The organism is Cupriavidus sp. SHE (assembly GCF_000812445.1).
Taxonomy (GTDB): Bacteria; Pseudomonadota; Gammaproteobacteria; order Burkholderiales; family Burkholderiaceae; genus Cupriavidus; species Cupriavidus metallidurans.
In genome coordinates this window covers 1-55644 of the sequence record NZ_JWMB01000035.1, presented here as the reverse complement: position 1 = coordinate 55644, position 55644 = coordinate 1, and the positions used below count along the sequence as shown (strand labels likewise).

Here is a 55644-nt window from a genome sequence, read left to right as displayed (position 1 = left end):
GTTGGTGCCGAGGCCAAGGCGCTGAAGACGAAGATCAACACCGAGTGGATCTATCCGCCAAGCGCGGATCGCGCCGAGGCACTGGCCTCGGCGGACCCGCGCCGAATCGTGGTGGCGTAACAATCAAACGAGGCAAGACGAATCGTCTTGTCTCGTTGTTCCTGAAGGAATGACGAAGACCGCGCAGCTCGGGCGCTCCCGCGGTCTTGCGGAGTCGTGGGCCGGAACGGGCGTGACCGAGAATGCGGTCTTACCGGGTCCGACAAGCTCTCGGGAGGCCAATCGTTCGAAGCATTCGAGAAGACCTTTTTCGAACAAGCACGCCCGACGTCGTTCCTCAAGCGATTCACTACCCCTGAAGAGGTTGCGAACCAGGTGGTTTACGTCTGCTCGCAAGCGTCTTCCGCGACAAATGACGCAGCATTGCGTGGGGATGGTGGTGTGGTTCGTGCCGCTTTCTGAGCAGCCTGTCAAATGAGAATCGCCTTCCATCTGGAAGGCGGCTTTTTATGCACGATTGCGCGTCCGTACGGACTTGCGCGCGGGCGGCAACGATTCTTCGGACTTCTCGCCGCGACGGTTGACGGAACGGGTCGTCAGCCATTGGACTACCTGCGTCCCGTAACTGTTGGGTGCCTTGTCGATGGCGCGATTGGCAATATCGAGTAGCGTGTGCTGCCTGAGCTCATGCCGCATCGCCTTCTCCGCCGATTGCATGACAGCATGGATCGAGCACACACCGCGCGTGGCCCAGGCGGGTGGTGCGTCGTCGAACACCGCGCAACGGTCGCGGATCTCCAGACAGTCGAACAACGGCTTGTCGCCATCGATGGCGACGACGACGTCGTGCACTGTGATCTTGTCTGCAGGCCGCGCGAGGCTGAAGCCGCCTCGTATGCCTTCGGTAGCGACGACGAGGTTTGCCTTCGCCAGCTTGGTGAACAGCTTTGCCAGATAGTCAGCGGGGATACCCTGTAGTTCCGCGAGATCCCTCACGCTTGCGGTTTCCACCGACGCCTGTGAGCGCGACAGGTAAAGGAGGCAATGCAACCCGTATTCCACACCGGTGCTGATGAATGACATGACAACTAAGAGTTATTGGATCGTAGTTGTCAGGTTATACAGGTGCGCGCTGATCCGCAAGCAAATGTACGTTTGGCGAGCACCTGCGATTCGTTCGGATGTACACGGGATCGTACTGACGACACCTAGTGGGCAGCGGATGCTGCACCGGACGCCGCACCACGCGCTGGCTTGGTCAGCCAGATCAGCGGAACGATGGCGACGAAGATGACGGCTGATATCCAGAAGATGTCGTTCAGTCCCAGCATGATCGCCTGGGTATTGAGCTGTCTTTCAAAGTAGGCGGTCGCCTGGCCAGGGGATAGGTGCATCACGGACTGGATGGCCTCCAGCGCGGCACTGTAGTTCGGATTACCAGGGTTTGCCTGTTCGACCAGTTGTGCGTGATGCAGTATGGCGCGGTCGTTCCACACAGTGGTCGCCAGCGACGTTCCCACCGCGCCGCAGAACACGCGGGCAAAGTTCGACAGTCCGGCCGCGGCGGGGATCTTTTCTGGTGGGAGACCGGAAAGAATGATGGCCGTCAACGGAACAAAGAACAATGCTGTTGGAATGCCCTGCAGCAGCGTTGGGAGAACCAACGTGAACGTGTCGACTCCCGTGGTGTAGTGGGAGCGCATGAAAAACACCGCGGCAAAGCCAAGAAACGAAAGGGTGGAGAGAATGCGCAACTCGGCTTTTGGCATCAGTTTGCCAAGCACCGGCGCAAGCACCACCGCGAAGATGCCCAATGGCGCGGTGACAAGGCCGGCATTGACGGCTGGATAGGCGAGGTACTGCTGCATCCATTGCGGCAGCACGACAAGATTCGCGAAAAAGACCGCGTAGGCCACCGATATTGCGATGGTGCCGGCCAGGAAGTTGCGTCCCTTGAACAGCCTCAAATCGACGATCGGATTGGCTTCGGTCAGTTCCCAGATCACGAAGAACAGGAAGCCGAGTAGGGCGACAATGGCCAGGCTGATAATCACCGGCGAAGCGAACCAGTCGAGATCCTTGCCTTTGTCCAGCATGATCTGAAGGGCTGCCACCCAGGTGACAAGGGCCGCTAGTCCTATGGCGTCGATCGGCAGAATCCGGGTCGTTGTCTCGCGACTACGATAGATCGCCCAGGTGACTGCGGCAGCAAATAGCCCAACGGGGATGTTGATATAGAAGATCCAGGACCAGGAATAGCTGTCGGTCATCCATCCCCCCAAAGCCGGGCCGGCTATTGGTCCCACGGTAGCGGTCATCGCCCACAACGCGAGTGCCTGACCGCTTTTCTCCTTGGGATAGGACCCCAGGAGAATTGCTTGCGAGAGCGGGATCATCGGACCCGCGACGGCTCCCTGAAGGATTCGCGCCGCGAGAAGAAAAGTGAGATTGGGCGCGACGCCGCATAGCCACGACGACAGGACGAACAGCAGAATCGATCCCACGAACAGACGGATCTGCCCCACGCGCTGGGTCAGCCACCCCGTTAGTGGAATGGCTACCGCATTGGCGGCCGCGAACAGCGTGATAACCCAAGTGCCTTCATCCACGGAGACGCCGAGGTTGCCAGAGATAGTCGGGATGGCGACATTGGCAATGGATGAATCCAGCACGTTCATGAATGTGGCCAGCGCGACGGCCAGACTGCCCATTGCCAGCTTGCCACCGGTCAGCGGCGGCGGTAATTCGCTTGTCATCGGATTTGCCATGATGCCCTCAGTTAGCGTTGGCGACTACGGTTTCACGAGGCCCTGGCGATTGCCGAAGGACTGGCCACCGGCCGCGCATTCCTGGTCGTTTCGTTTCGCGTGGCGATGTCGCCGTTGCTATTGCTGTTCCGGGCGATGATCCGATCGATCTCGCTGTCGGCTTCCGCACCGTAGCGTTCGAACACATCGGTGCGATAGGCGGTGCGAATTGGTGTGCTTGTGGCCTTGGCGGGGGAAAGCTCTCCGCCGCGCTCCCTGGTCTCCACATCGACCTGCATAGACAGGCCAACCTGCAGCGGGTGCGCGCGCAGCTCCACCGGATCCAGTGCGATTCGCACGGGCAGTCGCTGGACGACCTTGATCCAGTTGCCAGTCGCGTTCTGCGCTGGTAGCGCGGAGAACGCGCTACCGGTGCCCGCGGAGAAGCCGACGACCTTGCCGTGATAGGTCACCTTGCCGCCGTACAGATCAGCGTGGAGTTCTACTGGCTGGCCAATTCGAATGTGCTTGAGCTGAACCTCCTTGAAGTTGGCGTCTACCCAGACTCCATCGAGAGGCACGATGGCCATGAGTGGATTGCCAGGCGCAACACGTTGACCGACTTGCACGGATCGACGGGCGACATAGCCGGTCACGGGAGCGGGCAGTGTGTTTCGCGCATTGGCGAGATAGGCATCCCGCACGCGTGTGGCGGCCGCTTGAACGCTGGGGTGATTGGCCACGCTCGCCTGGTCGGTCAACGCATGGTTCGAGGCGAGTTGTTGCTTTGCCGTTTCCAGCGCGGCTTCGGCAGCCTTCACGGTGTCCCTTGCGTGCGCGACGTCCTCCGCGGCAACCGCGCCACTTTCCGAGGCTTCGGTTCGACGCCGCAGATCATCTCGCGCCCGGGAAAGGTCCACCTGCCGCTGTTGAACAGTTGCAGCCAGCGTGTTGTTGTTGACATATAAGGCACTCACCTGGCGAACGGTCTGCCCGAGCGCCGCCTCGGCATTGGCCAGGGCGATGCGCGCGTCTGCGGGGTCGAGCGTGACGATCGTATCGCCCGCGCTGACGATCTCCGTGTCGTCGGCATTGACTGCGACAACCGTCCCGCTCACCTGAGGGGTGAGTTGCACCAGATTGCCGTTGACGTAGGCGTCATCGGTGTCTTCGTGAAAGCGTGCCACGCTGTAGTAGTACGCGCCGTAGCCTGCCGCTGCCACCAGGGCGCCTAGCCCAAGCAGGGCCAGCAGACGCTTGCGGGTTCTCGGCGCGCCGGACGCGGCCTTGGGATTGTCAGTGGGGTTCGGGTTGGTCGTGGTCATCATGTCACCTGTATCTGTGGCGTGGCGGCTCACCGGGTTGTGTCCGCGCTTTGTGTGTCGTCGGCCGTGTACCCGCCGCCGAGGGCCGCTGCCAGCGCAATCTGGCGGTCGCGTCGTTGCATCCGGAGCGTTGTCACGGTCTGGCTGCTGGCCAATGCCGTGGTCTGCGCATTCAGCACCGTCAATTGCGTGGTCAGTCCGGCGCGGTACTGCGCCATCGCCAGTTTCAAGGCGCGTTGCGCGGCCTCGTCGGCTCGGACCGCGTTGATGATCTGGGCGTCGACGGAGCGAATGTCCGACAGTTGCGTGGCCACATCGGTCAATGCCTGGATCAGGGTGTCGTTGTAATTCGCCACGGCAAAGTCGAAGTCGGCGTAGCGTCCTTTCAGTTGCGCGCGCAGTGCGCCACCGTCGAAGATCGGCAGGTGGATGGCAGGGCCGGCGGAGACCGTGCGGCTCGCCGCATGCAGAAAGCGTCCCCACCCGAAAGCATCGAGGCCGATGGCAGCGCTCAGGTTGATGTCTGGGTAGAACTCGGCTTTCGCCACCTTGATGTCGTGAGTGGTGGCCTCCACTCTCCAGCGCGCGGCGACGATGTCGGGGCGGCGTGCCAGGAGGTCTGCCGGAAGGTTGTCAGGCAGATGAATTTCTTCGGCGCCACCGAGTGCCGGCTTGGCGATGGCGAGCCCGCGGTCCGGGCCTTTGCCGAGCAGCGCGCCAAGTTGGTAGCGGGTACGCTGGATACTTCCCTCAAGGGCCGAGACGGAAACTTGCGCCGCCGCGAGGTTCGCTTCGGCAGTCTGTTGCTCCACGGCGGTATCCAGTCCCATCCGGACCCGACCGCGTGTGACCCGCAGGACTTCTTCGCGTTGCGTGACTTCATCGCGCGCGATATCCAGAAGCGCGTACAAGCGAGCGAGCTCGTTGTAACTGCGGGCGATGGCCTGACTCAGGGTCAGCCTTACCTGCTCCGCTTCGGCCTCCGTCATGTGGACCATCGAGACCGCGGAACGGAGGGCTTCGCGATTCTTGCCCCAAAGATCGAGCTCGTAGGACGCGCTGATGATCGCCTTGTTTTCCGATTGCCACGTGCCGGCAAAGGCTGGCGGTATAAAGGTGCTTTCAGTCAGTCGCTGGCGAGTCCAGGAATACCCCGCGCCTACCTGAGGGAGGGTGTTCGCATTGGCGCTTTCGCTGAATGCCACGGCCGCCGCGATACGGGCACGTGCCTTGTCGATGGATGGGCTACCCGCCAAGGCTTCGTCGATCAGGGCCTTGAGTTGGGCGTCGCCAAACTGCGATGCCCAGTCCGTGGCGGGCCAATGCCCTCCCTCGGACGGCAGGCTTTGCGCAGTGGCAATCTGCGTCGGCAGTGCCATTTCCTTGTCGCTATGAATGCCCGCATAGTTCGCGCATCCGGCAAGTACTGCGGCCACTATCGTTGAGAGCGCGAGCAGTGTGGCGCGCTGCTTCGCCTGGGGTGATTGCCAAACCATTTTCCGACTCATCAATTGGTGTGGTGGATAAAGTGACTGGACGTGCATTCCTGAACTGATTTCGCCGTCCGCATATTTAACTGACTGGACAATAGTTGCCTAGGCAAATAAATTCAAGGCGCGCAGCGATGGATTCTTTCAATCGGCTCGATTGCGAAAACCGATGCGCTGTATTGGCCTAGGCGGCCGATGCGCGAACGACAAAAGCGATGACAGGGCGACGCGTCGCCCTGTCAATCTGGGGTGGATTTCAGGACGGGCGGCAGCGTCGCGACATCAGGCCGGGCTGCCCAACTGCATGTCCGGGCTCCCGGTGCTTAGCGAGCGTCCAGCGGCAGCTTCACCGGCGTGTTGCCCTCCGCAATTCCGTAGACAAGCAACTTCGCAGGCTTGGTGGAACTGGCATTGCGGGACACCAGGTGCTTCGCGCCCGGCGGTTCATACCAGGCTTCTCCCGCCTTGTAGACGCGGGCAGGTTGGCCATCGAGCTGGGATTCCACTTCACCGTCGAGCACATAGGCGAAGATCGAACCTGGATGTCGATGTGGCTCAGAGGCTTGCCCCGGTTTGTAGGCCACCGTGATCATGAACACATGACGTCCTTTGGCCTCGGGGATGTCCTGCTTCATCACCGGCGTTGTTGTCTCGTGTCCGGCTTCGTGCGCAAGTGCCGGCCTGGCGGCTGTCATGGTGCAGAGCAGCATGGCGGCAATCAGGGGCACCTGAAGCGCAGTGCGACGTATGGCGAGCGCTGTCATGGCGGACCTCACGCTGGTGTCTTGCGGAACGAAATCGCGAAACGGTTCCACGTATTGATGGTCGAGATCAGAAGCGTCAGGTCCACGAGTTCCGCGTCGTCGAAGTGCGGCCGCACGGCGGTCCAGACTTCATCTGGCACATGATCCTGAGATACGAGCGTGACGGCTTCGGTCCAGGCCAGCGCCGCGCGTTCGCGATCTGTGAAGAAGGGTGTTTCGCGCCAGACGGACAGCGTGGCAAGGCGGCGATCGTCTTCTCCGCCCTTGCGCGCGTCCGCGGTATGAAGGTCGATGCAGTAGGCGCAGCCGTTGATCAGGGAGGCGCGGAGCCGAATCAGCTCCACCAGGGACTTCTCGAGGCTGGATTCGCTGATGCGCTTTTCCAGACCAAGCAGCGCCTTGATGGCGTTCGGGTTGGCATTGTAGAAATCGAGACGTTGGGTCATGACTTTTCCTTGGCTTGTTCATATGCGTGCCGGCTGGCACGCCTCAGACGCAAGCTTAGGCAATGAAGTGGTGACCTTTTAGTACCGATTTATGGCTATTTTGAGGTGACCAATTTTCGGGGCACGCCATCAGCGCCGGGTGGCGTGAAGTGTTTCGCCGAGTTGGATCAGGCCACTCCGCATATCGTCCACACCGATGCCGCCGTAGCCAAACAGGATGCCTTGCCGCGAAGGCTGGGAATTGAACATCCTGGAAATGCCGTACAGGCCCACCGATGCCTGGTTGGCCCGGGCAATGACGTCTGCTTCGTTTGTATCGTCGGCCAGTATCGCGACCAGATGGATGCCGGCCACGGACGGTAGCGGTGTGAAGACGTCGGACAGGTCGCCCTGCAGGTACTCCAGCAGCGTCGCGCGTCGCCTGGCATATTCCCTGTGCATGTGGCGCAGATGCTTGGCGAAGTATCCGTCCAGCATGAACTTGCCCAAGGCGGTCTGCATCAGGGTGCTGCTATGCCAGTCACTGACCTGCTTGGCCTTTCGAAGCGTGGCTGCCAGGGACGATGGCGGAATCATGTAGCCGATCCGCAGTTCCGGAAAGATGGTCTTCGAGAACGTGCCAACGTATGCAACGACTCCGGCGTTGTCGAGACTCTTCAATGATTCCATCGGTCGGCCCTCGAAGCGGTATTCGCCGTCATAGTCATCCTCGATCACGAGAGCGCCTCGCCGGTGCGCCCATTCGAGCAGGGCAAGGCGGCGCTCGAGCGTCATCGGCATGCCTAGCGGAAACTGGTGGGACGGCGTGACATAGACCATCCTCGCCTTCGACGGCAGGGCATCCACCCGCAGACCGTCCTTGTCGACCGGTACGTCGACCACCTTGGCGCCCGCCGCGGTGAAGACGCTTCGCGCGGGCGGATAGCCGGGATCTTCCACCGCGATCACATCGCCTGGCCGGATGACCGCGCGCGCCAGCAGTTCAATGGCCTGTTGCGCCCCGTTGGTAACGATGACGTCCTGCCAGTTGCTGACCACCGCGCGGTTCGAAGCCAGATAACGCGAGATCGCCAGACGCAGTTCCTGATCGCCCGATGGGTCGTGATAGGAGCCGTTTCCGCGCGCCTGGATGCGCAGCGCGTGGCTAACGCATTTGCGCCATTTGTCGAACGGAAACAGGCGCTTGTCGGTGACGCCGCCTACGAAATCGAAGCGCGCCGGCATGTCTTTCCGGCTCGCGGGCAATGCCTCGGGTAGCGTTTCCCACACCGCTCCAGTGGCCTGCACGATCCGCTCGCGCGGCGGCGTAGGCGCCAGGCGCGTCATCTCTTCGGACACGAAGGTTCCGTCGCCGGTACGGGACCGCAGATAGCCTTCGCCGATCAACCGCTCGAACACATCGAGCGTCGTCTTTCTGGAGACGTCGAGCTCCGAGGCCAGCGTGCGTGTGGAGGGTAGGCGTTCTCCTGGCGCGAGCCGTCCGTCGACGATGCTGGCGCGAATCTGTCGATAGATCTGACCGGCCAGGTCACGGCGGCCGCGGAGCTTGATGTGGGCGTTCATCTTGTAGGCGCGAATGACGATTCCGCCGGATTCTAGGGCTAGTTGCGGCGTTGAAGAGGAGTACGCGGCCCGAAACCACACTGGCGATGTGGGGTCTCGGCGCGTTCGTTGTGTTTTGTATCGATCGATCTATAATAATTTCGTAGCAATCGATACAAAATCGGCCGGAGCGAGGGCGCTCCGGCACGGAACCTGGATATGCAATGTCACACAAGACTTTCCTGATCACCGGTGCGAGCAAGGGAATCGGCCGGGCCTTGTCCCATCGCCTGGCGGCTGCCGGGCACAAAGTGATCGGCGTCGCGCGTAACGCCGACCCCGGTTTCCCCGGCATTCTGGTGCCCATCGATCTCACGGACCCGGTTGCCACTGAACATGCGCTGACGACACTGAGGTCCGAGCACGTGATCGACGGTGTCGTGAACAACGTGGGGTTCATCGAGCTTGCGCCACTTGGCAATATCGACCTGGACGCCATGGACGACATGTTTCGGTCGAACCTGCGGCCAGCCGTTCAGCTTGTCCAGGCGCTGTTGCCGGATATGCGGGAGCGGGGTTGGGGCCGTATCGTGAACCTGTCGAGCCTTGTCGTGCTGGGCGTTGCGAACCGCTCCGTCTATGCCGCGGCCAAAAGCGCCATGATCAGCTTCACACGAACGTGGGCACTCGAACTCGCTCCCACCGGGATCACGGTGAATGCGGTCGCGCCGGGGCCTGTTGAAACCGAAATGTTCCGTGCCAATACGCCACAAGGCAGCGATGCGGAGAAGCGATTTCTGTCCATGGTGCCGATGGGGCGTCTGGGCAAGCCGGACGAACTGGCCGCCGCGATCGAATTCCTGCTTTCCGAGCCTGCCGGCTTTATTACGGGGCAGACGCTGTTCGTGGATGGCGGCGCGTCGATTGGCAAGGCAGCGCTCTAGCGCCCGGGACAGTGCCCCGTAGTCTTGCGATGGAAGGGCATGTCGCGGAGACGACCGGTGGCACCGCCGAAGGGCGGCGAGACATCTTGTGGCCTCGTTGGCCCGTTTGTCCTCTTTGGCCGATTGGCACGCAGCGGCCAGACGATCGTGACATCTGGCACTTATATCCCGGTTGCGCTGGCCGCGCGCGGTCACACTGGCATCAAATCCCATGAGATGGCCGCCGATACCAGACGGGGAGAGGCGGCCGTTCCGACCATGAGGTCTCGCCATGCGTGCCCAATCGCCCCTGTTGATCAGGAACTGGTCCACCAGCGATGTTCCGCAAAGCCAGCGGTACGACTACTACGCCCATGCCTTGGCAACAGCAATTTTCCCGATCCAGTTGAGCGGGAGCGCGCCGAGTGCCTTTGGCGTGGACATGTCCGCGGCCGACCTGGGCGGCATGACAGTCATCCGCCAGCGCGGAACCCCGCACCGTTGCTTTGCCGACAGAGGCAATATCGCGAGAGCCGAGGGGCGAACATTCCACTTGCTTACCAGCACGCGATCCGCATGGACACTGGAGCACTTGACGCGAGAACGTCTGGGGCCCGGCGACGTCATCATGTGCGACTCGTCTATTCCGTTCAATCTCGAGATCGGCAACGATTTCAACATCGTTCACGTTGCGCTGTCGGAAGCCTGGATCCGGCAGTGGCTGCCCGCACCGTCCGTCCTGGTCGGCGCTAGGATAGACGCGAACGATAGCTGGGGCCGCGCGCTATCGGCATTCCTACAGAGTCTGGAACCCGCACGGCTCGCCGATTATCCGCTGCCACGGTCATTCATTGGCGACCACATCGGATCGCTGCTGGCGTTCCTTGCGCAAAGCAGGAGCGCAGTTCCATCGAAGCCAGCCAAAACCGAGCGTGCCGCGGTGCTGGATCGCATTCGCGACTGCATGGCCGGACAGTCGCGCGAGGCGACGCTGTGCGCGGCCGACGTCGCTGCAGCCGTAAGCATTTCGGTCCGCAGTCTCCATCGCCACTTCGCAAGATCGTCCACGACGTTTGGAGCCGTACTGATGGCCATGCGATGCGCGGATGCGGTTCGGATGCTGGAATCATCGAGCTTCAGCAGGCTGACCGTCGCCGAGATTGGGCGGCGGGCGGGGTTTGCCGATGCCGCCCATTTTTCCCGGGTGATGCGTGCTCGCGTGGGGCACACGCCAAACCAGCTCCGCCGCGCGCACGCTGGCCCCTCGTCCCGCGACGATCCGAAGGAGGAGTAAACCGTGAGCGCAATCGTGACCTGGTCGACTAACGCCGTTCCCCGAACGCAGCGACTTGACTACTTCGCCGCGGCGTTGTCCTCGGCCCTTGTCCCAATGCAGGTGGAGGCCACACACACGGGTGCGCTCGCATCGCATATGTCGATGCTCGACATCGATGACGTAGACGTGCTGTCGCAATGCGGATCCGCGCATCGGTCATTGCGCGGTCGCGCGGAGCTTGCGCGGAGTGGTGCGCACACCTACCACCTCATCGTGAATCGACGCGCAGCCTGGTACGTGGAACACGCGGGCGCCACGCGCGTGCGGGCGGGGCAGGCATTCCTGATCGATTCGGCAAGGGCCAATCTTATCGAAATGCCGTCAGCCTACGAGGTCATTCACGTGAAGATGCCCGAAGCATGGCTGCGCCGCTGGGTGCGGGAGCCGAGCCGGATGGTTGGCCGGCCGCTCGGCGGCGAGGCAGGCCAGATGGATCATGCGCTGGCGGCGTTCGTGGCCGGAATGACGCCACACGCGCTGCGCGATGGACCGTTACCGGCATCGATGATGATCGATCATCTCGGCGCCATGCTCGCCATGGCGAGCGGAACAACAGGAAAACCGGTCGTGGCCTCTTCCGCCGCGCTTGCGCTCTACAACAAGGTGTTCGCCTGCATTGCCAACCGGAGCGCGGAGCCCCTGCTGAGCCCCGGCGACATCGCGAATTCGCTGGCGATTGCAGAGAGCGAATTGCACAGTGTGCTCGCGTCGTTCGGCGACACCTTTGCGAGCTTGCTTGTCACGCATCGTCTCGCCAATGCGCGTCGGATGTTGGCGTCTCGCGCATTCGAGGCATTTGCTGTGCCCGAGATCGCGCTTCGCGCCGGCTTTTCTCGCGGCGCCGATTTGACGAAGCTGCTTGAGCCTGGCGATGCATCGGCCAGCGATGCCCGCGAAGCGCAGGACCGGGCGAAGCGTCTCCGACCCTCGTAGCGTCGACGCCGCTCCAATGGCTACCTGAAAATACATCAAAAGTGGCTATGTGAAGTAACCGGGTGTCGACCGTAAGCTCCGGCACCAGCACATTTCATCGTTCGCCTCGAACTCACAAGCGGATTCACGTCGGATACGCGTTGCCTGCGAGTCTTCATGAATACAGTCGCCATCCTGATGTCGGCGTTTCTGCTTTCAGTGCTTGCCCTCGGGGCATTCATCTGGAGTATGCGGAAGGGCCTGTTTGATACCTCGCCGGCCGCGGCACGCGTGATCTTCGCCGATGAGGAGGCTGGGCATCCGGAAGACCCAGCTTCGGCGCGCCATGGAATCGTCGACCGGTCGCGCGAAGAAGCCGACCGGTCATCCGCGCCAGTCGTGTTCCTGTTCATCTGTTGCGCGATGGTATGGCTTCTGGTTGCTTCGGTCGCCGGCCTGACGGCGTCGATAAAGCTGCACGAACCCGATCTGCTGGCTTCGGTGCCATGGCTGTCTTTTGGTCGGATACGCACGATTCATCTGAACGCGGTGGCCTATGGCTGGGCGCCAATGGCAGGGCTTGGCATCGCGATGTTTCTGCTGCCGCGCCTGCTGAAGACCGAACTGATGGGCGGGCGCTGGGCGGTGCTGGGGGCCGCGCTCTGGAATGCCGGGTTGATCGCGGGTATCGGCAGTATCGCGGCGGGCATTTCCGATGGACTCGAATGGCTGGAGATTCCCTGGCAGGTTGACATCCTGTTCGTGATCGGCGGGGCTTTCGTCGGCTTTCCCCTTGTGTTGACGCTGGTGAATCGCAAGGTCGACCACCTCTATGTTTCCGTCTGGTACATGGGATGCGCGTTGTTCTGGTTCCCCGTGCTCTTTCTCGTTGCCAACATTCCGGGTCTCCATTTCGGCGTGGAGCAGGCCACCATGAACTGGTGGTTCGGGCATAACGTGCTGGGTCTGTTCTACACGCCGCTTGCGCTTGCCTCGATCTACTACTTCCTGCCGAAGATCATTGGGCAGCCTGTCAGGTCTTATGGCTTGTCATTGCTTGGGTTCTGGGCGCTGGCTTTCTTCTACGGACAAGTGGGCGGGCACCACCTGGTGGGCGGACCGGTACCGGGGTGGCTGATCACACTGTCAATCGTGCAGAGCATGATGATGTTGATTCCAGTCATCGCGTTCTCAATCAACCAGCACCAGACGCTACGAGGCCATTTTCGCCAGCTGATCGAATCCCCGACGCTTCGGTTCGTGACTTTCGGCGGCATGATGTACACGCTGAGCTCGATTCAGGGTTCCTTCGAGGCGTTGCGAGCCGTCAATCGCGTCACCCACTTCACGCACTACACGGTCGCACACGCGCATCTTGGCCTCTATGCCTTCGTGAGCTTCGCGTTCTTTGGCGCGATCTACTTCATCGTGCCGCGTATCACCGGTCGCGAGTGGCCGTACCGTTGGATGATCTATTGCCACTTCTGGCTGGCTGCTGGCGGGATCGGCGTCTACTTCGTCAGTCTGACCATTGGCGGTTGGCTGCAGGGCATGGCCATGCTTGATGCCGCTCGTCCGTTCATGGATTCGGTGCAGGTGACCATTCCTTATCTGAAGGCGCGGTCGGTGGGCGGCACGATGATGCTGGCCGGCCACCTTTGTCTTGTTGCGAATTTCGTATGCGCGATCTTCGGGTTTGGTCCCAACCGCGATCGTCCTGCGCTATTTCACCGGGGCAGCAAGCCGGAGCAGGGAGTGGGAACATGAACAACGAAAACGCACTGCTTGCCGGTGGCATGACGATGCTGGCGATCGCCACCAGCGCATTGGTCGTGATCCCGTACCTGCAGTTGCACGACGTGAAGCCAACGCCAGGCCTGAAGCCGTACACCACCGCGGAGTTGCGTGGGCGCGGCGTGTATATCGCCAATGGCTGCATCTACTGTCATTCGCAGCAACCACGAGACAGCAGTTTCGCGCCCGATGCCAAACGTGGCTGGGGGCGAGCCGCCGTTGCCGGCGACTACTACTACGACAGCCCCCATCTTCTCGGCACCATGCGAACGGGGCCGGATCTGATGAACATCGGGGTGCGCCAGCCCAGCGCAGACTGGCATCTCGGCCATCTGTACCAGCCCCGTGCCTATGTCAGCGGCAGCATCATGCCGAGCTATCCATACCTGTTCGATGCCAAGGACGCTCCCGATGCCGGCGAGAAGGCCATCACCTTGCCACCAGGCTACGCGCCAGTTGGCAAGGTGATTGTTCCCACTGCGGCGGCGCTGGATCTTGTGGCATACCTGCAGTCACTGAACCGGACCGGGCCCGTATTGCCGCCGATCAATGGCGCCGCGGCGCGCTGAAGGCAGGAGACTGCAATGACCGATGTTCGGGAAACACGGCAGGCCGACGCGGCGCGTGCGCGCGAGCATGAAGACCCGCATGAGAACCAGGCGCCCATTCCGCGCTATGTGCTGGCAATGGTTGCCGTTCTGGTGGCATGGGGGGCGTGGTACATCGCCACGGCTCCAATCAATCAGGCGCCCGAACTGGGCGATCGCCGCACGCTGGCGGACCTGCGCGGCAATGCGAAGGGCGCTGGAGCGAAGGTCGACGGCGCCGCAATCTTTCAGAGCCGCTGCGTGGCTTGCCACCAATCCAATGGACAAGGCTTGCCAGGCGTCTTTCCGCCCCTTGCCGGATCGGAATGGGTCAACGGTAACGAGTCCCGTGTCGCACGGATTGTATTGCGAGGCGTGACCGGCAAGCTGACCGTCAAGGGCGCGGTCTATAACGGGGCGATGCCGGCATTTGCCGACCAGCTTACCGATGCCGAGATCGCGGCCGTACTGACACATGTACGCGCCCAGTGGGGAAATAGTGCTTCGGCAATTTCGGCGGAAACCGTTGCGGCATCGCGTGCCGACACCGCCGGCATGAAAGGATCTTTCGATGGCGACGCCGCGCTTGGCGGGTCCGGCGGCTAGGCCGTGGCTGGCGCTTGGCGCCGTACTGGCGGCGGGCATCGGCGGGCTGCACGCGCTGACCTACGGGCTGTCGGCCTGGACACTGGACGAGCGGCGTGACCTGCGGATCGCGTCGCTGGATCTTCAAATGCCAGCGACTGCAGTGCAGAACCAGCAAGGGCATGGTGTGCAACTGTTCTCCGGAAACGCGACGTCGACGGTGTACATCGTGGATTTCATCTACACACGCTGCAATACCGTATGTAGCGCGCTGGGCGGAGAGTTCGCGCAGTTGTCTCGGCAGGTCAAGGCCGACGGCTTGTCAGGTCAACTTGGTCTTGTTTCGATTTCACTCGACGCGCGCGATACGGCTGGCGACTTGAAAACGTACGCAGCAACGTATCGGGCGAGCTTGCCGGAGTGGGAGGTGGTCACCGCAAGCGATTCGCGCGAACTGAAGGCGTTGCTACGCCAGGCGGATGTGATAGCGATCCCGGATGGGATGGGCGGCATCACGCATAACGGGGCACTCGACGTGGTTTCCGCGAATGGTGTGGTTTTGGCCACGTATCCAATGGAGCAATTTCAACAGGCGTACTTGTTTGCACGAAGCCTCGTGCGTCAGGCGGCACGATGAGCAGGAGGTCATGGCATTGCGTTCTGCTGATTTGCCTGATTCCGGCGCTGCCCCCGCTCCGTGACGTCGTCGAGGCATCAATGTCTTCGCTGATGTTGTGTCTGCTGCCATGTCTGGCCGTGGCGGGTTGGGCCTTCGCCGAGCTATATGTAAAAAGTCGCCGGAGCCTAGTGGACGCGATGCGGTCTTACGGACTCGCTCTCTGTACCCTGAGCACATTCGCATATGGTGTCTGGATGGTGCCCATTGCCATTGACCTATCCAGAATGTCGATGGCTACGGGCATTGCGCGCGATGTTTCGGTGTGCGTGGCGGGATTCTCGATGGCGCTCGCAATCCGCATCTCGCCGTGGCCCGTTTTGCTCTTCTTCGCTGGCAACTTGGTCTGGATGGGCGTGACAGTTGGATTGGTCTTCGTTGAAGAGCCGGTGCGACTCTGCGCGAATTATCTGCTCGGAGACCAACATCAGGCCGGAGCGGGCATCGTCGCTTACTCGGCCGGCGCTGGACTTTGGTTGCTCGGGTGGGTTTGTCGCAAGGTGGGTCTCGCGGATCTATCATCGGATATCTAGTTGGCTTCACTCCGCATTTGAGGCTGAAGGTAGTGGCATTTCGGTCGTCCAGTTGGGGGGGAGATCCGACAGCCAAGGCAGATTGCCGCAGTATCCTGCGACGCTGTTTAACGAGGTGGCGTCGACGCGGGGTCTCCTGCGAATGGCGGGACATTCGTGTAGGCGGCCTACGGTCGCAGGAGTAAAAAAGAGCGCAGCTCACGCTGCGCTTACCCATTGCGGCCACGTATGGGGAGTCATGTGCGGCGCATCCGGAGGAGAAAATGAGCGCCCTTGCACGCGCTCCAGGTACCGGGAGAGAGAACGATACCCGGATCCACTGTAGCGGCTCCGCCACGGAGGTTGAAGTACCTGCCGCGGCTATCTGTTTTCAGATTTTCTCAACACTGCATCAGGCGTTGGCACCGCCGTCGATCTGCAGGACGGTGCCCGTCGCGAAGCCGTTCGTCATCAGAAACAGGCCCGCCTGCGCGAGTTCCGATGCAGTACCCACGCGACCGACCGGCAGCCCATCGCCGATGCCGTGTAGCACGCTGGCGCGCGCTGCCAAGATCAGGAGACAGATTGCCAACATTCTCGCGCACCAGATTCGCGACGGATGGAGGGACGTCATGAACCGCCAGGACGAAACGAAATGCTGGGAGACCTATCAGATCCAACGCGTTGTTGCCGTCGGCGACCCAATACGCAATGGTCGAGTCTGGCCGAACTCGGAACTTGGAGGTCGCTCCCCTGGGGTCAATCTACCGCCAGCGTCGCGAGCGTCCGCACCCGCTCTGGAAGCAAACCTCAACTTCCGCGAAAGCGGTCGTTCGCAGGTTCGGTTGCTTCGGGTTAACTGCTCTGATCCACAAAGACCTTGTTGACACCGGCCTTGTACAGTCGCTTTCCCTGCTTCGGATATTCACACACGTCGTGTTCCGGTCGGTCGCCTGCGACGATGTAAACCAAGGGCACATCGCCTGTATTCAGCATCGTGTGTGCGACACCACCGCGTGGGAATCCCATGAAATCTCCGGGGCCAATCGGATAAGTGCGGTCGTCAACAGTCGCCGTACCAATGCCGGAAAGAATGTAGACGCACTCTTCAGCATAGAGATGCCGGTGATATTCGGTCGATTCGTGTCCCGGCATCAGCGTCATCAGATGAAAGCCGAGTTGCGTTAGCCCCGTCGCATCGCCAAGCGATCTCTTCAACCGAACGGCATTCTCGTTCAACGGATGGACGGAACGCGCTGGTTCCATCGCCACGATGTCTGCGGCTGTCAACAATTCACGTGGATTACTCATCGTCTATCTTGTCCGAATATGGCAACGCGCGAAGGCGCGGAAAGTGTGCATTTCGTGGTGGTGCGTTGAAGATCGCACCACGACACGTAATCCCAATGACTGCGGTCCCTGGAACGGTGTACCACCTGACGTTCATGGCATCCCTTTCCGGACCAGTTGCTCAACGATGCGTTTAGCTGAGGCGAGATGCGCAACGGTCATCGATCGAGCACCCTTTGCGTTCCCGTCGGTGCACGCCTTGAGGATCTCAGCATGTTCACGCTGAAACATCTTTGTATCTGCTAGTAGAGTGGACTGCAAGCGCTCGTATCGTTCCACTTGGGTTCGCAGATCTCGTATCGAATTGAGCTGGCGCGTATTGCCGCACGGCGCGTAGAGAAGCTCGTGAAACTCACGATTGAGTTGCCCCTGTTTTTCTCGACTCTTTGCGTCTCCGAGCAAGCGATGGACTAGCTCGACCCGAGATAGCGTCTCATCGTCCATATGCTTGACTGCTTGATAGATGGCGTCTCCTTCAAGCAGCATGCGTAGACTGTAAATCTCTTCCACATCCGCAGGCGAGAGTGTTCGAACTACCGCACCGCGGTTTCTGTTGATCTCGACGAGTCCCTCGGACTCCAGTCTCTGCAGCGCCTCGCGCAAAGGGATTCTGCTGACGCCAAATTTTTCGGCCAGATCACGCTCAACCAGTCGCGTCCCATCCATCGCTTCGCCACTTGCGATCAGTTCGCGGAGCGACTCGGCAACTAGATCTGCCGTCGACTCAGACCGTCGTTCCATATGTCACGCTTCCCTCAATATTTTGGCATAATGGTATACCAACTATCAGGGGGTATCGATGTCAATCGCAGCAACGCCGGCCGCTCCGTACTACGCGGTGATCTTCACCTCCATCCGTAGCGACGGGGATAACGGGTACGGAGAGATGGCCCATGTGATGCTCGAAGCTGCCAGTAAGCAGCCAGGATTCCTCGGCGCCGAATCAGCGAGGGAAGGCTTGGGCATCACGGTGTCCTACTGGGACAGTCTGGAATCCATTGCGGCATGGAAGCGAGATTCAGCCCATCTGCAGGCACAAAAGCTCGGTCGAGAAAAATGGTATGAGGGCTACAAGACGCGCATTTGCAGGGTCGAACGTGATTACGACTTTTCGAGAAGTTGATCACGCAGACTTGGGGGCACCCTGCCAAGTTACGCGACGGGCCAAGCCTTCGCGGTAATCGCCTGATCATCCGGGGGAATCGCGACGCTAGCCTGCTACAGCCGACACGGCTGAGATACTCGCAGCCCCCTTTGCTCCGCCGATTGGGCCGTATTGCGACCATCCCGTAGCCCGTAGCCCGTAGCCCGTAGCCCGTAGCCCGTAGCCTGTTTGCACGGGGCACGTTCACCAGCCGGGAAAAGGTCGCCCTCGGGGGCGGCCCTAGGCGCTCAAAGCAACGGCAGACCCGCGTCTCGCTTGACCTCACGCATTGAAAACATGGACTCAACGGACGTGACGCCGGGTAGCGTACGCAGCACATCGTTCATGAACAGCCCGTAGTCGTCCATGTCCTTGGCGACGACCTGCAATAGATAGTCGGCACTACCGGATATGTTGTGGCATGACACGATGCGAGGAATCGCCTGGATCTCGCGTTCGAACCGGTCAGACAGTTCACGCGTGTGTACGCCAAAACGCACGCACGCAAATGCGAGCACCCCCAGTTTCAATGCAGACCGCGACAGTATCGTGCGATAGCCGTCAATGTACCCTTCGGCCTCGAGCCGCTTGAGGCGGCGCGCGCATGGTGTTTCAGTGAGACTAACGGCCTCGGCCAGGTTTGCGATACTGGCGCGCCCGTCTTTTTGCAGCGCCAGCAGGAGGGCGTGGTCTATCTTGTCGAGGGCCATGATCAGGTTCCTAGGGGGTTTTGAATGTTAGCGGATTCCTCCATCGATAGTGATAATTGCGCCGAAAATCGCCGTAAAAACCCATTTTGATGGCGGGAAAATGGACTCCCCAGACAGGAGTTCACCATGATTTCCGTACACGCCTTGATTGCGTTTATCGGCGCACTCGCCGTCGTCTATGCAATACCAGGCCCCGACATGGCGTTGGTGCTTCAGACGAGCACTTCCCGGGGGATTCGACATGGCGTTGCGAATACCGCGGGCCTCGCGATCGCGCGAGCGACACACGTGACGCTTTCGGCTTGCGGGGTCGCCGCCCTGTTGAAGGCCTCACCCGGACTGTACGAGGGGGTGCGCATTGTCGGCGCCTTGTACCTTGCCTACGTGGCAATTCAGATTCTCCGCAGCCGCGGCTTTGGCCTGAAAGCCGATGGGGGGCATGCCGGGTTTGCGCCGTCACTGCGCTCCTCGTTTGCCAAGGGGATGCTTAGCAGCCTGCTAAATCCAAAGGCACTTCTGTTCTGTTCCGTGCTGTTGCCGCAATTCATTGACCCGCAAGGTGCACCAGTCTGGTCGCAAGTGACTGAGCTTGGTGTCGTCCTCGTTCTGACAGGAATTGCCTTTGACCTGGCCTGTGTGTTCGGGGCGTCGCACCTGACGTCCTTTCTGCGGCACAGCCCACGCGCCGAGCGGTTTCAACGCTGGTCCTTCGCGGCGGTGCTCCTGGCTTTTGCAATCCGGATTCCGTTCGCGTAAGCGGTTACGGCTGTTAGCGCAGTAAAAAGAATGCGAAATCAGACGGCGATACAAGGCTGAGTGACGTGGTTATTAGAAAAGCGGATGCGGGCCCCTATGTTGCGAACCGCAGGTGTTGAATAAGGCGGCGGATCGTGTTCGTTGAGCAGTCGTTCGCCAACTGACTCCGACTGCGAAGGACCGCTTCTGGCCGGGCCCGACTCGATTAGCTAGGTCACGAGTGGACCGCTATTCGCACTCCTTCGGACGGTGGCTGCGCGATACCTGCCCGGAAGCGCCTTTCAATCAAGCGTGAGCCTATGGCTGTTGCCAACTGATAAGAGGCGTCCGGGCGTCGTCAGACTAGATCCGCTGCGCTCAACGATCCGACCGTTCGACGACGACCTCGCTGACCTGGACCACTGGCGCGATGTCGGTGTAGTTGGCGATGTCGCCCAGGATCTCGGCGCCGTGCTCTTGCATGGCGGCTTGGTAGCCTTCGGCCGAATCACAAATGAACGCGCACATCGCCACGAAGGCGGGCGGTGCACCTGGTGCTCTGCCGGCAAGGCCTTTTTCGACGGTGTAGTAGGCGCAGGCACTGCCAAGCCTCGCCTTCACCATCGGCATGTGCTGGTCGCGGTAGTAGACGTGGTCGAAGCGTGCGCCTTCGGTGTACGGATACATCACGGTGACCTTGATCATGGGATTCTCCTTACATTGCATTGAATGAGATATCGGGCGGTAGAACGTTATGCATCATAGTCGCGTCTCGCGAGCGACTGCTCCTGGTTGCGGATTCAACCGGTCAACGCAACGTACTGATGAAACCTTTCAGCCGGCGTATCGAAGTTCAACGTCTTGCGAGTGCGCCTGGAATATGGTTTGCGATCTTAGGTCGCAAGACCCATTGCAGACATTCGGCGATTCAGATGCATCGCGCATTTCACCTCTCGAGGTTGCCCAATTCGCCTAGCCTCATCTGAATGAATTCCAGCAATGCCCGCACACGCGCTGTTACGGAATGCCGGTGGCTGTAGGCACCAAGCAATTGCAACGGCGCAGGACACAGGTCCAGTGTCACCTCTTGCAATCGGCCAGCGGCAAGATCTTCCTGGCATGGGTAAGCCGCCACAATCGCGAAACCGATGCCCTGCCGTGCGCCTGCCACGGCCAGTTCTCCGCTGTTGACGCGGTAGCGGCTACGGACCGGCACCTTGACGATTTCGCCCGCCGCGCCCTGAAACTGCCACGGCTGGCCCTTCAGTGCGCTGAGGGTGGTGATGCAGGGCAGAGATTTCAGCTCTCGCACATAGTGTGGCATTCCAGTCTTGGCCAGCAAGGAGGGAGCTGCGACCACGATGCTGGGCAGTGTGGCGAGTTCGCGGGTGATGAAGGCACTGTCCTCCTGATGACCCCGATGGAAGACGATGGAAAGGTCGACGTCCTCTCGAAGCACTTCCAGTCCGGTCATCCGGGTATCGCATTCCAGCTCGATGCCGGGATGGAGGCTACAGAATTCGGCAAGGATGGGAGCCAGCAGCCTTGGCGCTTCGCCGGGCATGCACATCTTCAGAGGGCCGCGCAATTCGCGCTGTACCACGCCAAGCTCTTCCGCCGTGGAGAGCAAGGTGTCGAGCAAGGGCTTTGCGCGTTCGTAGAGCAGCCGGCCGGCTTCCGTCATGCGCAGATGGCGGGTACTTCTCTCCAGCAGGCGTACGCCGAGTCTGCGCTCCAGTGCTGCGACGTGGCGGCTGACATTCGACGAGGGCATGGCCAACAGGCGTGATGCGCCAGCAAAGCTCTGCTCATCGACGACTGCCGCGTAGACACGGACAGTGTTCAGATCAAGTGCATTGCGCATTGATTATCCCGTTTGAGGTATGAAATCTGCCCATTTTCGCACGCTAGTTCTCGGTACTGGTGGAATCTAAGATGCCCTTTTTGTCCGATGCATCACCCTTGGCCGTGCGTCAGGACAGTTTGAGAAGGAGAGCTTCAACGTGGAAATTGGAATACTTGGTGGCGGCATTGCCGGTCTGAGCGTGGCGCTAGCCTTGCACCAGCAGGGGTACCAGCCCCGCGTCTATGAGCGCCGGGCGGAGCCTGCGACCATGGGAGCTGGCGTGACGCTCTGGCCCAATGCTGGCTTTGTGCTGCAAGAGCTGGGACTGCTGCGAGACATTGAGGCTGTTGGCGGCCGGCCTGTGATGGCGCATCGCTACGATGAGGCAGGCAACGCTCTGGGAGGCGTCGACATTGCATTGCTGGATCGGACGATGGGGTATCCGACCCAAACGGTGCTGCGCCGGGACTTGCAGGCTGTGTTGCTAAAACATGCGGCGCGGGCAGGTATCCCGGTGGAGTTCGGACACCGGGCGGCGGCCATCGATCTGGATGCCCATGGCAGGGCTGTGGCCCATTTTGAGAACGGCGTGAGCATCCGTCCGGACTTGCTCATCGGCGCCGACGGCCGTATGGATTCGGTGGCACGCAAATTTGTTGCGGGTGACAACACGCCGATCTACCAGGGCTTCGTGAACTGGATCGGCGTGGCGCAAGGACAAAGTGCGCTGGTCGACGACATCGCGATTCAAGACTTCTGGGGGGCGGGCACGCGCTTCGGATGCGTGGCAATCCGGACCGATTTGCTCTACTGGGCAGCGGCGCAGGCGCGGCCATTACCTGGGGAAACTTCCACCTCAGAAATTCGCAAGGAGATTGAGGATCTATTCGCCGGATGGCCCGAGCCTGTCGCCCGCATCATTCAGGCTACGCCTGCGCATGCCATCCGGCTGATTGCTGTGCATGACCTGGAGCCACTGCATACATGGAGTCGGGCAAATGTGTTGTTGATTGGAGATGCTGCACATGCGCCTTTGCCGACGTCGGGGCAAGGTGCCTGCCAGGCACTGGAAGATGCATGGCATCTAGCCCGGTGCCTGGAGGGCGCAGGCGGCAGCCTGGACGAAGTCTTCCAGCAATTCACAAAAATCCGCAGTCCCAAGACTACCAAGCTGGTCGAACAGGGACGGATCTTTGCGCGCGCCCTGTTTGCGATGGACCCAGAAACCTGTCGCATCCGCAACGAGCGGGCCAAGGCATCCAATCCTGTCCGTGATGTGCAGATATTGGCTGAGGGATGGGCGCAAGGATTACCCATGCCACTCTATGCAAGCGGCATGCCTGTGGATGGCGTCGGCGTCAGCAGTCTGTACGCTCCTGAATAAGCTTGCCAGACTAGACAACGGTTGGAGTCCCCCGCAGTGAGACTTGTCACGGTGAACTGTTGACCTGTGTCTTTTACACGAGAAGAACCAGATGGCCTTTAGCAAGCGGATCGTTGCAAATGTCTGCTCTTGGCCGAACGCTGACATAGGGGCACTGTTTCCCTCTGGGGCCGCATGACACGGCCGCCGAAGGCAGCTATCGGCCATCTGCGAACCTTCGCCAAAGGGTCCACAGTGACACTCAATTGATGGATCAATCCAGATAGTGGACGTTCCGATTTAATACCGTGCGGTTCGCCAGTAGATGCCGATCGGCGCGCAATCGGCGGAGGTCCCTTACCGGCGAATTGAAAACCGGCTTCGTCGGGTGACTATTCGCCGGATCCGACCGGGTGCTCACCGTCTGCGCGAAGCGTTCCTCGATGACAACAACGCGCTGCGAGTCAGACTGAGGCAGCAGCGTGTCGCCGATGGAGTCCGTAACGTTCAGCCCCAGCACCGCAGGAACGGGCGCGGGCATCCCCTCGAGCTCCGGCCCCGGCGCGCTGCTGCCTGGGCCCATGCCGTACATGCTGTAGCGATCTACGCCCTCGGGTTGCTTGCCACCGAACCGTACGTGACAGGGGTGGGACAAGGTGCTTTCGCTCGACAGCCCCGTCTGTAGATAATCTGCCACGTCTACGCCACGTTCCACGCCGCAATGACTGCCGTACCGAAAGTCAGCCAGCGGCGCGTGCTCCTGGATGGCGCTGCCCGCGTGTTGCATATCCGAGTTCTCCGGATCACGGCGTATGGCATTCGTAGACGATCGCGATGGTTCTTCGCTCATGGTGTCTTTCTCCTTGGCGACGAAGCCGCTGACCTGCCGGCACACTACATCTTTTGCTTTGTGCTCTCCGCAGCGCCCTGCACCTTCTCGCCGCCGCGTTCGATGTCCTTGCCCGCGCCTGAAATGGTGTTGCAGCCAGCGATCAACAGCATGCCTGCGAGAGTGATAAGTGCGTACAGTTTCCTCATGACGATCTCCTTGCTTCCTTTCGATGCGGGCACGCCCCGCTGATGGACTAGCCCGGACTGCTTAATTGAGCGTAGCAAGCAAGAAACTGTGCGAGCAGTCAGCATTCGTCCTACATCGGTGTCGGCGGGCAGCGCAATGGGCTGTTCCTCAATTGGCAACCCCGCATTGGAACGTTCCATATGAGCGATCGCATCGGTTTCGCTCGCGCAGATCATAAGGACGCACGCTCTTCGAGGACCCTATGAACACCTGCAGCTATCGCAGCGCCGCGAGAGGCGCAGGCGCAGGCGCCGTGCGGCGCTGCGATATGGTGCTTCAAAGCGACTACTGGCTCTCGCCGCGCTCCAGGATTGGAGGAATTCCGACATCGGTATCGATGGAATCCACCTGGAACAAAACTGCGAATATCGAAAGGTGGAGCGTCGAAAGATGGAGCGTTCTAGATGGAGCGTTCTGTTTGGCAGACATCTGCACTAAGCGGAAGTCGCGGCCTGCTTCGCCTCACAGTTCACGACCGCTCCACGCTGGCATCTGCACATGCGGCTACGTGTGAGCGAGGATGTTGACCAGCTTTCCATAGGGGTCTCGGACGAAGAATCTGCGCACGCCCCAAGGCTCGTCGACTGGCCCACGTTCAATGGAAAAGCCTGCATCTCGCATACGCCGGTGCGCCTCGTCCACGTCATCCACTTCAATTGACAGGTCCGGCACAGGCGCGCCGGATCCGCCCTCTGTTGCAAAACTGACTTGAATAGTCATTTCAGATTGCGAGCCGTAGGTTCGAATCCACCCGTGGTCCATCAGGAGCTCAAGGCCAAGAACATCGTGATAGAAGGCGCGAGCACGCGTTACATCAGCGACTTCAATATTGGCCACTACACGTTTGACTTTCAAATTGCACTCCTTCTGGTTTATTAGGCCTGGCTGCCAATGACCAGAAGCGGGCGCGCAAGTCAAGACGCGGAATTGTTCTCGTGTGGTTGGCATGCCAGTCGGGATACGGCTCAGGGACTTCACAAATATGTCATATAAACATCACAATACCGGACCGATCCACGCCTCGCAGAGCGTGGCCGTATCTGGAGAGAGAAAAATGAAGATGCCTGTTGCCCGCCGTGTCCTGCACGCCCTTGCCACTCTGGCCCTGACCCCACTGGCGTTTGCCGCGGGCGCCGCGCATGGGGCCTGGCCAGAGAAGCCAATCCGGATGGTGGTGGGCTTTCCGCCGGGCGGGCCGGTCGATACGCACGCGCGCATTCTTGCCGAAAAATTGCAGCCCATTCTCGGGCAGTCGGTCGTGCTCGACTACAAGGCCGGCGCCGCCGGCAATATCGGATCGGACAACGTCGCCAAGTCTGCGCCGGATGGCTACACGTTGCTGATTGCCAATACGGGCCAGATGACGATCAATAATGCGATCTATCCCAAGCTGCCCTACAGCATGCCGAAGGACTTCGCCCCCGTGGCGCGTACCGCGCTGATTCCGCTGGTGATGGTCGTCAACAACAACGTGCCCGCAAAGAATCTGAAGGAATTCATCGCATATGCGAAGGCGAATCCGGGCAAGCTAAATTTTGCATCGGGCGGCAATGGCGGTATCTCGCATCTGATGCCGGAGATGTTCAAGCAGGCATCGGGCACGTTCATCGTTCATATCCCGTACAAAGGTAGCGCGCCGGCACTGACGGACGTGATGGGTGGCCAGGCGCAGATGATGGCCGACTCCATTCCGTTGTTCACCCAGTACATCAAAGGGGGCAAGGTACGCGCGCTGGCGGTAACGTCGGGCAAACGATCGCCGGCGCTGCCCGATGTGCCGACGATGGAAGAAGCCGGCCTGAAGGGATTCGAGGTGGTGGGCTTCTACGGGGTGCTGGCACCGGCCGGCACCCCGAAGGACATTGTCGACAAGCTGTCGGCCGCGCTGCGTACCGTGCTGGCGGACCCAGATACGAAGGCCAAGCTTGAATTCCAGGGGGCCGAACCAGCGTGGCAGTCGCCGGACGCCTTTGCGGCGACGATCGCCAGCGAGCAGAAGCGGTGGGGACAGGCCGTCAAGGCATCGGGCGCGCGAATCGACTGATATGGCAGGTGGTAAAGCGGTGGTCACGTGCGTGCCCGACCACCGCATTGCCTCAATCATGTGAGGGCCGCGCGTTTAGTGCGTTGCCTTCGCTGGTTGAATCCGCACGCAAAGCAAGTCAACGCTCAATCTGCACCCGCATCGACCGCGCATCTGGCAAGCCCAAAGCTTCCGCCGCGGCATAAGAGAGATCGATAATTCGGCCGTCGACGTATGGTCCGCGATCGTTGATGCGAACGACAACCGATTTTCCGGTAGCCAACGATCTGACGCGCACATGGCTGCCGAGCGGTAATGTTCGATGGGCAGCAGTCAAGGCGCTGCTATCGTAGCGTTCTCCGTTTGCGGTCAGATGCCCCTGGAACGTTGCCGAGTACCATGACGCCTCGCCGGATTGCAGCATCTCGTGCTCGTGCCGAGGGCGACAGGAATCGGCACCGCACGTGGCATGCCTGGACGGAATCTCTCCGCATGCAGTGAACAAGGCGCAGATTCCCAAGACTCCCAGATAGCGAAGTAATAGCACCATGGACCACCCGTCAGTGATTGAGATGTGGCTCTAACGGTCTCCAGTAGTTTGCGTTGGCGGCGCGGCCGGGTTACGCAATACCCTGAGAATATTCTAGGTGACAGGCCGACGCCCATTAAGGTCGGACCCAACGACAGGCTGGTTTCTGGGCTGTCGGTCAGATGTGGTCCAAAGGGCCCGTATTAGCCCGGAACTGCTCGGGACCCGGGCTATCGCAGCAGATAGACGTGAACGCCGATTGCTGCTCCCCGCGTGCTCCGCGCCGTCTCCACACTGCTACGATAAGCGGGCAAAGCGGGTCCCAGATCACGGCGTCGTCAGCCCCAACGACCTGAGGGCGTCCTCCAATTCACCCTTGACGCGGCTGTAGAACGTGGAGGACTTCGCGTTTGCGCCAACCGCACTGACCAGACCTGCGCGACTGGCTCCGCGGCAAACGCGGCCTTGGTCACAGCCAGATTGGCCTCCAGGTCGACAGCGCGGAACGCCGCTTGACTGCCCGCCACCTTGATCGTGGTGCCGGGCGCCAGATACACCTCGTCTGCCTGCGGGAGCGCGGGCAACCGGCTGAAATTCACGATATGGACCTGAAGCCTGGGATGGCGGACGCGCAATGGGCGACGGCTCAGGGCATGCACCTGCGCGACGGTCGGGTCTGCCAGCAGAGCCTGAAGCATCACGCCTCCCACGAGTCCGGTGGCGCCGGCCAGCAGCACCTTGCGTTGATCGATAGGCGTGGACAAGGTGTGCGTTTCCTCAGTTCAGGTGCATGGCATGACGGGCGCTGTCAGGCGTTTGCCCGGTCTATTCCTGGAATGCGCGATAAAGGGAGTTGGGATCCTTGAAGCCGAGGAGGAAGGCGATCTCGCCGCCGGACATCTTCGTATTCCCCAGATAGTGGCGGGCCAGGCGTTCTCGCGTGGCGTTGACCAAAGCGCGAAAGTTTTCGCCCTCGTCTTCAAGGCGACGCTGCAGCGTACGCTTGCTCATGCCCAGACGCTCTGCAGCCGTCTCGATGGTGGCGGTGTTGCTCGGCAGCAGTTCCAACAGGACGGCGCGCACGCGCTCCGCCGTTGCCGCTGTTGCGTCGTGTTCGCTGAGCCGGCGGCGCAGGTCAGGCTCGAACACCCGCCAGATGCTTTCGTTCACTGTGAGAAACGGACGCAAGGCATCTTCGGCAGAGAATGTGACGCTTGGACTTTCCCCCGGTGTAACAGGTGCGCCGAAGAACTTCTCGAAACGCCGGACGTAGGCGTTCGGCGGCAGTTGCGGAAGTACCACCCGCAATGCCTTGATGGGCTCGCGGGTCCCGAGGCGGGTCAATCGCAGGAAGAACCCGATTTCGGCCACCTGCAAGGAATACGGTACATCGGCCTGAATCGACAGTCAGCGGGGCGACACTGTTAGCTCGCTCGACGTTCGGAGTTGGGGCCAGGGAGGACTGCTTATGGCCGGTCTCAGTCGTCGGCCTCCCGCGCGTGGGCGCGCTGACCCGCCAACCATTACCTTGACCCCAACGTGCTGTGCGCTGCGGTGAAATCTACCTGTTCAGTAGTCCGGGAGCCACGATCCTTTTGGAAACTCTTCCGGCGTGGCCCTCCCGTTCAATGATCGTTTGCTGCGTATTCGCGATCGAGCCGGTCGTATAGAGGCTTATTGACCAAGCGTTGCCGCTCGCTGAATGGCGCCACCAGCGTCGCATCCTCGTCAAGCCGACCATTCGTGCGTAGCGTGCTGAGCGCCCTCTGCATGCCAAGCACTGCGCCTTGTAGCGTTGCATTCGCATACAGCACAAGTGCGTAGCCAAGACTGGCTAGCGTTTCGCGCGACTGTACTGGCGTCTTCCCGCCGATCACAATATTGATCAGTTGTGGCGCAGCGATCAGCTTGGGCAAACGCTCGACGTCGGCAAGTGACTCGGTCGCTTCGATGAAGAGAATGTCCGCCCCCGCCTCAATGAAGCGATGGCCACGCTCGATGGCAGCCTCCATGCCATGCACCGCTGCGGCATCCGTGCGCGCCATGATCAGCAGGTTGGGGTCCTCGCGCGCATCAACGGCAGCGCGGATCTTGCCAAGCATTTCACTCGTTGCGATGACCTCCTTGCCCGAGAAATGTCCGCATTTCTTGGGCATCACCTGATCTTCAATTTGGATCGCATCGGCGCCGCTGCGCTCGAGCGTTCTTACCGTGTGCCGTACGTTGAGCGCATTGCCGAAACCGGTGTCGGCATCGACGATCAACGGTAGCGCGACCGCATCGCGGACCCGCGCGGTGTGTTCGGCAATTTCATGCAGGCCGATGAAACCGAGATCGGGTAGGCCAAGCGACATATTCGTAACGCCGGCTCCCGTCAGGTATAGCGCCTCGAACCCGGTTTCCTCGACGACGCGGGCGCTCATTGCATTGAAGGCGCCAGCCACCAGCAGCCCTTGGCGTTCATTGACCTTGGCGCGGAATGCCGCACGGCGGGCGGCGGATAAGGTAGTCATTTGATTTGTCTCCAGAGTAGGAGACGGTGTTTTCGCACGGATCGTGCCAAGTTCCCGCACCTGCCGTAGTTTCTTTCAAAAACAATGACTTACAAGATTTCATGCCGCGAACACGCTCATGCGACAATGTTCCACATGTTTCTCGGGGCGTTCCAAAAGCGTTCCACTCAGGAGCCTCCAAGATGTCAACGCCCATTTCACATCCAAACCAGCTCCGCCCGGGCATCGCGCTGGTCAGCATCAGCCGGATGAGTACGCTGTGTGAGACCGTCGCGCCTCGCTACAACGAGCTGGCGCGTTTCTTCTCGATTCGAGCGGGCTACGGGGCTGCCGTGACCGCCCTCCAGGCGTACGTCGACGCAGGCACGGTTGACGTCGTGCTGGCGGCCGGCTCAAACGGCGCGTATCTGCGTGACAATCTCAGTGTGCCCGTGGTGATGGTCAAGGTGAATGGCTTCGACGTGCTGAACGCTATCACGCAGGCCATCACAGCGTGGCCGGGTGAGGCCATCGGTTTGGTGCTGCACGAATCGGTGTCGAGGGAACTGGCCAACCTCAGCGGCTGGCTGAATGTTGCATTGAAACAGCGCGCATACCGTTCGATCGACGAGGTGCGTGCGGCCGTGGATGCGCTTGCCGCAGAAGGCTGCACCGTCATCATTGGTCCTGGCATGGCATGCGATCTGGCGCTGCAGGCGGGATTGCAATGCGTATTTCTCTATTCCATTGGCGCTGTGGAAGAAGCGTTCGAACGCTCCATTGAGTTGGCACGCATGAGTCGCCAGAAGGAATCAAAGCGCGTGCGACTCAACACCATCGTCGCGCATCTGCGCGACGGCGTCGCGGCATTCGACGAGGGTGGGCAGCTTGAGGTGGTGAATCCTGCGATGTTGGATCTGCTCGGCCTGAACCGCTCCCGCGATGTGGCGTCACAGCTCCTGGGGGCGGTCGGCCCGCACCTGCGCGAAACACTCGATGCCGATTCGCCGAGCAACGAGCGCATCGAACAGATCGGCGATCGCTCGCTGATTGTCAACTGCGTGCCAATCGTTGAGCATGGCTCACGCTCCGGAGCGGTGGTCACTGTACAGGACACACTAATCGCACAACGCATTGACCGCTCGTTGCGAACCAATCAGCGGCCGAAGCATCTGGTGGCGCGGCATAACCTGGCTGATCTGATCGGCGGCTCCCCGGAGCTTGAACGCGTGCGGCGGCTAGCGCGAGCCAGCGCCGCGCACGACGCTACCGTGCTGCTCACAGGCGAAAGCGGCACTGGCAAGGAACTGGTTGCTCAAGGTATTCACAATGCCAGCCGTCGGCGCGGCAACCCATTCGTCGCGTTCAATTGTGCGGCACTGCCGGAAGGTTTGATAGAAAGCGAACTGTTTGGCCATGAAGAGGGCGCCTTCACCGGCGCACGGCGTGGTGGAAAGCCGGGCCTCTTCGAGGTCGCGCATACGGGGACCATTTTTCTCGATGAGATCGGCGAGATGCCGGCCGCGTTGCAGAGCCGCTTGCTACGTGTATTGCAGGAACGCGAAGTGATGAAGCTCGGCTCTGGGCGCGCAACGCCAATCGACGTCCGTGTCATCGCCGCGACGCATCGTAATTTGCGCGAGTTGGTCAAGCGCGGCACATTTCGCGCCGACCTGTATTTCCGGCTCAATCTGCTACAGATCGAACTGCCGCCCTTGCGTGAGCGGCGCAGTGATATACCTGGTCTTGCGCAGCATCTGCTCGCACGGAGTGCAGCAAAGTACCACCTGCCAGCCACCGTCACGAAGCACATTCTGGAGTTCCTCTCGCCGCTCTTCGAGCTTTACACATGGCCCGGAAACGTACGGGAGCTTGAAAACCTCGTAGCACGCGCGGCGATCTATCTGAGCCATGGTTCAGGCGGTGCGCGGGAAGACCTGCAGGCCATGTTTCCCGAGTTTGGAGAGATGCAATCGCTGCCTGTTGCAGCGGGCAGGCACAAGGTTACCGACGCGCCGTCTGGAACCGTGACTCGGGACGACATCTTGCGAGTCCTGCAGACAAACGGTGGCAATCGCGCCGCTGCGAGTCGTACTTTGGGGATCGGACGCACGACGCTTTGGAGGTTAATGAAGGAGTAAGAAAGAAGATGCGAATGGCCGCTTCAGGAGCCAGGCAACGCAGTTTTCCGCGTACCAGCGGTCGAGGCTCGTGGCAAGCCGCCACCATTCTCGACTTCAGATTCAAAGGTCGTGGGGGCGCGGCCGTCGCAGAACGACCCTGAACTGCCCTTCGACGCGGGGCAACCTCTACGGCTGCTTCCAGAGGGATCCGGTCTCCGCGCAGGCTTGCCACGTGCACCGGGTCTGTGGATAGCTGACAAGGTAGCAGGCACGACAAACTCGACGCGAATGACCCAAGGCGGATATCAAGACTGATCAGCGCCGATGGCAACCCGCACATGCGGAGTGAAGGGCATTAGAACTGACCGGTCACGCGAGAAAATGGCATTGTGCGGGCATCGGAGTTCGGCAGTTCGCCGCCGGTTTGACGGTTGGTTTGGTCGCACTACTTGTAGTAACCGACGCCGCATCCCAGGTCGGCAACCGCAGTAACGAGGCTCGCCTTCGGCACCCACGTCTTGTCAGCGCCGGCCTTGGGAGACATGTAGCTGACCTCGTTGACCTGGCCCTCTTTTGCCGCGTCATAGAGCCTTGGTCCATACACGTCGCCCGTAGGGTCCCTGAATTTCCTGGCATCCTTGCCGAGCAACCCCTTAACGTTGGGATTGCCGACCGCGACGAGGAGTCCGTCGCTGAGATTGAAGCAGAACGGATAGAGATCGCCAACAAGAAAGCCATTTTCGCCGTTGTTGATCTGGTTGAGCGTCCTGGCCTTATCGGCTTTGATGGCCGCAACCGTCTTTTCAAGCATGGCCCTGGCGTCCGCCGCAGTACCTTGCGCCAATGCCGTAGCCGAGAATAAGGCAGCCATGGCGCCTAGCGTGCCAATCACGAGTTTACGAAACATGGACATTCCTCCCTTCTCTTCGAGCAATTGGCAATTGTCATGCACCGCGTGCAGCCAGCAAGTCATCATGTCCAAACATTGCCCCAATTGACCAGTCTACTCGTGCCCGCCGACGCGTGGATAAAAAGAGGTGGGGCGGCTACTTCCGGATTGGGCCCATCCAGGTTACGCGCGCCTTTGTGGGGGGCTTGCGGGCCAGGAAGCATGGAACGTTCATCCATGTCAGCAGCGTTGGCGGGCGAACTGGATTTCCCAGCGGCGCTTTGTATCACGCAGCGAAGTTTGGTCTGGAAGGCTTTGCCGAAGCGGTGAGCCAGGAGATCGCCGAGTTTGGCATCAAGACCATCATCGTCGAGCCTGGCTCCATCAAGACGGGCTTCGTGGGCAATATCCGCTGGACGCAGGAACTCGACGCGTACAGGGATAGCGCGGTCGGCAAACTGCGCCGCTGGATCGCGCAAGAAGGCGATGCCAACGCTTCGGGAGATCCCGTGAAGATGGCCGACGCGATCTATACGGTCAACCAGATGGCAGAACCGCCGCTGCGCACCGTGCTCGGTGCGGACGCCTACGCAGTCCTGGAGGCGGGCTACTCCCGGAGCCTGGAGGCGCTGAAAGCGCAAAAGGCGCTAGCGGAGTCCGTGATGTTCGAGGGCAAGAGCGGGTTCATGCCCGAGTGACTGGCAGCGCCGCAAAGTTGGACAGACAAAAAGGGAACGCATCATGAGCAAGGTTTGGTTGATTACCGGCGCCGCGCGAGGTTTGGGGCGCGACATTCTCGAGGCCGCACTCCGGGGCGGAGGCAAGGTGCTGGCAACCGCGCGCGACATCACGCGGTTGGCTGATCTGCAAGCGCATTACGGCGAACAACTGGCGACATACGAGCTGGACGTCACGAACGAAAAGCAGGTGCAGGATGCCGTATCGGAAGCGGTGCGCCGCTTCGGCCGGCTGGACGTACTGGTCAACAACGCTGGCTGCGGTCACATTCAACCATTCGAGTACGTGCCTGCAGAGGATTTTCGTGCCCAGGTTGAAACCAATCTGTTCGGCGTGGTGAACCTCACACGTGCAGCGATTCCGGTCATGCGCGCACAGGGCGGCGGCCATATCTTTCAGGTGTCGTGAGCCGGCGGGCGTATCAGTAGTCCGGGATTGTCGGCCTATCAGGCGGCAAAGTGGGCGGTGGGCGGTTTCAGTGATGTGGTGGGCAAGGAAGTCGCACCCTTCGGCATGTCGGAGTCTGCCTACCGTGCAGTGACCTACGACCTCACGGTTCATATCGCGCACCAACTCCTGGCCCGCAATCCGCGCATGACAATGGTGTATGTGTCTGGAGCCGGTGCGGACAGCAGCGAGAAAGGCGGCACGATGTGGGCCCGCGTCCGCGGTCAAACCGAGAACGCCTTGCGGCGGGTGCCGTTTCGCCAGGTGACCATTCTCCGACCCTGCGCAATCATTCCCGAACACGGCATCGAATCACGTACGACCGCCTATCGGTGGATGTACAGCTTACTGAAGCCGATGCTGATCCTGCTCCGGCGCTTCTCGCCAGAGAGCGTGCTGACCACGCAGATCATCGGTGAAGCCATGCTGAATGCAGTACGACGCGGCGTGCCACATGCCATTCTGGCGCCAGCAGACATTTATCGATTGACGTCCTCACCCGTGTAGTCGCGCAGGATGCAAGGCTACATCCCCAGTGTTGTCCTCAACGGAGCCGCCGCACCGTTTGAGGCGCTCGGTTCCCGACCTGATCCCGTTGCGTCCGTGGCGGATCTACCGGAGATCGCTCTGCATTTCTCGACGCGCCGCTTCGAGGCTCCCATGTCCTTCAATTCCTCGCATCGGCCACACACACCATGTAATGCCGCGACTTCGGCCTGAAACTTGCCGAGTACCAGCGGCTGTCCGTACTGCGGCCGATCCTTGCCATGATCTCCAAAACGGTTCGAGACGCGGACGGGAATAAACGTGAAGCCTTGGCAGTTCTGTAGTTGCATGGCGCATCGGCTGTCGAGATCATGGCAAGCAGGCGCGGCGTGCAAGCCATGAGACTCCACGCTTGCTGCAGTGTGCATTGGAGTCTCTCACTACTCAACATTGGAGCAAGCCATGAGAATCCTGACCCCATTGTGCGTTGTGGCACTAGTAACATCTGCGACCCTGGCCCACGCATCGAACCGTGCTGTCGACATGGCCACTGTCGATACCGCAGCCCATGCAACCGGGCCGCGCGATCCGTACACTGACGGCGCGAGAACAGGCAAATTCGACGTCTATTCGGAGGGCGCGAAGATCACGGATAAGCGCGATCCGTACACCGATGGCGCGCACAGCTAAGCCTTGCAACGGTGTCGCCCTGCAGGCAGGAGGGCGGGCCGAGGCCCGCCCGATCAATGGTTAGGCCGGAGGCATCGGCATTTGTGCCGCCAAGGACAGGATGCGGACCGGCACTGGCTCGTCACGGCCTCGCAGGCGTGCAGCGACGTGAGGCAGACTCGACGCCGAAACGCCAGCATGGTGGAATACCTGATCCGAAACGATGGCCTCGCACGCCATTTCCTTTGTCAATTGTTCAAGCCTCGAGGCCACGTTCAGAGGGTCGCCAATGGCGGTGAACGTGACATGTTCACTAAAGCCGATTTGCCCAACGACAGCGCGGCCGCAATGCAATCCAATGCCAAAGCGGATTCGTATCTGCAACTGCTGTTGGAGGACTGCGTTGAGTTCGTCGATCCTGGCAGCCACCAGCGGCACGGCACGAAGCGCCTGTCGACAGGCGGTGGATGGATCGCTGTTCAACCCAAAGATGGCGAGCACTGCGTCTCCCAGAAACTGGTTCGGCTGTCCGCCTGCCTGGACCACTGCCGAGCAGACCGCACCCATGAAGCGGCTAACCACGAAGATGCTATCAAATGGCAGTTGTGCTGCGGCGAGCCGAGTCGAGTCCCGCATGTCCACGAACATAAAGGCAGCGAACCGCTCCTGCGGCATGACATCCTGCTGGCTGCGCTGCAGGAAGGCTGCCGATGCTGCCGGTGGTACGAGTGGCCACACCGCTAGATCATGGGTTGGCCGCAACTGGCAAGCGAGTCGCAATGTCTGCGGGTCCGCGCCCAGCCGGTCCAGAACACGCTGCTCCGCCCCGGCGGGCGCCGGTAGCGGCACGTCACTGAGCACACGCACCCGGCAGAGCGTGCATCGGGCGCGACCACCACAGGTGCTGGCATGGGGAATGCCGGCCAGACGGCTGGCCTCGAGTACCGAGAACCCGTGCGGTGCGAGCACCTTTCTCCCGTTGGGATACAGGATGGCGAAACGCCCACCCCTGCGCTCCCGGACTGTGCGCGTCAGTCGTGCGGCCAGTACCAGCAGCAGCGCCCCGCCATCGAAGAGCAGGAAATCAGTGCGCAGCCCGGCGAGCCAGAGATTCTGTGGCGGCGTGCCGATGGTCGCCGGCCGGATCGCGGCGGCACGCCAGACCGGGTCCTGCGCAAGGGCCGCAACCTCCCGGCCACCCTGCAGGAAACCCAGCAACGCGAGTACAGGGAGCAGGACGGCGGCGCTCGTCAGCACACTCCGCCACGCTCCGAACCACGGTTTCAAGCGCAGCCAGAACCAGACGCCGTAGCACCCATGCAACCAGGCGACCACCAGCAGCGCAAGCTGTACGCGGGCAAAGAACGGGGAATCGATCCAGAACGCGTACAGTACCTGCGCATAGCCCTTGTCCATGCCGAACTCGGCAATGGCGATGCGCGTGTTTACCACGTGATTGGCCAGCAGTGGAGGTATGCACAAGCCGAGCAGCAGTTGCGCCATCTCGCCTGGGGTCCAGTACAACGCGCGCCGTTCGTATAAGGCCCACAGCCCCAGGAAGAAATGCGTGACCAGTGAACCGTAGAGCAGGATTGTTCCGACCCATCCCTGCCAGATGTATTTCTGGACCAGCAGATCGCGCTCCAGCCATGTGAGCGAAAAGTTACCGAGAGAGTGGTTAAGCAGATGCGTGCCGATGTAGGTGAACAGCACCAGACCCGTCGCCAGGCGAACGGATCGCACGCTCGTTGGCCACAACCGCCGAAAAGAGGGATAACCAGACATACACGGCCCTCCACGTGTCCAAGATCGGAGCCTCTGAGTCGTGTCTCTGGGACGCATTCGCCCTCACGCTCGGGGCAAGAGCCCGCTGTTCCGGGCCGCCTTCAGATGGGAGGCGGCCTGGCTCCTCACCGGATCTTGCTTACTTCACCGTGATAGTGGCTTTCATATGCGGATGGATGCCGCAAAATATATTGTAGACGCCGGCCTTCTCGAACTTGAACTGATAAGTATCGCCCTGATCGAGTGCGCTGGAATGGAACAGGCCAGAGTCGCTGACAACCGTATGGGGCTCGTCGTCCTGATTCTTCCAGGTCACCGTCGAGCCAGCCTTGACGTTGAGGGACATCGGCGAAAACATGAAGTTCTTGATCATGATGACATTGGCGTCTTGCGCTTGCGCAACGGTGAATACTGAAGCCAATGCGGCCGTGAGGATCGCACGCCCAATGGAGACGGCGAATGCTCGTTGAATGTTAGTGGATAGCATGATACGGGTCCCTGGTTGGTACGGGTCTGGACTCAGGCGAGCGTTGCATCGGTCAGCGTCGCCTTCAACGGCAACTGCGAGATGCTGATACTTGTTACGCCAAGCATTCTCGATAGTTGATCGCTCGGCACCTTGAGCGGCAAGGGGCCGGGGCCGTCTCCGGCAGTTGGTTGCGGATAGGCCGTCGAACGGGCGGTATGGAAGGTGATGTTTCCCTCCACCTTGGAAACGATCTGATGGATGTGTCCGTTCAGGATCGTGACGGAGCCAAATCGCTTCAGGTAGGTCATCGCCTGCGCGGCGTCGCTGGTGCCCCAGCCCCAGGGTTCATAGATCGTCCACATCGGCATGTGAGCAAAGATGACAATCGGTGTGCTCGATGAGCGCCCCTTCAGGTCGCTTTCTAACCATGCAAGCTGGTCGTCGCCCAGGCTTCCGAGGCCATTTGCCTTGAAATGCATGACATTGACGAGGCCAATGAAATGCACACCACTGTGGTCGAAGCTGTAGTAGCCCCTGTTGTCCGAGGCTCGGCCAAAGCGATGGAAGTACTCGGTGCCAGGCCCGTCCGTCACATCATGCTCGCCGGGCACGGTGTGCAGCTCTGCAATCTGCAATCCGGACAGCAACTGGTTCGCGAGATCGAACTCCGCGGGCTTCGACAGGTGGGTGATGTCGCCAGTGTGAATCGTCAGGGCCGGCTTGACCGGCATGGCGTTGACGAGGTCGATCGTCTGCCTGAGTGTGCCTGATACGTCCGGATTGGCCTCCTTGTTGAATCCAATATGCGTATCGCTGATTTGAAGGAACAGGGGAACGCCTGTTTGCGCTGCTATTGCTGACCGCGCATTCGCACTGGCGGCAAGGGACAACTCCACTGGCGTGAGGATGCCCCCAGCCAGAACGAACAAGGTGCCAGCACTGCCGAATGCGAGGCATTTCAATGCGTCGCGCCGCGACGGATCGGAAGGAAGATCTGATGACATGGTGTCCTCTTGACTCGGGTTCATGGGGTAGACCGTCGGACTTCCCGGCGGGCCTCCGTCCGGGGGGCATTCGTTATACCGATGCGGCGCCCGGTTTATTCCCCAATCGCCTACGTGTCCCCACTCATGGAATAACTTTCCTCGGGCGGAAGTTATGCAGGTGACGACGCGACCTTCGGTCCCAGCGTTCCCACGGATCGGGCGATCGCCTGTGCCTTCATGACAGTCGGAGTTCAACCATGATTTCAACACTCTCAGTTGGGCGCGTTCTGACGCTCCGTGTTCGCCATGCGGAGCTGCTGCAGGCGCTGGCCGCCTCAGCCTTGGTGTTCGGCTGCGCAACCCCCGCGTGGCAATCGGTGCCGCCGGGCGCCAGCGAGGCGGAGCTGCAAGCCGCGCTTGGCAGGCCGAGCGAGGTCTACCGGCTGCCGGATGGCTCCCGTCGATGGCTCTATCCCGCGCCGGGCGAGACCAAATGGGCAGTCCAGATCGGCCCGGACGGCCGCGTCGTCAGTGTCAGGCAGATGCTGACTGTCGAAGAGTTCGGCATGGCCAGAGTCGGTGAATGGACCATGCAGGACGTGTTGGTCCACTTCGGAAAGCCCACCGACAGCACCTACTTCCCGCTCATGCGCCGGAAGGTCTGGAGCTATCGGTTCGAAGAGGACGGAGTGTGGTACTCGACCATGCACTTCTATTTCGATCCTGACGGGTTGTTGGTGCTCACCCAGGTGATTCCAGACTTCCTGAACGACTCGTAGTCCGGAATAAATCGCTATCGGCGATGGTAGGACATGTGCAAGACAGAGGAGGGCACCGTGAACGCAACCGACGAGTCCAGCCGCTTCGCGGAGGTAACGCTGCCGCATCTCGACGCTGCCTACAACCTGGCACGCTGGCTGAGCGGCAGCGCAACCGACGCCGACGATATCGTGCAGGAAGCCTACTTGCGCGCCTTTCGCTTCTTCAACAGCTTTCACGGTGGCAATGCGCGTGCGTGGCTGCTTGCCATCGTCAGAAACACGTGGTTCAGCGAATGGCGCCGGCGGTGCGACGCAGCCGACGGCACGCCCTTTGATGAAATCCTCCACGGCGACGAGCGGCTGCCGGGATGGGTTGACGATATCGGCAGCGATCCCGAAACGCTGGCGGTACGCCGCGACGATGCGCAGCTCGTCAACCGCGCGCTCGAACAGCTTCCCGTCGAGTATCGGGAGGTACTGGTGTTGCGAGAGCTTGAAGAGATGAGCTATCGCGATATCGCCAGCGTCGCTGGCATACCGATCGGCACCGTGATGTCGCGGCTGGCGCGGGGCCGGCAACTTCTCTGCACCGCAGTGCGCGCTGCGCAGATGCATGACGAGGGCGGCCGGATTCCTCCTGCCCCAATGCCCGTGTTGGGGCGCTCGATGGGAGTTAGTCATGGACGATGACAAGGCGATGACCACGCTGGCCGATCTATTGCACGGTGGCTCGCTTCACTACCACGCGCCACCATACCTGCGCGAACGTGTGGAGGCGGGGCTGCCACGCAAGGCGCGCCGATTGTCGTGGCTGACATGGCGCGTGCGCTCCATCGATCCCGCGTTGGCGTTGGCAAGTGGCGGCATTGCGGGGATAGCCGTTTCCGTCATGGTGTTTGCCATGCTCTCGATGGTTCCCCAACAGGAAAACAGCAGGATGAGGCAGGAACTCGTGACGAGCCACGTCCGCGCGCTCCTGTCGCAGCATTCGATGGACGTGTTGTCAACCGACCAGCACACAGTGAAGCCCTGGTTCAACGGTCGGCTCGACTACGCGCCGCCGGTCATCCAGTTGCCGGCGGGGGACTTCCCCCTGGTTGGTGGCCGCGTTGACTACGTGGACCATCGCATGGTGGCGGTCTTGATCTATCGCTACCAGCGACACCCAATCGATCTCTATGTCTTCCCGGCGGAGCGCAGCGTTTCAACGCCGGTGACCGATTCATCCGATGGCTACTCGATTGTTCACTGGCATCAGCATGGCATGGACTTCTGGGCCATCAGCGATGCGGAAACGGTTCACGTGAACGCATTCGCGCAGGCTATCCGGACAGAGCTGGACAACTGAGTAGCGAATAAACATGGCGCCAGCGCAGTTGGACAAGTGCATGGCGAACCCGAACGATGGCGACATCAGTTTCCTGCAAGCGGGTCTGCCACGCACATACAGCGCGCTGCCCTGATGGCAACGCGCTATCGATGCCATCCCTGTCTCTTGCGGAGGCAGTCATGGGAATCCGCGAACCACCCAAGGAGTTATGAAATGAAGACGAGATCGTTGACATGGCTGTTTCGTGCCCTAGCCATTGCATCACCCATGTACCTTGCCGGGGGCTTGGCCCAGGCACAATCCGCTGCACCGAACGGGATGCCTCAAGTCACGCGAGCCAGCATCCTCAAGGAGCTCCAGGAACTGGAGGCCGTTGGCTACAATCCCACCGCTCCCGGTGACACTCGGTTTCCGGATGATCTGCAGCAGGCATTGCAGAAGCTGGACGCGAAACATCACGCCGAAGCCGGCACTGCATCCAGCAGCGGAGCCGAGAGCACCAGGCCGGTACAGGCCACCGTCACCCAATAACACATGCCGCGACCCAAACGTCGCATAGTATCTAGACAGGGGCGAGATTGCGGGATCGCGCATGACCCACCCCGCCCGGAGGGAGGGCAGCCATGGACGAAAAGCATGCAAAACCCGTAGCTCTGGCATTGCAAGGTGGCGGCATGCATGGCGCCTTCACCTGGGGAGTCATCGACCGCCTGCTGGAAGACGGCAGGCTTGCCATCGAGGGCGTCAGTGCCACGAGCGCGGGTGCCATGAACGCTGTCGTGCTGGCCAATGGTTTGCTGCGAGGCGGCGCGGATGGTGCGCGCCAGGCCTTACAGGAGTTCTGGCTTGCCATCGCCCAGTCCGCGGAGCGGTATAGCCCATTCCGTTGGATTCCATGGCTAAAAGGGACGCATAGCTTCGGTCTGAATTATTCGCCGCTGTATGCATTGGCCGATATGGCCCTGCGCGTGTTGTCCCCCTACCAGTTCAATCCCCACAACATGAACCCGTTGCGGGACGTGCTGCAGAAGCAGGTCGATTTCGAGGGATTGCGCAAGCACTGCCCAATCCACCTGTTCCTCTGCGCAACAAATATCGAGACTGGTAGGATTCGCATTTTCTCGGGGTCGGACCTTTGCGTCGAGGCGGTACTCGCTTCAGCGTGTCTGCCGACGCTGTTCCAGGCAGTGACCATTGACGGTCAGCACTACTGGGACGGTGGCTACGTGGGCAATCCGGCCCTCTTCCCGCTGATCTATGAGTGCGGCACGCGTGATGTCGTGATTGTGCATATCAATCCAATCGTACGCCGAGGTGTGCCTACGACAGCCGCGGACATCCTCAATCGCCTCAATGAGGTCAGCTTCAACTCGTCCCTGATGCGCGAGATGCGTGCGATTGCCTTTGTGACGGCGTTGATTCAGCAGGGCAGGGTGGATCGGAGCGATATGAAGGAGATGTTGATTCACTCGATCCGTTCCGACGAAACCATGGCGGCGCTGGGGGTTTCGAGCAAGTACAACGGCGACTGGTCCTTCCTTTGCAATCTACGTGATCAGGGCAGGGCACAGGCAGAAGCATGGCTCGGGCGCAACTATGAGCACGTCGGCCAGAGATCGAGCATCGATATCAAGGAGGAGTTTCTCTAAGCGTGACGATGCCCCGGGTGACGGCTACCGCTCTCACTGAAGTATCGAGGTCCAATGACGGGCAAGAGGTGATAGGGCACCGGCGTGGACCGGAAGAAATCTGAATCGCCGCCTCATCTTTTGTCGAGGAGGGAGGAGGTAGCCTGAGAGAGCGCGCGCCTCGGGTAGGTTCGCGTTCCGTCACAGCGTGACGCCGCGCAGAAAGCGTTTCTGGACTGGATTCCGTTAGAGGCTCACCAAAGCAAGCGGCTAGCGATTTCGTATCGGGGCAGCGGGGCTGATCTCTGCCAGCGAAGACCTGCGCCGTGCCATACGCCCGCATCCCTCGCAGGAGAGATGCCAGCCCCGCCGAGTTCTCGGCCGAGTTCTAGTAGGAAATTACGACGGCCCCGCCGGCCATCGGTGAAAGCGCCTCTGTCGAGGCGTCTGCGCCCAGGGCGCGGATCAAGACGTCGCGGTTGGTCAGGATGTGCTCGCGCATCAGCGATTCCGCGCGGCTCACCTCGCGTTGCACCAGCGCATCGACAATACGGTAGTGCTCGCTAAGTGCCTGCCGGCTGTGCTCACGCTGAAAAAGGAGCTTCAGCGCCGCGTGGTCGTGCGGACGCGATTTGCTATCGAAGATCAGGGGCAACTGGCGAGCGCGGCGCACCGCGGTGGTCAGCCACTCGTTCTCGGCGAGTTCCAGCAGCGAGCAGTGGAACTCCAGATTCATGTCTTGCCACAACAGCGCCTGCTGTTCGGTCCACTCTTCGTCGTGCAGCAGTTTCCGCTGCGTTTCGAGCTGGGATGCCAGCCGTTCCTGCTCGGGGTACTGCAGCCCCCTCTCGCCAATCAGACGGCAGCCCAGACTTTCCAGGGTGGCACGTACGGTGAAGGCATCGCGTACATCCTTGGGCTGGAAGCCGCGCACCAGAAAGCCCCGATTGGGCTGATAAGTCAGCAGGCCTTCGTCCGACAGTCGCGCCAGCGCGTCGCGCACTGGCGTACGCGACACCCCCAGTTCCTGCGCAAGCGTCACCTCCATCAGATGGGAGCCGGGCGGGATCTCCCCATCAAAGATGCGATTGCGCAAGACGTCGGCGACGGAAAGCGCGCGTATTCGGGAAGTCTCTGGTGATGCCATAGGTCAGGGGGGGAGATCAGTTGGCGCGGATGTGACGGCTGCGGATGAGATACCCCACAAAGTTCGCTCGTCTGCAAGGAAGCGTGTCACTTGCTCAGGAGGCGGTGAGAATCGCTCGCCCCCTCCGGCGACGATAGCTTCGTCGAGCTTCGGGTCAGCAAGTGCCTTCGTCAGTGCCATCCGCAGCTTGCCGACAACGGCTTGTGGTGTGGCCGCGCGCGTAAACACGCAACTCCATGCGTAGATTTCCAGGGGCACTCCGGCTTCCCGCAGGGTAGGTACGTCCGGCAACGCGGCAATGCGCGTGAGCTTGACCCCCGTCGTCAGCGCGAATCGATCCGCGCCTGGCGGAGGCTGCAGACCTCGAGCGAGTTGGGGCGCGCCGAAGCCACGAAGATGTATCGCAGTTCGATAGTTGAAATGCTTCCTTGTGTGCCACCTGGTGGATTCCTAACATTGCCCAGTTTGCAATTGCTTTGGAGTGGTACATGAGTTCGGTATTCGAGGCCTCCTCGGTCAACGTGACGCGTCGTTCGCTGTTACGTGGAATCGGCGCTGCGGCGGCAGGTGTTTCAGGCGTGTTGCCCGGTTTGTCGCTGGCGCAACAGCGCGAACAGGCGACGCTAGCCACAGGCAGTGCTGGCTACACGTGGGCCCTGACAGCGGTGGCCGAGAGCGCCGGCTACTGGAAGAAGCGCAATGTGGACCTACGCGTCCAGGACTTCACGACGGGCCGTGACGCCATGCAGGCGTTGCTGGGTGGCTCGGCGAACTTCTCGACGACGACGGATACGCCACTGGTGTTTGCCGTGCTGCAGGGCCTCAAGCCGGCGGTACTCGCGAACTTCAGCCGCTACTCGTATGACATGAAAATCGTCGCCAGCGAGCGCAGTGGGATTGATCCCAAAAACCCGTCAAGTCTCAAGGGAAAGAAGATTGGTACCCCAGCTGGCACGTCGGGCCAGTACGCGCTGGCCAAGTATCTGGAGTTCGCCAAACTGGCACCAGGCGACATCACGCAGATCAATATCGCGCCTTCGGACCTGGTAGGCGCGCTGGTACGCGGTGATATCGACGCCTTCTCCTGGACGGCACTGGCTGGCAGTGCTGCACAGCGTCAGAGTGGCGGGAAGGTGGTGTTTCTCACCCAGAATGGCTACGAGAAGTACTTCCGTAGCCATCAGTTGCTGCTGGTCAATCAGGCCACGCTCAGCAGTCGAAAGCCCCTGCTGTCCGATGCAGTCAATGCCTTGCTCGATGCGGAGAACCATATCCACACCAACGCAGCCTGGCCGGACCAGGTGTCGAGCCGCGTTCGCAGCACGCCAGAAGAGATCCGCCAGTTCACCTCTACGTTCGAGTTCAAGGTGGAGTTCAACAAAAGCTTCGTCGAAGATCTGGTCAGCCAGGCCCAATGGGCCATCGACAACAAGCTTGCCCCTCGTCCCAAGGGCGACTTGCGGGAGCTGTTTCGCAGCGTGATCCACGACGAGACGTTGAAGTCCATCAACCCGAGCCGTGTCAGTCTGGGGTGATCGTGTATGGGTGAGCTTATTCAGTTCCAGCGCGTCTCGCAGTTCTTTGCGGTACGCGATTCCACGCCGACACAGGCGTTGAACGAAGTCTCGCTGGACGTTCGCGCCGGAGAGTTCGTTTGCCTTATCGGCCCGTCAGGCTGTGGCAAGACCACGCTGATGCATCTGCTGGCAGGCTTTGTGAAGCCGACCGCTGGCGCTGTGCGCTTTCGCGGTGAGCCAGTGAGGGGGCCGGGCCCTGAGCGCGGCGTCGTGTTCCAGGAGTACGCGCTGTTTCCCTGGATGACCGCGCGCCAGAACGTGGAGTTCGGCTTGCGTGCGTTGAAGGTGGATGCCGGAGAGCGTAAGCGGCGTGCACTGCAGGCGTTGGAGCGGGTACATCTGTCCCATGCGGCGGATCGCTATCCCAATGAACTGTCAGGTGGCATGCGCCAGCGTATTGCCGTGGCGCGCTCTCTGGTCGTGGAGCCTCAGGTGCTGCTGATGGATGAGCCATTCGCCGCAGTGGACGCGATGACGCGGGCGTCGCTGCAGAACGATCTGCTGAGACTCTGGCAGGAGACCGGCGTGTCGGTGCTGTTCGTCACCCACAATATCGATGAGGCCATCTTCCTCGCGCAGCGAGTGGTAGTCATGGCCGCGCACCCTGGAAGCATCAGGGCCGATATTGCAATCGAGTTGCCGTACCCGCGCCAGCGCGGATCGCTGGAGTTCGCGCAGCACTATGCCGAAATCGAGTTGGCGCTGGCGGAAGGTTACGAAAGGCGTGCAGGATGAGTTTCCCGAGTATTGCGCAGCCCGAACTGGGCGCGGAAGGCAGGCGTCAAGGTGGTGCGGTAGCCACTGTAGCCGACACAGCGTCGCTGGCCGAGCGGTTCCAGCAGGATTCCGAGCGACAGGAGAGAAGCCGGCGTCGCGGACGCTTCGCGCTGAATCTGCTGGGCGTGACATTGTTCCTCCTGGCGTGGGAGGCGATTCCGCACGTGTTCGAGTGGATCAATCCGGCGCTGTTTCCGCCGCCGTCCAAGGTGCTGGAGGCCGCTATCCCCTTGATTCGGTCAGGTGAACTCTTCGGGCACATCGGCATGAGCTTGTTGCGTGCCATATCAGGCTTTGTCATCGCTCTGGTGCTGGGCATTTCCGTTGGTGTGCTGACCGCACGCATTCCCTTGCTGCAGTATGTGAGTGAACCAGTGCTGCATGGCTTTCGCTCAGTGCCGTCGCTGGCCGTCGTCCCGCTGGCAGTGCTGTGGTTCGGCATAGGCGAGGCACCCAAGGTTGCGCTGATTGCCTGGGGAGCGTTCTTCCCGATCTGGATTACCACCTTCATCGGCGTGCGCGACACCAACGTGGTGTACCATCGTTCGGCGGCTTCCCTGGGGGCGGGGCGGTTGCAGCAGCTGTTCCTCGTAGTACTGCCGGCGGCATTGCCATTTATTCTGGCCGGCCTTCGTCAGGCGCTTGCGGTGTCGCTGGTCGTGCTGGTCGCCGCGGAACTCTCCGGGTCGACACAGGGCATTGCCTACATGATGTCGCTGGGACATCAGCTCTTCCAGGTGGAGATCATGTTCATCGGACTCGTGCTGCTGGGCGTGTTCGGTTTCCTGGCGGATCGCTTGTTCCTTCTTGTGACGCGCAAGCTGTTCCCGTGGTATCACACGGTCAGCTAAGACATGGGAGCGACACGAGGTCTGCTCGTCCTGCATAACGGGCAGATCCATACATTCGACGCCCGGCACCCGCGCACCCACGCAATCGCGCTGCGCAACGGTAGCGTGGTGGCGCTGGATGACGCTGCCATGGCGCTCGCGCAGCAGGCCGAAGCCGTACGCGACCTACAAGGTGCGTGTGTCATTCCAGGCTTTAACGATACCCACGCGCACATGGAGCGAGAAGGGCTGAAGACGCTTCGCCCTTCGCTTGCACAGGCCCGCAGCGTGGCGGACGTGTTGAACGTCGTTCGCGAGCGGGCGCGATTGACGCCGAAAGGGCAGTACATCGTCACCATGCCGGTGGGTACGCCGCCTTACTACTTCGGCGGGCCCGCACAGTTGCGGGAGGCGCGCATGCCCACTCGCGAGGAGCTCGACGCAGCCGCGCCGGATCACCCGGTCTACATTCCGGCGCACTTCGGCAACTGGGGCAAGCCGCCGGGACGCGCGGCACTCAACAGTCTGGCGCTGCGGAGGAACGGACTCACGCCTGCCAGTCAGTCACGCTGCGCCGGCGTGGAGATCGGGCTGGACGCACAGGGGCAACTGAACGGCGAGATCGTCGAACACAACAATCGCCCGACGATTGAGTTTGACTTGCTTCCGGATGTGCCCCGATTCGGCTTTGCCGAGCGGATTCAAGGGCTACGTATCTCACAGCGCCTTTATCATGCGCAAGGCGTCACCAGCATCTACGAAGGCCATGGCTCGGCGCCCGAGACAATCTCCGTGTATCGCCGGTTGTGGGAGGAGGGGGAACTGACCATGCGCACCAGCCTGGTGGTGAGCCCAACGTGGGACAACCTGACTGAGGCGGCACGTGCGATGCGGGATTGGCTGGCAGCGGCCCGCGGGCGAGGTCTTGGTGACCCGTGGTTGCGCGTGAGCGGCGTCCATCTGGCCTATGGAGGTGACGCCGCCGTGGCCTGTTGCGCGCGGCAGGACTTGCCGAACACCGGATGGTCAGGCTTCGTCGAGCAGGCCGTGACGCCGGCAGACTATCGGGCCCTGTGTTTCCTCGCGGCCGAGCATGATTTGCGAGTCAACACCATTGTGGGTGATCGCCTGCATGAGATCGTTCCGGTGCTTCGCGAAGTGGACGCAAGATTTCCGCTGAACGGGCGCCGATGGGTGATGCAGCATATTGCCCGTGCGCGTCGCGAGGACTTGCTGGCGCTGAAGTCGCTTGGCATTCTGGCCACCACTATTCCGACGTATTGCCTCTGGAAAGGTGGCAGCGCCTATCTCGACGAGACGGACGGTGGAAACGCCGTAGTGCCACATGCTACGTTCGAGGAGTTGGGGCTGACGTACGCCCTTGCGACCGACAACATTCCCTATCAGCCGTTTTTCACCCTCTGGGTGGCGGCACGCAGGCAGGAGCGCGTCAGTGGCCGTACCATCGGGCCCGGGCAGGCACTGTCTCTGCAACAAGGCCTGGCTGCGTTCACGGTGGCAGGTGCGCGGCTGACGTTCGACGAAGACTGGAAGGGGCCGCTCTATCCCGGCTACGCGGCCGATCTGGCAGTGCTGTCGGATGACCCGTTTTCGCAGGAGCCGGAAGAATGGAAGACATTGCACAGCACGCTCACCATCGTGGGAGGCCGGGTGGTGCATGAAGCCGAAGCGGCTTGAATGAGGCCCGGGATCGGAACTGGCCCTTGCCAGTCCCTGGTCCGCCGATAGCGGTAGCAGTCGCAGACTGCGAGCGACTCCCTCGCTCAGCGGGCACCCGGCATACTGAGGAGCTGATATGAGTCGTCTACGCCCCGCTTCTCCGGAAATCCGCGATTCCAGCCAATGTTCTTGCGGTAGCTCCCCAGCAGTTCCTCGCGCACCAGCGATTGCTCGCTGACGCCGGTCGAAGCCTCGGCGTTGGGAGAGACGAACATGGCATCCTCCGGGCACCAGGCCTCGCACATGAAGCAGGTCTGGCAGTCGGCCTTTCGGGCAATGGTCGGTGCGGCCTGAGGCACGGCATCGAACACGTTGACCGGGCAGACGCGGACGCAGATGTTGCAGCCAGTGCAGCGGCTTTCGCTAATGAGTTCGATCATGCGGCAATACCTTCCTGCTCGGCTCTGGCCTGCGCCGATCGCGGACCACCTTGCGTGTCATAGGCCAACGGACGGGCCCAGACCTGGTCCAATCCTCCGCTGACGATATGGTGGTGCTGCGTGGGATCCAGCTGCAAGTGGTCGTAACGCTTGTGCATGCCGCGTGATTCCTTGCGGGCGAGGGCGCTTGCGTACATCCAGCGCGCAGTGGCAAGCATGGCCGCTGCCTCGCGCGCGGCAAGCATCTGCTCCACCGCCGCAGGCGCGGACTCGCGCACGCCGAGCCACGCGTCATCGAGACGACCGAGCGAAGGTGCCAGTACGTCGGCGTGGCGAAAGTAGTTGCGGTCGAATGGGAATACCTCGGCTTGCACGGCTCGGGTGAGCGCGGCAGGATTGATGGTCTGGCGGCCGGCACCAGAAATGGCCGCGACTCCGGCGCCCCGCGCCGAGCGCTGGTTGGTGCCGCGCTGGAGTGCAAACCTCGCCGCCCCTTGGCCGGCCCATGAGCCAGAGGAAATCGCCCAGGCCGCATTGTGGCTGCCGCCTCCGGTAAATCCGCCGCAGATGGGCTCGCGTGTGGCAGCATCTCCGGCGGCATACAGGCCGGACACGCTGGTGGCGCAGTCTTCGCTGGTGATACGCAACCCGCCGGTTCCGCGTACCGTGCCTTCGAGGCGCAGCGTGACGGAAAAGCGTTGCGTGAAAGGATCGATGCCCTGACGGTCGAACGGCAGGAAGAAGTTGGGCTGCGAGGCGCGCATGGCCAGACGTGTCGCCTCATCGGCCTTGTCCAGCCGGGCGTAGACCTTCTGCCGATTTAGCTCGCGCGCGATCACGCTGCGTCCCCCTTTGGATGCGGCGCCGGGAATCACCTCGCCAGCTTCATCGGTGAAAGAGGCCCAGTTGTAGAACATGGTCTTGGTAACCGAACCGCTCTCGGGCGCGATGGCATAGGCGTTAGAGAACTCCATGCCAGACATGTCGGCACCCACTTCCGCACTCATCAGCAATCCGTCGCCAGTGAGGACATTGCAGCCGAGCGCACGACTCAGAAACGCGCAGCCACCGGTGGCGATGACGACCGCTTTGGACCTGACTCGCCATTGTGAGCCGTTCTGGCGGTGAACACCGCGCGCGCCAGCCACGCTGCCATCGTCAGCCTGCAGCAGTTCCAGTGCGGGGCTTTGGTCCAGAATCTTCACGCCCGCCTGCACCACGCGTTTGCGCATCAGCCGCATATACTCGGGCCCCTGCAATGACACGCGCTGTGAGCGGCCCGTCGCATCGAGGGGGAATGGATACCCGTGATCGGCCAACTCATTCATGCCATGCCACGTGCGGTCCAGCACGCGTTCCATCCAACGATAGTCCGCCAGGCGACCACCCATGTCGTAGCGGCTGTCCATAGCGGTCTCGCGTTTGCCTTCGTCTGGCGAGATGTACCACACCGTGGTTCCTGCCGCCGCCGTCGCTCCGGAAGAACCGCAGTATCCCTTCTCCGCCAGCACGACGTTTGTTGCGCCGTTGCGTACGGCCTCCAGTGCAGCCCACGTACCTGCGGGACCGCCGCCTATCACCAGGACATCAGCTTCCAACTCGGTATCTGTGGATGACGAGGATTTCGTGCGCCTGACCTGATTCATTTGTCACTCCAAGGTTTCATGCAGCAACCAGCAATGCTAGGCAACACATCCCGACATGGGAATGAAGCTTTTGGCATTAGTTAGTGCGCAAACTGGCGCACGACGTCTGTCCGACGTTGCCTACCAGCGCGGATGGACCGGGTCGAAGACTGAGGTGCGCCAGAAGCGCCTGGCGATCTCGGCATAGCCACGGTAGTAGAAGCCGCCATTGCCGTGTAGTACTGCGGCGCGATGCGCGCGGAAATAACGGGGGATGTGATACCAGGGCAGTGTGGGAAACAGGTGATGCACGTAGTGGAGGTTGTTGTAGAGGTAAAGCAGGCCACCAATGCTGTTGGATTCCACGATAGCCGTGCGTTCCACTGGACGTTCACCGCAGCGATGCTCGGTGAACGTCCGGAGCTGACCGAGCATCATGCCGGGATAGACGAAGTACAGCAGGTACTCCCACCAGCGCATGCCGGCCAGCGCCAGCGCGAAGTACAGCACGGGCGTCGCGGACAACGCATGTATCGCCCAGATCTTCAGACGACTGAAATCGCCTGCCATCAGGCACCGATACTCATTGCGCGCGAGCCGTACCAGACGCAGGAAGGGGCCGCATATCAAACGCACTGGCAGGATCTGATTGGCGCGATAGATCGCGCGCCATGTGGCGCTCATTGCCCGCCATTGAGTGGGGCTGTGGTACGCGGTTTCCGTGTCTTTCTGGGGATGGGTGAGATGGGCGTTGACGTGGTGCGTGCTGTGTCCCTTGTTGTAGAACGGATACGGCAACCAGAGGTTGATGGGTGGCCAGACTACGGCAGTACGCAACCAGATCGGCAGGTGCCGCATGGCGTGAATCGATTCGTGCTGCAGGGAAAAATGGAGCTGCGCGACATAGCCGCCCGCCAGGAACAGCAGAGGCCCGGGGATGCTTGAGTGCCACCAGACCAGCGCGGCCCACGCGGCATAAAGTACGGCGGCCAGTGCAATGGTGGGAAGTTCATAGCGATCCCAGGCATGCGACGAGCGTTTCGGCGCGGGCAGCCGCGTCGAGTGGGCTGGCGATGTGCTGGAGTCGGTTGCCGGCACTTTGGCCTTTCCCGTCGGTGCGCTTTCGATGGTCTTGGTGGCTGGGCCAGTGCTCGCGGGCGTGACAAGGGACATGGTGGGCAAGTTCGTAACACTCCGCCGCTCACCATGTAACGGAAGAGGGTGGGGCGCGGTCGGTGTCTGGAGAAATAGTTGCCATCGTAGGAGGCTTGGCCGCGCCGTCGCAACGAAGATTCGGATATGTGAATACACGAATTTCTTCGTTCCCTTGGGTATTCGCTTCGGCATCCAATGGATGTCTGTTTGCATCACGTCTAGCGAAAATTCCAATGAAGCACTCACATCAGCAGCGCAGAAGAATCGGGTTCAACGGGGTCATATTTGGCATGCTGGCGTGCCTTGCAACGTGGTTGCCAGGGGCGGATGCCGCGCCCACGGATGCCTATCCCAGCAAGCCGATTCGGGTGATCGTGCCGTATCCCGCAGGGGGCATTGCCGACAAGGTGGCCCGCGATGCGTCCGATGAGCTAGGCAAGCGCCTGTCGCAGACGATCGTGGTGGAGAATCGTCCGGGCGCGGCAGGCAATATCGGCTTTGAGTGGGTGGCACGACAGCCCGCGGACGGCTACACGCTGTTGCTGGCACCCGCTTCCAACCTGACCGTACAGCCGGCGTTGTTCAAGCATCTGTCCTACGATCTGGATCGCGACTTCACCCCGGTTTCCCTGCTGGTGCTAACCCCGCAGGTGCTGGTGGTGAACCCGAGCTTTCCGGTGAACTCGGTGCGGGAACTGATCGACTACTCGCGTGCGCACCCGAACAAGGTCAATTTCGGGGCAAGCATCGGCTCCTATGCGCATCTGGCGGGCGAGAAGCTCAAGACAGAGACTGGCGCGAACTTCACCTCCATTCCGTATCAAGGTTCCGTGCCGGCTCTCAACGATCTGATGGGCGGACAGATCCAGTTCATGTTCACGGAGATGGCCACTGCGCTGCCCTATATCCAGGGCGGCAAGTTGAAGCCCCTGGCAGTCGCCTACAAGAGCCGTGTGTCATGGTTGCCAAACGTGCCGACACTGAAGGAGCTTGGCTTGCAGAATTTCGAAGTGACGTCCTGGTACGCCATCGTTGCCCGCAGTGGAACGCCCCCGCAGATCATCCAGCAACTGTCGCGCGAACTGAACAACATCGTTCAAGCGCCTGGGTTCAAGAAGCGCTACACCGATATCGGGGCAACAACGGTAGGCGGTCGTCCGGAGGAACTCGGTAGATTCGCGCGGCAGGAAGCCGTCCAGTGGATTGAAGAGGTCAAGCGCGTGGGCATCGAGCCGAACTGAAAGTGATGTCTTGCTGCATAAATCACATTGAGATAAGCGACGATATCCAGGGGAGTTGTTTCGATGGCAAGCATTTCGCCGCCACGTCTGAAGGCGTGGCTTGAGGAGGGAAGCGAGCTGGCGTTGCTCGACGTCTCCGAAGGGCGCTATTTCGCGGCGGGTCACATCATCGCGTCGCGGCACCTGCCGTTGTCGCTGCTGGAGCTCGAAGCGCCGCAGATCCTGACGCGGCGGGACGTACCTGTCGTCCTGGTTAGCGCGGACTCGCGCGCAGGTGCCGCGCCCGAACAGGTTGCGCGCGCTGCGGCTGTCCTGCGGCGGTTGGGCTACCAGGAGATCCATGAACTCGAAGGTGGGCTTTCCGCATGGGCGGCGAGTGGCGGCGTCCTGATCGATGGCTACAACGCATTGGTCAAGGCGTTCGGCGAGGAAGTCCGCAAGCACTACCGCGTGGATGAACTGTCGCCAGAGGCGTTGGCCAGGCGCCTGGATCAGGGGCAGCCGACAACCGTGGTGGACGTACGCACGCTGGCTGAGCATCAGTTCAGCACGTTGCCAGGCGCGCTGAACTACCCCGGCACGGAATGGCCGCTGCGAGATTTGCCGCAGCGCGAACCGGATCACTTGTGGGCAGTGCACTGCTTCAGTCGGACGCGCGGCGTGATTGGCGCGGCGACAACGCGCGTGGTACATGGCCAGCATGTGCCGGTGGCATGGGTGGGGGATGGTGTCATGGCTTGGGTGGTTCAGGGCGAAGACGACGTGCGGCAGGCGCCAGAGCCGGACGACGTGCTGCCTCCTCTGATTGAGGCGGATGCCGTGGCGCGCGCGAATGCGCTGATCGCGCGATACGCCTTGCCCGTGGTGGATACCGCCACCGTACAGCGGTGGCGTGGTGAGGCTACGCGGAACGTGCAGTGCTTCGATCTGCGGCCTGGCGCCAAGTCACGACCCGGTGTGGTGGCGGTGTCTGGTGGCCAGTTGCTGATGCACTTCGAGAACCTGGTGGCGGTACGCAACGCCAGCGTAGTGCTGGTCGACGAGCCGCATCGCCTGCGATCGGCAATCACCGCGTTCTGGCTGCTGCAGTTGGGCGAGGCGCATGTCTACATCCTCGATGCGAAGCCCGGCCACGACTTGGCGAACTTCGAAGCGTTGCACGAGCCGCCAACGCAGTTGCCGGCGTCTTCGACGCAACCTCAGCCAGTTAGCGCCGCACAGCTCTCGCACCATATCGCGCACGCCGGCGCACGTGTCGTGGACGTGGGGCCGAGCATCGACTTCCTGCGCGGGCATGTTCCCGGCGCTTCGTATGCGACCGCTTCGGAGCATGGTGCGCTTGGCGCGGCATTGGCCGATGCGGTGGCCAACGGGCAGCGGTTGGTGCTGACATCGCCCGACGGCAGGCAGGCCTTGCTCGCCGCGCGAGATTTGCTGGAGGCCGCGCGCAATGTCTATGGCAACGCCACGGCGGAGAACGCGCTGCAATGGCTGCAAGGGGGCACGGATGCCTGGCGTGCCGCCGGCCAGACACTTGAAATAGGGGTGGCAGATGATCGGTTGCTCACGCCTTTCCTGGATGACTGGGGTTCCATCATGCGCGTGCGCGAGTGCCAACGCATTCCCGCCTGGGAACGATACCTCCACTGGGAGCGCAATCTCGCGCCGCGCGTGACGCAAGATCCTGCCGTACGGTTTCGGTTCTTTGACTAGGGCGGAAAGGGGCCAAGGCAGAAAGGATGGGCGGCATCGATCCAGCATCAGCGCGCTACGCGCACCGCTCAATCTCGCTGCGTGCGTCAACAGGCGCCGGTGGTTCTCTGGTGTTGACGGTTGAGGACGATGGTCCTGGCATTCCTGCTGCGGATCGTGTGCGTGTCTTCGAACCGTTTCACCGGCTGGACTCGAGCCGCGATCGCCATACGGGCGGTTTTGGCCTCGGGCTTGCGATCGTGCGCCGCGTGGCGCTCATTCATGGTGGCGATGTGCGCCTCGACTGCGGTTCATGGGGGGGAGCACGCTTCATGATGACATTGCCGCCCATGCCGGATGAAGCCACGGTCGCGTAACGCTACACATGAGCCTGCGCATGTTGGGCTTTCGCTGTTATGTGACTCAAGCTACTCAAAAAGTCATCGGTCTTCATTTCAGCATTAGGGTTTTCACCTAGCGTTTTACTCGGCGTGCGTTACAATCCGCGCTTTCGTATCGCCCGGCATGTGGAATTGCTTCCGACCCGCCGTGCACTGACAAGACAGCGCCCCCCCAGTCTGAATCAACGTTGGCAAGGTCCGGCTTGGTCAGTCTGTCGACGCTGCACGCATATTTGAAGTGACTCCCATGACTCAAACGGACAACAAGACCGTGGCTGGCCGCGGCGGCAAGCCTTTCACCCGTCGTAAATTCCTTGCAGCCGCCGTCGGTGCCGCAGCCGCATGGGGCGGATACTCGTACTTTTTCGGCAGCCAGTACCGCGCCGCGAAGGCGGATCGCAAGGTCGATGTGCTGCTGATTGGCGGCGGCATCATGAGTGCGACGCTCGGCGTCTATCTGAAGGAGTTGGAGCCGAACTGGACGTGTGAGGTTTTCGAGCGCCTGGATAAAGTCGCGGAAGAAAGCTCGAACGGCTGGAACAACGCCGGTACCGGACACTCGGCGCTTTGCGAGCTGAACTACACGCCGATGGACGATAAGGGGAACGTCCATATCGCCCAGGCCATCAACATCAACGAGAACTTCCAGATTTCCCGCCAGTTCTGGGCGCATCAGGTGCGCAAGGGTGTTCTCGGCAATCCGCGTGAGTTCATCAACTCCACGCCGCACATGAATCTTGTCTTCGGGCAGGAGAATCGGGAGTTCATTCGTAAGCGCGTCGAGGCACTCAAGGCTTCGCCTCTGTTCGCGGGCATGGAAATGACGACCGAACCGGCGAAGATCGCCGAGTGGATTCCGGTCATGATGGAAGGTCGCAAGCCCGATGAGATGGTCACCGCCACGCGTTCGCCGCTGGGTACGGACGTGAATCTGGGCGAAATCACGCGTCAGTTCTACAAGCACCTGTCCGGCAATTCGGGAGTGAAAGTCACCACCGGGTATGAAGTGCGTTCGATTACACGGAATGAGGACGGCACCTGGCGTGTGTCCGCGTTCGACACGAAGGATGGCTCCCAGATCCAGACCGTGGATGCACGAAACGTGTTCATTGGGGCAGGTGGCGCTGCATTGCCGCTGCTCCAACTGTCCGGCATTCCCGAGGCGAAGCAATATGGTGGCTTCCCGGTTGGCGGCGAGTTCCTGGTCACCGACAAGCCTGAGATCGCGTCGCGCCATCTGGCAAAGGTCTACGGTCTTGCGGATACCGGTTCGCCTCCGATGTCGGTGCCGCACCTGGATACCCGTGTTCTCGATGGCAAGAAGGTGATCCTTTTCGGGCCGTTTGCCACGTGGTCCAGCAAGTTCCTCAAGAACGGCTCGTATTTCGACCTGGCCAAGGCGACGACGCCGTCGAACGTCATTCCTCAGTTGCAAGTCGGCGTTCACGAATTTGCGCTCGTGAAGTATCTTGCGCAGCAATTGGTGCTGTCCCGCGAAGAAAAGATGGCGGCGCTGCGCCGCTACATGCCTGAGGCGAAGGACGAGGACTGGCGTCTGTGGGAGGCCGGACAACGCGTGCAGATCATCAAGAACGATCCGGAGAAGGGCGGCGTACTGAAGCTTGGCACGGAGGTCGTGGTCTCTGGCGACCGTTCAGTATCTGCGCTGTTGGGCGCTTCGCCGGGTGGCTCGACGTCGCCGGCGATCATGCTGTCGTTGCTTGAGCGCGTTTTCCCCGAACAGATGAAAACGGCGGCCTGGCTGCGGATTTCGGTGAAGGTGATCAGCGGTTTCGGCGAACGTGATCAGGGAAGGAAGGTGGTACTGCGCGGTCAGGAGATTGTAGCGTAGGTGATCA

The 55644-nt window shown here is 61.1% G+C and carries 58 protein-coding genes and 3 pseudogenes (1 of these 61 only partly in view); 32 read left to right on the top strand and 29 right to left on the bottom strand.

Annotated elements, in window-relative coordinates:
* Positions 1-120 carry the final stretch of an NAD(P)/FAD-dependent oxidoreductase gene (locus RN01_RS17820; RefSeq protein WP_024570097.1) on the top strand. It extends 1089 nt beyond the left edge of the window, so the window shows 120 of its 1209 coding nt (coding positions 1090-1209); its start codon lies beyond the left edge, outside the window; it ends in the stop codon at positions 118-120.
* A gap of 46 nt (positions 121-166) precedes the next feature.
* A pseudogene (locus tag RN01_RS34660) lies at positions 167-462 on the top strand (SDR family oxidoreductase); the annotation flags it as partial.
* Between the two features lie 45 nt (positions 463-507).
* Here RN01_RS34660 and RN01_RS17815 read toward each other — a convergent pair.
* The 7 genes from RN01_RS17815 to RN01_RS17785 all read right to left on the bottom strand — a co-directional run bounded on the left by RN01_RS17815 (position 508) and on the right by RN01_RS17785 (position 8335).
* Positions 508-1083, bottom strand: a complete 576-nt coding sequence (locus RN01_RS17815; RefSeq protein WP_017513322.1) for an Rrf2 family transcriptional regulator — start codon at positions 1081-1083, stop codon at positions 508-510.
* Positions 1084-1208: 125 nt separating this feature from the next.
* Positions 1209-2768 (bottom strand): DHA2 family efflux MFS transporter permease subunit, encoded by a 1560-nt coding sequence (locus tag RN01_RS17810; RefSeq protein ID WP_024570096.1) that lies wholly within the window; start codon positions 2766-2768, stop codon positions 1209-1211.
* A 32-nt stretch (positions 2769-2800) separates the two neighbouring features.
* Positions 2801-4075, bottom strand: coding sequence for an HlyD family efflux transporter periplasmic adaptor subunit (locus tag RN01_RS17805; RefSeq protein ID WP_017513324.1), 1275 nt, complete (start codon positions 4073-4075; stop codon positions 2801-2803).
* Positions 4076-4101: 26 nt separating this feature from the next.
* Complete coding sequence (locus RN01_RS17800) at positions 4102-5568, bottom strand: efflux transporter outer membrane subunit (protein ID WP_017513325.1); 1467 nt, start codon at positions 5566-5568, stop codon at positions 4102-4104.
* Positions 5569-5885: 317 nt separating this feature from the next.
* Positions 5886-6326: a cupin domain-containing protein gene (locus RN01_RS17795; RefSeq protein WP_017513326.1), complete on the bottom strand. Its 441-nt coding sequence runs from the start codon at positions 6324-6326 to the stop codon at positions 5886-5888.
* Between the two features lie 8 nt (positions 6327-6334).
* Positions 6335-6772, bottom strand: a complete 438-nt coding sequence (locus RN01_RS17790) for a carboxymuconolactone decarboxylase family protein (RefSeq protein WP_008652395.1) — start codon at positions 6770-6772, stop codon at positions 6335-6337.
* A 129-nt stretch (positions 6773-6901) separates the two neighbouring features.
* Positions 6902-8335 carry a PLP-dependent aminotransferase family protein gene (locus RN01_RS17785; RefSeq protein ID WP_024570095.1) on the bottom strand — a complete coding sequence of 478 codons (1434 nt, stop codon included), beginning with the start codon at positions 8333-8335 and terminating at the stop codon, positions 6902-6904.
* A 203-nt stretch (positions 8336-8538) separates the two neighbouring features.
* Here RN01_RS17785 and RN01_RS17780 point away from each other — a divergent pair, with 203 nt between their 5' ends.
* From RN01_RS17780 to RN01_RS17745, 8 genes are all read left to right on the top strand, one after another.
* Positions 8539-9258, top strand: coding sequence for an SDR family oxidoreductase (locus RN01_RS17780; RefSeq protein ID WP_011518808.1), 720 nt, complete (start codon positions 8539-8541; stop codon positions 9256-9258).
* Between the two features lie 271 nt (positions 9259-9529).
* Positions 9530-10531, top strand: a complete 1002-nt coding sequence (locus tag RN01_RS17775; protein ID WP_017512670.1) for an AraC family transcriptional regulator — start codon at positions 9530-9532, stop codon at positions 10529-10531.
* 3 nt (positions 10532-10534) lie between these two features.
* Positions 10535-11506, top strand: coding sequence for an AraC family transcriptional regulator (locus RN01_RS17770; RefSeq protein WP_080672819.1), 972 nt, complete (start codon positions 10535-10537; stop codon positions 11504-11506).
* A 156-nt stretch (positions 11507-11662) separates the two neighbouring features.
* On the top strand, positions 11663-13252 hold the full coding sequence (locus RN01_RS17765) for a cbb3-type cytochrome c oxidase subunit I (protein ID WP_017512672.1): 1590 nt from the start codon (positions 11663-11665) through the stop codon (positions 13250-13252).
* The gene (locus RN01_RS17760) at positions 13249-13848 is read left to right on the top strand and encodes a cbb3-type cytochrome c oxidase subunit II (protein WP_011518812.1); all 600 of its coding nucleotides are present in this window, start codon (positions 13249-13251) and stop codon (positions 13846-13848) included. The genes RN01_RS17765 and RN01_RS17760 overlap by 4 nt, the downstream gene beginning before the upstream one ends.
* A gap of 15 nt (positions 13849-13863) precedes the next feature.
* Positions 13864-14472 carry a cytochrome c gene (locus tag RN01_RS17755; RefSeq protein WP_017512673.1) on the top strand — a complete coding sequence of 203 codons (609 nt, stop codon included), beginning with the start codon at positions 13864-13866 and terminating at the stop codon, positions 14470-14472.
* Positions 14438-15088, top strand: coding sequence for an SCO family protein (locus RN01_RS17750; protein ID WP_017512674.1), 651 nt, complete (start codon positions 14438-14440; stop codon positions 15086-15088). Before RN01_RS17755 ends, RN01_RS17750 begins: the two co-directional genes overlap by 35 nt.
* An 80-nt stretch (positions 15089-15168) precedes the next feature.
* Positions 15169-15660: a hypothetical protein gene (locus RN01_RS17745; protein WP_017512675.1), complete on the top strand. Its 492-nt coding sequence runs from the start codon at positions 15169-15171 to the stop codon at positions 15658-15660.
* A gap of 391 nt (positions 15661-16051) precedes the next feature.
* Here RN01_RS17745 and RN01_RS17740 read toward each other — a convergent pair whose 3' ends face one another.
* The 3 genes from RN01_RS17740 to RN01_RS17730 form a co-directional block, all read right to left on the bottom strand.
* Positions 16052-16234: a hypothetical protein gene (locus RN01_RS17740; protein ID WP_017512676.1), complete on the bottom strand. Its 183-nt coding sequence runs from the start codon at positions 16232-16234 to the stop codon at positions 16052-16054.
* 260 nt (positions 16235-16494) lie between these two features.
* Entirely contained in the window at positions 16495-16950 is a 456-nt protein-coding gene (locus tag RN01_RS17735; protein WP_024570093.1) for a cupin domain-containing protein, read from the bottom strand.
* A gap of 132 nt (positions 16951-17082) precedes the next feature.
* On the bottom strand, positions 17083-17730 hold the full coding sequence (locus tag RN01_RS17730) for a GntR family transcriptional regulator (RefSeq protein WP_017512678.1): 648 nt from the start codon (positions 17728-17730) through the stop codon (positions 17083-17085).
* A gap of 58 nt (positions 17731-17788) precedes the next feature.
* Here RN01_RS17730 and RN01_RS17725 point away from each other — a divergent pair, with 58 nt between their 5' ends.
* Positions 17789-18112: an antibiotic biosynthesis monooxygenase gene (locus RN01_RS17725; RefSeq protein WP_024570092.1), complete on the top strand. Its 324-nt coding sequence runs from the start codon at positions 17789-17791 to the stop codon at positions 18110-18112.
* 269 nt (positions 18113-18381) lie between these two features.
* Here RN01_RS17725 and RN01_RS17720 read toward each other — a convergent pair whose 3' ends face one another.
* Complete coding sequence (locus RN01_RS17720; RefSeq protein WP_029700293.1) at positions 18382-18843, bottom strand: Lrp/AsnC family transcriptional regulator; 462 nt, start codon at positions 18841-18843, stop codon at positions 18382-18384.
* A gap of 126 nt (positions 18844-18969) precedes the next feature.
* Here RN01_RS17720 and RN01_RS17715 point away from each other — a divergent pair, with 126 nt between their 5' ends.
* Complete coding sequence (locus RN01_RS17715) at positions 18970-19599, top strand: LysE family translocator (protein ID WP_017515242.1); 630 nt, start codon at positions 18970-18972, stop codon at positions 19597-19599.
* Between the two features lie 357 nt (positions 19600-19956).
* Here the strand turns inward: RN01_RS17715 and RN01_RS17710 are convergent, their stop codons facing one another.
* Positions 19957-20283, bottom strand: a complete 327-nt coding sequence (locus RN01_RS17710) for an EthD family reductase (RefSeq protein WP_017515243.1) — start codon at positions 20281-20283, stop codon at positions 19957-19959.
* Positions 20284-20524: 241 nt separating this feature from the next.
* On the bottom strand, positions 20525-21442 hold the full coding sequence (locus RN01_RS17705; RefSeq protein WP_017515244.1) for a LysR family transcriptional regulator: 918 nt from the start codon (positions 21440-21442) through the stop codon (positions 20525-20527).
* Positions 21443-21581: 139 nt separating this feature from the next.
* Between RN01_RS17705 and RN01_RS17700 the strand changes: the two genes are divergently transcribed.
* Positions 21582-22808 (top strand): FAD-dependent monooxygenase, encoded by a 1227-nt coding sequence (locus RN01_RS17700; protein ID WP_024570090.1) that lies wholly within the window; start codon positions 21582-21584, stop codon positions 22806-22808.
* A gap of 253 nt (positions 22809-23061) precedes the next feature.
* Here the strand turns inward: RN01_RS17700 and RN01_RS17695 are convergent, their stop codons facing one another.
* The 3 genes from RN01_RS17695 to RN01_RS17685 all read right to left on the bottom strand — a co-directional run bounded on the left by RN01_RS17695 (position 23062) and on the right by RN01_RS17685 (position 24720).
* On the bottom strand, positions 23062-23637 hold the full coding sequence (locus tag RN01_RS17695) for a hypothetical protein (RefSeq protein WP_128646689.1): 576 nt from the start codon (positions 23635-23637) through the stop codon (positions 23062-23064).
* A 44-nt stretch (positions 23638-23681) separates the two neighbouring features.
* Positions 23682-23825 carry an entericidin A/B family lipoprotein gene (locus RN01_RS17690; RefSeq protein WP_008652347.1) on the bottom strand — a complete coding sequence of 48 codons (144 nt, stop codon included), beginning with the start codon at positions 23823-23825 and terminating at the stop codon, positions 23682-23684.
* 544 nt (positions 23826-24369) lie between these two features.
* Positions 24370-24720 (bottom strand): glyoxalase superfamily protein, encoded by a 351-nt coding sequence (locus RN01_RS17685; protein WP_024570088.1) that lies wholly within the window; start codon positions 24718-24720, stop codon positions 24370-24372.
* Positions 24721-24919: 199 nt separating this feature from the next.
* Between RN01_RS17685 and RN01_RS17680 the strand changes: the two genes are divergently transcribed.
* Positions 24920-25909 (top strand): tripartite tricarboxylate transporter substrate binding protein, encoded by a 990-nt coding sequence (locus RN01_RS17680; protein WP_024570087.1) that lies wholly within the window; start codon positions 24920-24922, stop codon positions 25907-25909.
* A 118-nt stretch (positions 25910-26027) separates the two neighbouring features.
* On the opposite strand, the gene RN01_RS33120 is transcribed toward RN01_RS17680, so the two are convergent.
* From RN01_RS33120 to RN01_RS17660, 4 genes are all read right to left on the bottom strand, one after another.
* Positions 26028-26312: a septal ring lytic transglycosylase RlpA family protein gene (locus tag RN01_RS33120; RefSeq protein ID WP_017515758.1), complete on the bottom strand. Its 285-nt coding sequence runs from the start codon at positions 26310-26312 to the stop codon at positions 26028-26030.
* Positions 26313-26755: 443 nt separating this feature from the next.
* Complete coding sequence (locus tag RN01_RS17670) at positions 26756-27181, bottom strand: hypothetical protein (protein WP_326998548.1); 426 nt, start codon at positions 27179-27181, stop codon at positions 26756-26758.
* Positions 27182-27242: 61 nt separating this feature from the next.
* Complete coding sequence (locus RN01_RS17665; protein WP_223277454.1) at positions 27243-27788, bottom strand: AraC family transcriptional regulator; 546 nt, start codon at positions 27786-27788, stop codon at positions 27243-27245.
* A 254-nt stretch (positions 27789-28042) separates the two neighbouring features.
* Entirely contained in the window at positions 28043-28930 is an 888-nt protein-coding gene (locus RN01_RS17660; RefSeq protein WP_017512063.1) for an oxaloacetate decarboxylase, read from the bottom strand.
* Between the two features lie 182 nt (positions 28931-29112).
* Here RN01_RS17660 and prpR point away from each other — a divergent pair, with 182 nt between their 5' ends.
* Positions 29113-31050: a propionate catabolism operon regulatory protein PrpR gene (gene prpR, locus RN01_RS17655; RefSeq protein WP_017512064.1), complete on the top strand. Its 1938-nt coding sequence runs from the start codon at positions 29113-29115 to the stop codon at positions 31048-31050.
* Between the two features lie 427 nt (positions 31051-31477).
* On the opposite strand, the gene RN01_RS33975 is transcribed toward prpR, so the two are convergent.
* Complete coding sequence (locus tag RN01_RS33975; protein WP_024570086.1) at positions 31478-31939, bottom strand: hypothetical protein; 462 nt, start codon at positions 31937-31939, stop codon at positions 31478-31480.
* A 116-nt stretch (positions 31940-32055) separates the two neighbouring features.
* Here RN01_RS33975 and RN01_RS17645 point away from each other — a divergent pair, with 116 nt between their 5' ends.
* From RN01_RS17645 to RN01_RS17630, 4 genes and pseudogenes are all read left to right on the top strand, one after another.
* Positions 32056-32619, top strand: coding sequence for an SDR family NAD(P)-dependent oxidoreductase (locus tag RN01_RS17645; RefSeq protein WP_024570085.1), 564 nt, complete (start codon positions 32056-32058; stop codon positions 32617-32619).
* A gap of 43 nt (positions 32620-32662) precedes the next feature.
* Positions 32663-33175 (top strand): annotated as a pseudogene (locus RN01_RS17640) (SDR family NAD(P)-dependent oxidoreductase); the annotation flags it as partial.
* On the top strand, positions 33173-33613 hold the full coding sequence (locus RN01_RS34330) for a semialdehyde dehydrogenase (protein WP_051068962.1): 441 nt from the start codon (positions 33173-33175) through the stop codon (positions 33611-33613). The pseudogene RN01_RS17640 and the gene RN01_RS34330, both read left to right, overlap by 3 nt.
* 441 nt (positions 33614-34054) lie before the next feature.
* Entirely contained in the window at positions 34055-34282 is a 228-nt protein-coding gene (locus RN01_RS17630; protein WP_024570084.1) for a hypothetical protein, read from the top strand.
* A gap of 60 nt (positions 34283-34342) precedes the next feature.
* On the opposite strand, the gene RN01_RS17625 is transcribed toward RN01_RS17630, so the two are convergent.
* The 3 genes from RN01_RS17625 to RN01_RS17615 form a co-directional block, all read right to left on the bottom strand.
* Positions 34343-36004 (bottom strand): adenylate/guanylate cyclase domain-containing protein, encoded by a 1662-nt coding sequence (locus RN01_RS17625; RefSeq protein ID WP_035835312.1) that lies wholly within the window; start codon positions 36002-36004, stop codon positions 34343-34345.
* Between the two features lie 181 nt (positions 36005-36185).
* Complete coding sequence (locus RN01_RS17620; RefSeq protein WP_017512071.1) at positions 36186-36533, bottom strand: cupredoxin family copper-binding protein; 348 nt, start codon at positions 36531-36533, stop codon at positions 36186-36188.
* 32 nt (positions 36534-36565) lie between these two features.
* A complete protein-coding gene (locus RN01_RS17615; protein ID WP_024570082.1) occupies positions 36566-37519 on the bottom strand; it encodes a metallophosphoesterase in 954 nt (317 codons plus the stop codon).
* Between the two features lie 239 nt (positions 37520-37758).
* Here RN01_RS17615 and RN01_RS17610 point away from each other — a divergent pair, with 239 nt between their 5' ends.
* The 5 genes from RN01_RS17610 to RN01_RS17590 all read left to right on the top strand — a co-directional run bounded on the left by RN01_RS17610 (position 37759) and on the right by RN01_RS17590 (position 41241).
* Positions 37759-38280 (top strand): hypothetical protein, encoded by a 522-nt coding sequence (locus tag RN01_RS17610; protein ID WP_017512073.1) that lies wholly within the window; start codon positions 37759-37761, stop codon positions 38278-38280.
* 33 nt (positions 38281-38313) lie between these two features.
* Complete coding sequence (locus RN01_RS17605; protein WP_017512074.1) at positions 38314-38952, top strand: RNA polymerase sigma factor; 639 nt, start codon at positions 38314-38316, stop codon at positions 38950-38952.
* On the top strand, positions 38942-39610 hold the full coding sequence (locus RN01_RS17600; RefSeq protein WP_017512075.1) for an anti-sigma factor: 669 nt from the start codon (positions 38942-38944) through the stop codon (positions 39608-39610). The genes RN01_RS17605 and RN01_RS17600 overlap by 11 nt, the downstream gene beginning before the upstream one ends.
* 195 nt (positions 39611-39805) lie before the next feature.
* Positions 39806-40123 (top strand): DUF4148 domain-containing protein, encoded by a 318-nt coding sequence (locus RN01_RS17595; protein ID WP_017512077.1) that lies wholly within the window; start codon positions 39806-39808, stop codon positions 40121-40123.
* A gap of 92 nt (positions 40124-40215) precedes the next feature.
* Positions 40216-41241: a patatin-like phospholipase family protein gene (locus RN01_RS17590; RefSeq protein WP_024570080.1), complete on the top strand. Its 1026-nt coding sequence runs from the start codon at positions 40216-40218 to the stop codon at positions 41239-41241.
* A gap of 367 nt (positions 41242-41608) precedes the next feature.
* Here RN01_RS17590 and RN01_RS17585 read toward each other — a convergent pair whose 3' ends face one another.
* Both RN01_RS17585 and RN01_RS34655 read right to left on the bottom strand, forming a co-directional pair.
* Positions 41609-42367, bottom strand: coding sequence for a GntR family transcriptional regulator (locus tag RN01_RS17585; protein WP_080672817.1), 759 nt, complete (start codon positions 42365-42367; stop codon positions 41609-41611).
* 3 nt (positions 42368-42370) lie between these two features.
* Positions 42371-42694, bottom strand: coding sequence for a tripartite tricarboxylate transporter substrate-binding protein (locus tag RN01_RS34655; RefSeq protein ID WP_223277455.1), 324 nt, complete (start codon positions 42692-42694; stop codon positions 42371-42373).
* 161 nt (positions 42695-42855) lie between these two features.
* On the opposite strand from RN01_RS34655, the gene RN01_RS17580 reads away from it, so the two are divergent.
* Genes RN01_RS17580 through RN01_RS17565 form a run of 4 tightly spaced genes read left to right on the top strand, consistent with a single transcriptional unit; the run spans position 42856 to position 47249 of the window.
* Positions 42856-43902 carry an ABC transporter substrate-binding protein gene (locus RN01_RS17580; protein ID WP_017511895.1) on the top strand — a complete coding sequence of 349 codons (1047 nt, stop codon included), beginning with the start codon at positions 42856-42858 and terminating at the stop codon, positions 43900-43902.
* Between the two features lie 6 nt (positions 43903-43908).
* Positions 43909-44679 carry an ABC transporter ATP-binding protein gene (locus tag RN01_RS17575; protein ID WP_017511896.1) on the top strand — a complete coding sequence of 257 codons (771 nt, stop codon included), beginning with the start codon at positions 43909-43911 and terminating at the stop codon, positions 44677-44679.
* Positions 44676-45572, top strand: coding sequence for an ABC transporter permease (locus RN01_RS17570; protein WP_017511897.1), 897 nt, complete (start codon positions 44676-44678; stop codon positions 45570-45572). Before RN01_RS17575 ends, RN01_RS17570 begins: the two co-directional genes overlap by 4 nt.
* Positions 45573-45575: 3 nt before the next feature.
* The gene (locus RN01_RS17565) at positions 45576-47249 is read left to right on the top strand and encodes an amidohydrolase (protein WP_017511898.1); all 1674 of its coding nucleotides are present in this window, start codon (positions 45576-45578) and stop codon (positions 47247-47249) included.
* A gap of 86 nt (positions 47250-47335) precedes the next feature.
* Here the strand turns inward: RN01_RS17565 and RN01_RS17560 are convergent, their stop codons facing one another.
* The 3 genes from RN01_RS17560 to RN01_RS17550 form a co-directional block, all read right to left on the bottom strand.
* Positions 47336-47671 carry a ferredoxin family protein gene (locus tag RN01_RS17560; protein WP_017511899.1) on the bottom strand — a complete coding sequence of 112 codons (336 nt, stop codon included), beginning with the start codon at positions 47669-47671 and terminating at the stop codon, positions 47336-47338.
* Positions 47668-49317, bottom strand: a complete 1650-nt coding sequence (locus tag RN01_RS17555) for an FAD-dependent oxidoreductase (RefSeq protein ID WP_017511900.1) — start codon at positions 49315-49317, stop codon at positions 47668-47670. Before RN01_RS17555 ends, RN01_RS17560 begins: the two co-directional genes overlap by 4 nt.
* A 120-nt stretch (positions 49318-49437) precedes the next feature.
* A complete protein-coding gene (locus RN01_RS17550; protein ID WP_017511901.1) occupies positions 49438-50469 on the bottom strand; it encodes a fatty acid desaturase in 1032 nt (343 codons plus the stop codon).
* 215 nt (positions 50470-50684) lie between these two features.
* On the opposite strand from RN01_RS17550, the gene RN01_RS17545 reads away from it, so the two are divergent.
* The 4 genes and pseudogenes from RN01_RS17545 to mqo all read left to right on the top strand — a co-directional run bounded on the left by RN01_RS17545 (position 50685) and on the right by mqo (position 55637).
* Entirely contained in the window at positions 50685-51692 is a 1008-nt protein-coding gene (locus RN01_RS17545) for a tripartite tricarboxylate transporter substrate binding protein (RefSeq protein ID WP_024570078.1), read from the top strand.
* A gap of 63 nt (positions 51693-51755) precedes the next feature.
* Positions 51756-53405 carry a rhodanese-like domain-containing protein gene (locus RN01_RS17540; RefSeq protein WP_017511903.1) on the top strand — a complete coding sequence of 550 codons (1650 nt, stop codon included), beginning with the start codon at positions 51756-51758 and terminating at the stop codon, positions 53403-53405.
* Between the two features lie 53 nt (positions 53406-53458).
* Positions 53459-53761 (top strand): annotated as a pseudogene (locus RN01_RS17535) (ATP-binding protein); the annotation flags it as partial.
* Positions 53762-54032: 271 nt separating this feature from the next.
* Positions 54033-55637, top strand: coding sequence for a malate dehydrogenase (quinone) (mqo, locus tag RN01_RS17530; RefSeq protein WP_024570077.1), 1605 nt, complete (start codon positions 54033-54035; stop codon positions 55635-55637).
* Positions 55638-55644 lie beyond the last annotated feature (7 nt).

Bases quoted from the DNA above. Each gene is read 5' to 3' on its own strand.
- RN01_RS17815 (WP_017513322.1), bottom strand. From the start codon at position 1,083: ATGTCATTCATCAGCACCGGTGTGGAATACGGGTTGCATTGCCTCCTT.
- RN01_RS17810 (WP_024570096.1), bottom strand. From the start codon at position 2,768: ATGGCAAATCCGATGACAAGCGAATTACCGCCGCCGCTGACCGGTGGC.
- RN01_RS17805 (WP_017513324.1), bottom strand. From the start codon at position 4,075: ATGATGACCACGACCAACCCGAACCCCACTGACAATCCCAAGGCCGCG.
- RN01_RS17800 (WP_017513325.1), bottom strand. From the start codon at position 5,568: ATGGTTTGGCAATCACCCCAGGCGAAGCAGCGCGCCACACTGCTCGCG.
- RN01_RS17795 (WP_017513326.1), bottom strand. From the start codon at position 6,326: ATGACAGCGCTCGCCATACGTCGCACTGCGCTTCAGGTGCCCCTGATT.
- RN01_RS17790 (WP_008652395.1), bottom strand. From the start codon at position 6,772: ATGACCCAACGTCTCGATTTCTACAATGCCAACCCGAACGCCATCAAG.
- RN01_RS17785 (WP_024570095.1), bottom strand. From the start codon at position 8,335: ATGAACGCCCACATCAAGCTCCGCGGCCGCCGTGACCTGGCCGGTCAG.
- RN01_RS17780 (WP_011518808.1), top strand. From the start codon at position 8,539: ATGTCACACAAGACTTTCCTGATCACCGGTGCGAGCAAGGGAATCGGC.
- RN01_RS17775 (WP_017512670.1), top strand. From the start codon at position 9,530: ATGCGTGCCCAATCGCCCCTGTTGATCAGGAACTGGTCCACCAGCGAT.
- RN01_RS17765 (WP_017512672.1), top strand. From the start codon at position 11,663: ATGAATACAGTCGCCATCCTGATGTCGGCGTTTCTGCTTTCAGTGCTT.
- RN01_RS17760 (WP_011518812.1), top strand. From the start codon at position 13,249: ATGAACAACGAAAACGCACTGCTTGCCGGTGGCATGACGATGCTGGCG.
- RN01_RS17755 (WP_017512673.1), top strand. From the start codon at position 13,864: ATGACCGATGTTCGGGAAACACGGCAGGCCGACGCGGCGCGTGCGCGC.
- RN01_RS17750 (WP_017512674.1), top strand. From the start codon at position 14,438: ATGGCGACGCCGCGCTTGGCGGGTCCGGCGGCTAGGCCGTGGCTGGCG.
- RN01_RS17745 (WP_017512675.1), top strand. From the start codon at position 15,169: ATGTCTTCGCTGATGTTGTGTCTGCTGCCATGTCTGGCCGTGGCGGGT.
- RN01_RS17740 (WP_017512676.1), bottom strand. From the start codon at position 16,234: ATGTTGGCAATCTGTCTCCTGATCTTGGCAGCGCGCGCCAGCGTGCTA.
- RN01_RS17735 (WP_024570093.1), bottom strand. From the start codon at position 16,950: ATGAGTAATCCACGTGAATTGTTGACAGCCGCAGACATCGTGGCGATG.
- RN01_RS17730 (WP_017512678.1), bottom strand. From the start codon at position 17,730: ATGGAACGACGGTCTGAGTCGACGGCAGATCTAGTTGCCGAGTCGCTC.
- RN01_RS17725 (WP_024570092.1), top strand. From the start codon at position 17,789: ATGTCAATCGCAGCAACGCCGGCCGCTCCGTACTACGCGGTGATCTTC.
- RN01_RS17720 (WP_029700293.1), bottom strand. From the start codon at position 18,843: ATGGCCCTCGACAAGATAGACCACGCCCTCCTGCTGGCGCTGCAAAAA.
- RN01_RS17715 (WP_017515242.1), top strand. From the start codon at position 18,970: ATGATTTCCGTACACGCCTTGATTGCGTTTATCGGCGCACTCGCCGTC.
- RN01_RS17710 (WP_017515243.1), bottom strand. From the start codon at position 20,283: ATGATCAAGGTCACCGTGATGTATCCGTACACCGAAGGCGCACGCTTC.
- RN01_RS17705 (WP_017515244.1), bottom strand. From the start codon at position 21,442: ATGCGCAATGCACTTGATCTGAACACTGTCCGTGTCTACGCGGCAGTC.
- RN01_RS17695 (WP_128646689.1), bottom strand. From the start codon at position 23,637: ATGAGCGAAGAACCATCGCGATCGTCTACGAATGCCATACGCCGTGAT.
- RN01_RS17690 (WP_008652347.1), bottom strand. From the start codon at position 23,825: ATGAGGAAACTGTACGCACTTATCACTCTCGCAGGCATGCTGTTGATC.
- RN01_RS17680 (WP_024570087.1), top strand. From the start codon at position 24,920: ATGAAGATGCCTGTTGCCCGCCGTGTCCTGCACGCCCTTGCCACTCTG.
- RN01_RS33120 (WP_017515758.1), bottom strand. From the start codon at position 26,312: ATGCTGCAATCCGGCGAGGCGTCATGGTACTCGGCAACGTTCCAGGGG.
- RN01_RS17660 (WP_017512063.1), bottom strand. From the start codon at position 28,930: ATGACTACCTTATCCGCCGCCCGCCGTGCGGCATTCCGCGCCAAGGTC.
- prpR (WP_017512064.1), top strand. From the start codon at position 29,113: ATGTCAACGCCCATTTCACATCCAAACCAGCTCCGCCCGGGCATCGCG.
- RN01_RS33975 (WP_024570086.1), bottom strand. From the start codon at position 31,939: ATGTTTCGTAAACTCGTGATTGGCACGCTAGGCGCCATGGCTGCCTTA.
- RN01_RS34330 (WP_051068962.1), top strand. From the start codon at position 33,173: ATGTCGGAGTCTGCCTACCGTGCAGTGACCTACGACCTCACGGTTCAT.
- RN01_RS17630 (WP_024570084.1), top strand. From the start codon at position 34,055: ATGAGAATCCTGACCCCATTGTGCGTTGTGGCACTAGTAACATCTGCG.
- RN01_RS17620 (WP_017512071.1), bottom strand. From the start codon at position 36,533: ATGCTATCCACTAACATTCAACGAGCATTCGCCGTCTCCATTGGGCGT.
- RN01_RS17615 (WP_024570082.1), bottom strand. From the start codon at position 37,519: ATGTCATCAGATCTTCCTTCCGATCCGTCGCGGCGCGACGCATTGAAA.
- RN01_RS17610 (WP_017512073.1), top strand. From the start codon at position 37,759: ATGATTTCAACACTCTCAGTTGGGCGCGTTCTGACGCTCCGTGTTCGC.
- RN01_RS17605 (WP_017512074.1), top strand. From the start codon at position 38,314: ATGTGCAAGACAGAGGAGGGCACCGTGAACGCAACCGACGAGTCCAGC.
- RN01_RS17600 (WP_017512075.1), top strand. From the start codon at position 38,942: ATGGACGATGACAAGGCGATGACCACGCTGGCCGATCTATTGCACGGT.
- RN01_RS17595 (WP_017512077.1), top strand. From the start codon at position 39,806: ATGAAGACGAGATCGTTGACATGGCTGTTTCGTGCCCTAGCCATTGCA.
- RN01_RS17590 (WP_024570080.1), top strand. From the start codon at position 40,216: ATGGACGAAAAGCATGCAAAACCCGTAGCTCTGGCATTGCAAGGTGGC.
- RN01_RS17585 (WP_080672817.1), bottom strand. From the start codon at position 42,367: ATGGCATCACCAGAGACTTCCCGAATACGCGCGCTTTCCGTCGCCGAC.
- RN01_RS17580 (WP_017511895.1), top strand. From the start codon at position 42,856: ATGAGTTCGGTATTCGAGGCCTCCTCGGTCAACGTGACGCGTCGTTCG.
- RN01_RS17575 (WP_017511896.1), top strand. From the start codon at position 43,909: ATGGGTGAGCTTATTCAGTTCCAGCGCGTCTCGCAGTTCTTTGCGGTA.
- RN01_RS17570 (WP_017511897.1), top strand. From the start codon at position 44,676: ATGAGTTTCCCGAGTATTGCGCAGCCCGAACTGGGCGCGGAAGGCAGG.
- RN01_RS17565 (WP_017511898.1), top strand. From the start codon at position 45,576: ATGGGAGCGACACGAGGTCTGCTCGTCCTGCATAACGGGCAGATCCAT.
- RN01_RS17560 (WP_017511899.1), bottom strand. From the start codon at position 47,671: ATGATCGAACTCATTAGCGAAAGCCGCTGCACTGGCTGCAACATCTGC.
- RN01_RS17555 (WP_017511900.1), bottom strand. From the start codon at position 49,317: ATGAATCAGGTCAGGCGCACGAAATCCTCGTCATCCACAGATACCGAG.
- RN01_RS17550 (WP_017511901.1), bottom strand. From the start codon at position 50,469: ATGTCCCTTGTCACGCCCGCGAGCACTGGCCCAGCCACCAAGACCATC.
- RN01_RS17545 (WP_024570078.1), top strand. From the start codon at position 50,685: ATGAAGCACTCACATCAGCAGCGCAGAAGAATCGGGTTCAACGGGGTC.
- RN01_RS17540 (WP_017511903.1), top strand. From the start codon at position 51,756: ATGGCAAGCATTTCGCCGCCACGTCTGAAGGCGTGGCTTGAGGAGGGA.
- mqo (WP_024570077.1), top strand. From the start codon at position 54,033: ATGACTCAAACGGACAACAAGACCGTGGCTGGCCGCGGCGGCAAGCCT.